The organism is Bradyrhizobium sp. KZN70725, assembly GCF_055264925.1.
Genome location: NZ_JBUYWT010000005.1, coordinates 1 through 57,671 on the forward strand (window position 1 = coordinate 1; position 57,671 = coordinate 57,671).

The window sequence follows — 57,671 nt, forward strand, 5'->3', positions numbered from 1 at the left end:
TCGAAACTACTTCCAATCGGGAGACCTTCGAAATAGGCGTATGGTCAGTCATACGCCTATGTCTTCATCCTCCGTCCTCAGCGCGCAAGGCGGCCCTCGCCGGAGCGATACTCTGCTTTAGCCCCTATCGTGCTCGCAACCAGGTCGAGCGGTTCTTCAACAAGATCAAACAATGCCGTCGGGCGGCGACGCGCTACGAGAGGCTCGCCGCGAACTACCTCGCATTTGTTCGCGTCAATCAGGCTATGGCTGCGCCTTAATAAGTCCGCGTCCTAGTCTTGCCGTTGGCGAGATCGACGATGCAGCCATTGGCTAGACGCACGCCGATAATTACGTCGTCCAATCGGTAGTTATTGTTGTTGCCTCTAAGGCGATAGCCTATGTCCTCTACGACACCTACATCGAACCATTGATTGGGTGCAGTCTGGCCCCAGTATTTGCTGCGTCGCTTGATGCGCGCAACGGAGTTGCTGGTCCATCATGTCAGTCTCCGTTTGGGTGAGAACCGGACAGGCATGTCGGACGCCACGCCGCGGGATCGGCGATCCATCGGTTGATATCGGATTCCCGCCAGCCTGCGCCGTTGACGCTGATCCTGAGTTGGGCCGGGAATGTGCCTTCGCCGATCTTGCGGTAGATGGTGGATCGGGACAGGCCGGTACGGGCAAGGACGGTTTTCAGGCGGACGATCCGGTCTGGTTCGCGCATGGCTGCGCTGCCTCCTGCTGACTGCTCCTGATCTACACAGAGCAAGCAGTTGCGCGCGCAAGAGCGTTTTTCACGGCGTCGTACTGTGGCGTAGAAACGGCGGAAAATAGGATGGATCAGATTCCGATGCCGCGGCCTCTACCGAGGTCGATGCAGTGGGAGAAGGCGAGTTCGAGGCCGAGCCGGCGGCCTGACTCGAACGCGATGCCGAGCTCCCGCTTGCGATTGTCGAGGAGCGATTCCAGTTGCGGATCGCGTTCGAGGCTTCTTGCCATGTCGCCCATCGCCGAGCGCGTGGCCCTGTAGCCGGAGAAATCGCCCGCCTGATACTGGCGCAGGCTGGCTTGGTCGAGCCTCTGCCAGTCCTCCACGAAGCGGTCGGCGCGGCGGCTAGGGGCGATGCGCAGTTCGGTCTCGAGCTGGAGCGCGCGGATGGCGCGGTTGACCCGGCCGCCAGCCGCCTCGCGGGCAAGTTCCGGGTTCTTCTTGTAGGCGGCTTCGGCATCGCGCGAGCCGTGAGGCCGCACCTCCTCGAAGACCCGGCGGGCCTTTTGTAGTTCTTTCACCTGCTCGGGACTGGCCTTGCCGCCCATCTCCTGCGCCTCGAAGATCGCATCCACGGCGCCGGCATGACGCACGAGCGCGCGGGTACGCAACCGGCGCATTTCCCTATCCGGGTCTTCCGCCATCTTCCTTTCCGGCGCTTCGGTTTCACGCCGCGCGGCTGCCGTACCGCTCCGTTCCCTTTCCGGCGTTTCCCGCTCCGGCCTCCGTCCACCATCCGGGTCGGGCATATCTGAAGGAGAGCGAAGGCCGTCGAACATGTTGCGTACCTTCTCGGGCACGACATTGCGCACGATCTCGGCCACGCGCTCGCGGAAGGTGATCCCGCGCCGCTCGGCATAGCTCTTTACCGGATCGGCACGGTCGTAGTCCGAGGCCATGTCCTTGGACCGGTCGCGCGACAGCGTGCGGACAAGCCGGTCCCGACCCGCAAAGTCATCGCGGCCATAATGCAGGTCCACGCCGTCGCGGTGCCGTGACAAGGCGACATAGCTGCCATGGGCGTCCATGCCGGGCGTCGCCAGCACGTGGGCGCGGTCCACCGTCATGCCCTGCGCCTTGTGGATGGTCGCGGCATAGCCGTGGTCGATCTTGTTGTAGTCTTTCAGGTCGAACTTCACGGATCGGCCATCGTCTGTCTGCACGGATATCGATTGCCTGCCGACCTGCTCGATAGATCCGAGCGTGCCGTTCTTCACGCCAAGGCCGCGCTCGTTCTGCAGGAACATGACGCGATCCCCGCTGGCGAAATTTCTCGCGCCGCGTTCGACGGTCAGGCGGACGTCATCCCCCAGATCGCCGGCGGCCCGCATCCGCTCGCGCGCCGCCTCATTCAGTGCGCGGACTTCGTCGTTGGTGTGGGTAAGGATGATCCGGCTCTTGTCGGGCGACGCCTGCCGGTCGTGGTCCCAGCGGTCGATCAAATCGTCCCGCGCCTGCTCGCGGGTCTGGGCCTCATGCACCATGCCCCTGGAGCGATAGGCCTCAAGCGCATGACCGGTTTTGCCACTGGCGAGATCGCGCGTGGCGCCCCGCTGCCAGTCCTCTCGCTGGCGGTGCACTTCGCCGATTTCCGCGCCGCCGTGACGTTCGTGAATCGAGCGGAAGGCCGCGCCCGCCTCGATAGCTTGCAGTTGTTGCGGATCGCCGACCAGCACGACCTTGGCGCCAGCCTCGGCAGCATGGGATAGCACGCGCTCCAGCTGGCGCGTCCCGACCATACCCGCCTCGTCGATCACCAGCACATCGCGCGACGTGAGCAGGTCGCGGCCCTGTCCCCAGCCATGCTCCATGCTGGCGATGGTGCGTGACACAATGCCCGACCCGCTTTCGAGATTTTCCGCCGCAATGCCGGACAGCGCCACGCCCCGGACCTCATAGCCCACCGCTTCCCAGGCCTCCCGCGCCACGCCCAGCATCGCGCTCTTGCCGGTGCCGGCATGGCCGACGACAACGCCGAGATCGCGCCCATCGGTGATATGCGCCAGCGCCTCGGCTTGTTCGCCGGAAAGGACAAGACCGCGCGCTTCCGCGCGTGCCAAAGCGGCCTCGCGGTCCGCGTCCCGCGTCCCATGGCATTCCCGTTCCGCCATGAGTTCGGCCGCGCGGTGCAGGCGCTGTTCGGCCTCAATCATCTCGCGGGTGGTGAAGCGATCCTCGCCGCGACCGTCGTTGCCGAGTTCGACCAGACCAGTTGCGCTACGCATCGCACTCATGACCTCGTTGAACTGGTCGATCCCGTCGCTGTGCCGGTGCGCGAATTTCGCAATGTCGCGGCGTGTGAAGGTCGATTGTTGCCGGGTGATAGCGTCTAACCCAATGGAGGGATCGGCGATGATCTGCGCGCCATTGCTGCGCGCGATCTCGCGGTGCATCTCGGCGCGATCGGCCTCGCTGCCTTCGCCCTCGATGCCGCGGTCCTCAATGCGTTTAGCGGGTGCGCCGATCTGGCTTTGCGGCTCTAGTGCGATACCCTGCGCTTCCAGACTGCGATGGTCGATCCGCGCGTCGATGTCGAGTTCGGCGAGACGCTCATTGGCGATCTCCGCCCAGCGTTCGCGCCAGCGCTCGACCATCTCCGTGCGGTTCCAATCCCGCACCTTTTGGCCAAAGCCGTTCTCGTCCACCGCGCGCATGGTGAGCATGACATGGGCGTGCGGTTTGGGCATGCCGTCCTCGGTCACGTCCCAATGCACGTTGAGATCGGCGATCATGCCCCGCTCGACGAATTCGGCCCGAGCGAAGTCGCGGGCAAGCTCGATCCCCTGAGCCTGTGTCATCTCGCGCGGGATGGCGAACTCCACCTCGCGGGCAAGCTGAGCGTCCTTGCGGATTTCGAAGGCCTCGACATCGTTCCAGAGCCGTTCGCGGTCGCTCCATGCCTCTGGCGCGTTCTCCGGCAGCATCACCTCGGAATGGACGACGCCGCGCTTGCCAGAAAAGTCATGGCTGCGGTCCAAGCGCTCGTCGCGCAGCCGCGAGCCCGAACGGTAGGCGGCTGACGCCACCGCGCTTGAGCCGGATTTGCGGCCAATGACCTTGACGTGAAGATGATAGATCGCCATCGCGACCAGATCATCTACACAGCGAAGCGTACGTCGGCACGACGTATAAGCGCGCCCTCCCTCGAAAAAATCTCGGAAGGGACCAGCCCGTCCCGGCCAGTCCCGGTGATCCTACAGCATTACGCGGGATGTTGAACTATCATTTCTTCATCAACGCTCCGGGAGATGATGATGCGCAAGCCACGGGACTTCGATGCCGAACTAAAGGCGCTTGGGGACAAGGCGCGCGACCTCAAGAGCCGCAAGGTGCAGCAGCTTGGCGAACTGGTAATCGCCACCGGCGCCGATGCGTTAAGCGTCGCGGAGCTGGCGGGCGCACTGATCGTGCTGGCCGAGACAAAAGAAACCGGAAAGAGGGAGGCATGGGCCAAACGCGGGGCCGCTTTCTTTCAAGGAAGGTCGCGTCGACCTACTCCGGCACCTGACCGTGACGCTAGCGGCGCTCCGGCGCAACCGGGCGGCCCACGACCGTCATCAGGCGGCAAGGGCGCGGGATGATATGCGCGCGTGGCAAGCCGAGCGTCGCAAGCGTACGCGGCACCTCATCGAACTGGGCGGCCTGGTCGTCAAGGCCGGTATCGTGGACCTGACTGGCGACGACCGGGCTACCTTTTTCGGCGCACTACTGTGGATGGCCGACAGGCTCAAAAGCGATCAGGGCGAACATGCGCGAGCGCTGTGGGCCGCAAAAGGGAAGCAGGCATTCGAGGCGGACACCGCAACACACGAGATAAGATCGTTAACGCACGACAATGGCGCGTAACCGCGCGCTTACCGCTTGATGTCTCGCCATCGGGCCTGATAGTCGCAAGCGAAACGCCATTTCTCGCTGTAGCTCAAATGGTGGGTTCGGGCCGTGCTCGTGCGGCGCCCTCCGCGACAAGAGCGCGCCCAGTTCCGCAAGCCCCGTCAACACGAAGTGGCAGTTCAACTTCTACGTCTTCTTCCGGAAGCTGGATGGAGTGCTGCATAAGATCGGCTTCACGTCCGGTAAGATGGAAGTACGCATCCAAAATGCGAAGGATGACCCGACATTTCTGATGGCCCCAGTCCATCCGGTCACCACCTATACGCTCTACAACGTCGACCGCGTCCGGCTTGAGCATCTGCTGCACGATTTTTTCGCTCCGGCACGGCTGGATATCGAGATTACCGACCGCTTTGGAAAGAAGGTGCGCCCGCGCGAATGGTTTTTGCTGCCGCCTTCCGCCATCGGAGAGGCGGTCGACCGCCTGAAGGATGGGTCTATCGTCGACTACCGTTATGACCGCGATGCCGCCACCCTAGTGCCAATTAACCGCTGAACTCGTCCCGCGGACGGGCTCGAAGCCAACCGCCAAAGTGATGATAGGCCCCCTCTGGAAATCGGCGGGTCGTTCCGTTAACGTCCCCACAACCGGTGATTGCCAAACCGGACCGATAAGGGGGCACGCGTGCCAACACTGCAAGAAATTATTGCGACGAAATACTTTGCTAAACTACGTGAGACGACCGAGATTGATGAGGCCAAGATTGCAGAGCTTGAAGCGCTTTTCGCCACTGGCAAGAAGATCAAGCCCGATGACCTTGTGAAAGTCCTTTCCTCGCCCGCCGGGAGCGACATCAAGTGATCAAGCTTGAAAGCGCTCACATCGAGGAAATGCGTGGCATCCGCAAGCTTGACATCGACTTCGCTCACAAGTCGTTTGCCATTTCCGGGCCGAACGGATCCGGCAAAAGCGGTGTCATCGACGCCATTGAATTCGGCTTAACGGGCCGCATCAGCCGCTTGTCCGGCACCGGCACCAAAACCCTATCGATCGCCGAACACGGTCCCCATGTCGATCAGGCCCGGTTCCCGGACGCGGCGCTCGTCAAACTCAAAGTCTATTTCCCCGCGCTCAAGAAGTCCGCCACGATCACGCGCACAATTTCCGCGCCCAGGAAGCCGAAAATCGTCCCGGCCGATGCAGAGATCAAAGCGGCTTTCGAGCAAATCGCCGATCATCCCGAAATTGCTCTCTCGCGGCGCGACATATTGCGCTTCATCCTGGTCGAGCCGACACGCCGCGCCGAGGAAGTTCAGGCGATCCTAAAGCTTGAGGAACTCGGAGAGACCAGGGCAGCGCTGAACTCCGCGCAAAATCGCGTCAACGCTACAAAGCGCACGACGGACGGGCATGTCCAATCAAGCAGAAACAGCTTGCTCACACATGCCCAGCTTCCCGCCCTAAAGGCCGATGAATTGATCGCCGCGGTCAATACACGACGTAAGCTCCTTGGCCTTCCTCCGCTCAGTCAGCTCGGGCCGGACACCAAACTTGATGCCGGCGTCACCTCCGGTGCACCAGCACCGCAATTCAACAAACAATCGGCATTGCGCGACCTTGTCGCACTGGACGACCAGCTTAAGCAGCTGCCCAATGCCGGCCAGCAAGAGACAAGCGAACTGCTCAAAGGGCTCGACGCGCTTTCTGCCGATCCCGCGCTCCTCGCCTCACTACATCGCCGCACACTTGTTCAGAAGGGTATCGAGTTGATCGATGGCACTCAATGTCCATTGTGCGATTCCCCCTGGGAGAGCGAACGCCATCTGCGAGATCACCTTGCAACCAAACTGCAAAAATCAGACGAGGCGCAACGGGTCCAGAACGGTCTGCTTGCCAGCGCCAATGCACTTGAAGGCGTCATTTCAAACTGGGCCGCGACGCTCGGAAACGCGCGCAAGCTGGCGGCTTCACAAGGGGATACCACATTAGGGCCGCTACTGGATCGCTGGTCCGGCGAGCTTTCGCAGCTCCTGCCCAAGCTACGTTCGCTCGATGGTCTCTATGCCGTTAACAGTGTCCTAAGAGCGGGATGGCATACAGCGCCGAAGGGACTCGACAAGGCAATCGACGGCTTCACGAAGTCTATTAACGACTTGCCGGATCAATCCGCAACGATTGACGCCCAGACGTTCCTCACAACGGCACAAATTCGGCTGAGCGATTATCGCGAGGCGATGCGCGCCGACAAGGCGGCGGACATCGCCGTCGCCGCTGCAACCTGTGCTTACGCCACATATTGCGACGTAATGGACGCCGAGCTGGAAGCTCTCTATGACGACGTCCAAGGAGACTTCAGCACCTACTATCGCCTGATCAACGAGGATGATGAGGGGAAATTCACAGCCAAGCTTTCACCGAGCGCCGGGAAGCTCGATTTTGAGGTAAATTTCTATGAACGCGGCCTGTTTCCGCCTGGCGCGTTTCACAGCGAAGGCCATCAAGACAGCATGGGGGTGTGCCTCTATCTCGCTCTCATGAAACGGCTGTTCGGTGACCAGTTTACCTTTGCGCTGCTCGACGACGTGGTCATGTCAGTCGATTCTGGCCATCGGTATCAATTCTGCAAGCTGCTCAAAACACATTTCAAGGACACGCAATTCGTAATCACGACCCACGACCGGACGTGGGCCGAACAAATGAAATCAGCCGGACTCGTGACAGGAAAAACGTCCCTCGCCCTACACAGCTGGAGCATCGAGACCGGACCGCTCGTCGAGTCGAATGTCGAGGTATGGGACGAAATTGCCGCTTCTCTGGCCAAGAACAAGGTCAGTGTCGCAGCTGCCACCTTGCGGCGCCATCTGGAATACGTCTCCCGGAATCTAGCCGACCAGCTCGGCGCCCCCGTCATTTTCCGGGCCGACGGCGGCTACGAACTCAACGACCTTCTTCCGCCCGTGCTTGCGCGCTTCAAGGCCATCTGCGGGAAAGCCGCCGATGCGGCGCAGTCGTGGAACAATGACAAGGGCAAGGCGGACGCGGCATCCCTCAAGGCAAAGCTATCAGCCTCGAACGCGGCTTCCTCGGTTGAGCAATGGGCAATCAACAAGGCTGTTCACTACAACGAGTGGGAGAACTTCGGGAAGCGCGATTTCGAGCCTGTCGCGGCAGCATTCCGCGAGTTGCTCGATTGCTTCCAGTGCAAGGATTGCGATGCGTGGCTATACGTCACGCCTCGTCAAAAGCCGACATCGCTGCGCTGCGCCTGCAATAGCGTCAATCTCAACCTCGAAGCGAAACCCAAATCGTAGCATGGGTCTCCGCATCACATCAGGTCAGACAGCCCAATGAGAAAGCGTGTTAGAAACGCGAAGCAGGCGCGCGCAGGCGTGATCGCGGTTGAAGACGCCTGCAACAGGCTCGACCTGATTTGGAGAAGTTTGCTCGAAGAAGACGTCGGAATCGACGGAACGATTGAGATCGCTTTGGGCGAATTCCCGACCGGCAAGATCGTCGGTGCTCAAGTTAAATCTGGCGCAAGCTACATCCGGTCCGAGACAAACGATTCCTTCAAATTCTATCCGGACAAAGATGACCTCGCTTATTGGCGAGGCCTATCGATCCCGATGTTCCTGTTCGTGCATCATCCAGTGGATGCAGCCGTGTATTGGGTCGACGTGACGCAGTACGTCGAATCGCGCGGCGACGATCCCCTCGGGGAGGCATACATCACGTTTCTCAAAGCAAACAAAATCGATCAGGCATTTGAAACTTACCTGCAAGGCCGCTTCGACCTTACGGTTTACACAGACGAGCAGTATGCCAATGTTCGCCGTGAACTTGAGTCCGTTGTTCACGAGGACGGCAGCGACACAGGCGCCATTCGACTTACAGCCCTGGATCTTTTCGTTGAAGGATTATGGGGGCTTTGCAGTAAACTTCAATTTCACCTAAGCCTAATCGCAGACCGTATCCGCAAAATTGTGCGCGAACGCGAGGGCGCAATACCAATAACCTACACTTTCGATCGCAGCAGGATGTACCCGTTTCTAACGCGGTATTTTGCGCTACTGAGCAAACACCATCTTGCCGAAATGGACGCCGAAAATATCAACGAGTCTCTCTATGCGAAACTCGAATGTCCAACGTTCATCGCACCACTCACAACCAACGGCCGATTGTTCGTCAAATATCTGCGCCGTACTGAAGTACCAAACGTGCACGACAATCAATTCATGAGCTTGTCCGTTCGGCCGCACGTCCAAATCGAAGTCTATTCCACCTTTACGAAGATCGACGAGCGCAATGGACAATTCGGACCCTTCACCGACGTGTTGGCGATCGGGTTCAGTGCCTACCTGGACTACTATGAGCTCTCTCACTGGCGGCGCGACGCGCCAGACCAACCAACGACCGAAATAGCGTCGCAAAGCATTCACTATTTTGCATTGCGCGATTACATCGAGAGTCGCTTTGACGGCATTCCGAAAGACAACATTCTTTTCCGTTATCTCGATCTGCCGTTGAGCCCGCTGATTTGTTGGCTCGAGCATTGGAATGAAAATCCCATGCCCATGCCCACCGTGCAGTTTGACGGAAAATCTGCGGCGGAGCTGGCCGGTTTTGCTGATGAACTCCAATCGATCATGGCTTCTGCCGTTGCGACATTCACAGAGCCGCCCGATCGCCCGTTTCCGATCACGCGACTAGCTAATGGCGAAACACTGATGCCGAGCAAGAAGCCGTAGCTCCGGCATCGATCTAGAAAGCCGGCTCTAGCCTGGCAACGGCACCAGTTTTGAGGGAGCGATGCGGCTTATCCTGAACGGAATCAACGGCAAGTATCTGCGAGAAATTCCGGACAATTGTGCGCGGGACACCGAATTAGTGGAAGCCGCCGTTGCCTATGCGACTGACGCTGCACCAGTCCTCGAATGGTGCTGGAAACACAGCATACCGCTCCGGTTTTGGGGACGCTTCGACGACGCTGTTCCAGTTCGTGTCGATATCCTGCGTTCCTTCCTTGATCGACGGTCACCGAATTTCGTCTGCAAGCTTGTTACCCATTTCCACGCAAAGGTCATCTGGTGGCACGGCGTGGGTGCTTACGTTGGCTCGGCAAATTTGACCGACGCCGCGTGGAACAAAAACATCGAAGCTGGATGTTATTTCGACGAGTCCGAAATGATCGCCTCCGCGATGGATGTGCAATTGAGCGACTTTTTCCGGCGGGTCGACGAGCACGCCTCTCCCCTCACCAATGAACTGTTCAAGGCCATAGAAGAACGCGCCAGAGAACTCTTGCGCTTGGATGAGCAAGATCGGCATAATCGGAAGCGGTTTCTAGGATCAGCTGGCGTTAGACAATGGCCCGGGCTGGTCACCGTCGCTCCGAAAGCAGCCAAGGACGCTCAGAAGACGGCTTTTCTCGACGAATGGTTTGCGACGCTCCAGATCTTACGCGACATCGGGGCAAACGTTTCGAAAGATGAAAATAGGCCAGCCTGGTTGCCTGCCGGGGTCTCGCAAGGCGCGCAGGCTGACCAGTTTCTTCATGCCTACTATTACAACAACGTGATCGGCGAGGATCGCCGAAGCCATTTTGCCGAAAGGCATGAGGAGAACCGGGATAACCCAGCGCGGGCCGTCCGTAATGCTATGGCTTGGTGGCGTGACCTGCCCGCCCCTCCGTCGAAGGAAGATCGGATGCTCTTTGACTGGGCGCCGTTCCTTCGAGACGCTCTCTCGCAAGATCGCCTGCTCGGCTTATCCGCGGAGGACTTTGAAGCGGTCTGCGACAGAGTTTGGTCTATCCAGGATCATGCCCGACGCGTTTCTAACGCGACGCTTCATCTGCTGGGAGGCACGCGGTATGACATGGCGACAAAGACAAGGGAACTTGCGAGGTTTCTTTTCAGCCGTCGCTCTCAAAATGGCTCATCTGTTCTCGAGGTCATAAGTCACGTTCTCTATGAGGGCACGGATGAAACCGTACCCTCCCGTTTGTGGGAGGCTACCTCAGACGAGACCTGGAAAATCGAGCATCTGGGCCTGAGTGCGCTTGGCGAGCTCGTCGGATGGGCATTACCCGATAAATTTCCGCCGCGGAACAACCGCACAAGCAAGGCCCTCTACTCGCTCGGCTTTCCGGTCGCATTTCACGGGGATTAACTTGCCAGTTTTGCGGCAGGAGCTACGGCACTCGACCTACTTGCTAGCCAGTGTTGACTGATCCGGCGAACGCTACATCGGAGAACGGCCAACATCCGAAAAATGAGGCCGGCTATTGGTGCCTATCGCCGAGGTGCAGAGCGCCTGGGACGGACTAAACTTGATCGCGTGTCCGGATATCGTCTTCTTGATGAACAAGATCGTCGATGTGCGCCTCACCAATAACCTAAGGTTGCCTAGGGCTTAGCTTGAGTATGCCAACAGCGGCTTCGTGTGCTTCTTTCAGTTTCACTTCGCCGGGATGACTTGCGCCGCTCCGCCATCAAGGAATGCGGGTGTGCCGGATACTCGTCGTGACCGGGAGGTCCGGATTTTCACCGCATTTGCCGACCGCGAGATGAAAAATAGAGGCGCTGAGTGCCCTACGCCGCCTAGATGCTCTAGCTTATTGATAATACTTGTCTTTTGCAGCGAGGAGCGTTCGCCCCTTGAAAGAGCAGTAAAGCGGCGATTGGTGAGCCGCGCCTATCCCGGCCAGCTCCGACGAGACGAGCGCTACCAGCAAAGCCCGCCGCGCAAAGGGGTCAAAATTGGACGCCGATGAGGGGTCAAATTTGAACGCCGATTGACAGTGAAGCAGCAGGAAACATCGGAGCCAAGGGTTACTGCAGAGTATCGATCGACAACGGTCTGTACCTCGTGCACCGCATCGTGTGGGCCTTAGCTCACCGACGTTGGCCCTTAGGACGCTTGGACCATATCAATCGGGACCGGTTGGACAACAGGCTGGAGAACCTGCGGGAGTGCTCTGTCTCCGAGAACAGGATGAACAGCATTGTGCGGTCTGATTGCGTGAGTGGACTCAAGGGCGCTTCGTATAATCGCGGAACCGGCCGCTACCGTGCCGACATACGACTTAGAGGGGGACGGAGAAAGAACCTCGGAACCTTCAAGACAGCCGAGGCGGCGCACCGGGCGTGGTGCCAAGCGGCGCTGGAAAGAGACCCGAAGTTCTTCTGCAACGGCAGGCGCCCAGACGATCAACTCACCTGAGCTTCACATGGGCACCGGCAATCAATGGGCGCCCTTACCTCCACCCCAGCTCTTTTCGATCGACACTCCCGCCAGCGACATCAGAAAAGTCAACGCGAAGAAAGCTCCAAAGAGCAAGCCCGCAAGCAAAATAACGTCCGCAAGCTCGCCCGTTCCACGCTGAACGTAGATGACATAGGCAATGATGCAAGTGACCGTCACGGCGGCGCTAACAATGATCAACATAGCGCGGGCCCATCCGGGGAGGCCCCTCGCCTGGCTTCCAAGAGCGTAGCCAGAAATAGATGCCGCGATACCAACGAGGGTGAGCGGTTTAAGATCGGACGGGACAAAAAGCCCATAACTCAACATGCCCGAAACGAACCCGAACAGTGCGGTAATGGTGAGACCCATTCGCTACCTCGTGTTATCCGGCGCGAGCAGTCTCAGCGTAGTTGCAAAGAACGGACGTCGTTCGCGATCAAACAGAACGAGGTCGGTGGAAATAGGCCGCAATGCCGCCGCGGGTATGACCACCTTTGCATTCGCAGCTCCGTCGCCAAACACAACGAAGTAGACTTGATTGGCGTGGGCCGGGAGTTCAGCTTCCGAAAATAGACCAGCAAACGCTTCTTTCTCGTCACGGCCAGTCATCTTTTGCAGGTCAATCCCGTCGACCTGCACCGATTGCCCTCTGAATTGATCGAACAGCGACCTGAATTGTTGGTCATTGAGGAACTTCAGGACACCCGATATACCGACGATCACATTCGGCGTCCGTTGTATTTGAAGCCTCCAACGATAATCCGGACTATCCCCTTCGCTGGTCGAAATCGCGACACGTACGTTCTCGGTGCTGCCCGATCGTGTGGCGTAAGAGGTTTCGATGACAGAACCCGTTTCACCCTGAGTTGGTCCTGCCGTGTTGGTTTGCGTGCTCTGTCCACTCGCCGATGTAGCTGTCTCCGAGTACACCGCGGCCCGTTGCTCGGCTTCGCTCGTTCCGTAGGTAATTGGCGCGTTATCGTCGGTACCAAATTTTGAACTGACGAAGTACTGGTTGCAGTCGACCTTACCCGGCTGCAAGGGACTGCCCAAAGCACGGCGAAGGTTGGCCTTGGGCCATCTATAGCCAAGACCCCGATTGGCATCGAGGTTCTTAAAGTAGTGCCAAATCCAACTGCGACCGTCGACTGTATCTACGTCGGTAGCCCATTCAAAATGGGCCGTGCCATTGTCCAGCCCTGATCTGATTGCTCGCGGGGCAGTTCGATCGTACGTCGAGAGATCACACTCTCCGAATGCCACCGACGGTAAGAAGTTCGCGGAGACCAGCAGGACCAAGCAAACGCAATGGCGTTTCATCCGAGGGGCCTTATGAAAATCATCAAGAGAACAATTCAGATCATCTACCACAGATAATCAGCGAATTGAAGCTCCCGCCTTGGTAGCTCTGCAAAATAAGCTCGCCCTCCCCCTTCTGGCCCCTTGCTGTCCAGTTTCATGGGCGAATTGCTGATACGCCGCGCGCCTGTGCTTGCCGTCGCGCAAAGATAAACGCCCAAACCGCGTCAACCTTCTCGTTCCAGACGGGCTCCGGATAGGGCTCCTCCGGCAGGTCGTTTAGAGTAAAGCGGATGGTCGTCTGCACAGCAGCCCTCGTCTGCTGCTTCGCACGCCATTCGGCCACCGCGAGTTGCTCCTGCAGCTTCTCCAGCAGGTCACGCGCGACCTTCTTCACCTCTACCTCTTGCGCCTTGGTAAGCTTTGGTTCGGGCTTGGTTAGAAGATCGAAGATGGCAAGCTCATCATCGCTGAGGCCTTCGCGGGCGGCGCGGCGCTCTTCGTCGCTCATCTCGGCTGTGAGCGCCTTCAGCGCCTCGAAGAACGCCTCAACGTCGATAGTGCCAAGGTTATAGGTCTCGACCAGCTTCTCGAGCTTCTCGACGAGGTGAACTCGCGTGGGGTTTCGGGCTGCCATATCTTGAACCTTCGCCTCCACCTCAGTGCGCAATTTCTCGGTGGCCGTGCGAGGCCGGGAGGCAAACAGTTTGGCGAGCTTGTCGAAGTCGATAGCGGACAGATCAACGCGGCCGCCAGCCTCGTCCCCTTCAATGATCGGCGCCGTGATAGCAACACCCTCGATCTTCTCGTCCAGCAGCACTTCGATCTTGGCCGCCACGGCGGAGATGTCCACGGGACCGAGCTTGCCACGAATGGCCTCGGCGACAACGTGCAGGGTGGCTACCGGCTTGAGATACGGAGCCGCGCGTTCGTCGGGCAGCAGCGCTTTATAGGCTCGCACGGTCGTGCTCACGACTCGAAAGAAGCCACGCCGGCGCTCATCGGGAGCTATAAGCGCTTCAACCGCCTGCGCGATGAGCTTGGTCCGCTCCAGCCCTTTCACCGCGAAGATAGCATCCACATCCACATTGAAGGCGCTGCAGAAGTCTCGGGCGTCAGTGAGTGCCTTCTCCAGTTCTGCGACCAGTTCGTCCTTGTCTCGGATTGGCGTACCGTCACTGCCCCTCGCGGCATAGATGGCCAGTGCCTTCTGAAGGTTTTGGAATACACCGACATAGTCAACGATGACGCCTGCGCTCTTCCCCGGCGCCCGGCGGTTCGCCCGCGCAATGGTCTGCATGAGCGTATGGTTCTTCATCGGCTTATCGAGATAGACCGTGCTACAGGTGGGCACGTCGAAGCCGGTAATCCACATCGCGCAAACGAACACCAACCGCAGCGGGTCGTTCGAGTCCTTGAACTTGGCCTCAAGGTCTTCCTTCTGCATCCGCTCGCGATGAGGCAGGATGTCTAGCCCCTTTTGCTTCAGGTCATCGATTTCGTTCTGTGACTGGCTGACAACAACAGCCATGTCTACGGAGCGCATCCAATCGAGCCGCTCGGCCAAGCCTGGCCGCGCCGCCTCGGAGGCCTTGGCGAATTGCGTCTCCCGGGCTGCCAGCTCCTTGGTCCATGCTGCGCGTACCTTGTCATACATGCGGACGGCGGTTGCCTTGTCGATCGCGACAAACATTGCCTTGCCCAGATACCCGCGAGCCGAAAAGTGGCGCACGAGGTCCGTCGCGATCTCGTCCAGCCGGTCATTGCGCGTGATGAGGTGATACTGCTTGCCAAACGTCTGCTGGAGCTTCTTCTCCTGCTCTCCGTCCAGCGCGGCCTCGTCGAGCAGCGCGTCCAGCTCGTCCTTCAATTCATCGGCAGCCAACTGCAATTCTGGCTTTCGGGCCTCGTAGTAGAGCGGCACCGTCGCACCGTCTGCGATGGACTGGGCAAAGTTGTAGACTGAGACGTAATCGCCAAACACCTCTCGGGTTCGCTGTTCCTGTCCAGCAATGAGTGGCGTCCCGGTGAACCCAATAAAGGCGGCATTCGGCAACGCTCGGCGCATGTTGGCAGCAAGCTGGTCGTATTGGCTGCGGTGGGCCTCGTCGGTGATGACGATGATATCGGCGCGCTCCGAGAGCACTGGCATCGGCTCACGGTCGGCCGTTGAGAATTTATGGATCAAAGTGAAGACGTACCGCTCCTGACCCGCCAACAAGCCCCGAAGGTGGGCGCGGCTTTGGGCCTGACAGTCCTCGACCGGCTTGGTCAATGCCCCCACCGACGCGAATGTCCCAGCGATCTGGTCATCCAGCTCCTGCCGGTCAGTGATGATAACGAAGGTCCAGTTGCCGCCGAGCCACCGCAGCACCTTTTCGGCAAACATTGCCATCGACAGGCTCTTGCCGCTGCCCTGGGTGTGCCAGAAGACGCCGAGGCGGCCCCGGTTCTCCCCGATCTGCTCCACTGCCGCTATGGCCTTGTTGACACCAAGAACCTGATGATACTTGGCGACCACCTTGCGCAGGCCTCCGCGCGCATCCTCGAATAGCAGAAAGTTCTCGACCAGATCGAGAAAGTGAGCCGGTTCGCACGTAGCCCGTAATAGGGTCTCCAGCGCAACGCTCTCCGGTCCGTCTTCTTCCAACCGCTTCCAAGACGCGAAGGCATCAAACGGTGCATGGCTCGCGCCCATCAAGGCCTCAAGTCCATTAGAGAGAACGACAAAGCCGTTGAAATCGAACAACCGCGGGATGGTGTCGCGATAGTCACGCAGGTTGGCCTCGTAGGCTTCCTGAACCGGCTGCGTCAGGTCCTTCCATTCGATTAGTAGCAGCGGGATGCCATTGACGAAGCCTATCGCGTCCGGTCGACGGCTGTAGAGGATGCTCTCGATCCACACCTGCGAGCCGAGGAAAAAGTGGTTGGCCGTTGGGTTGGTCCAGTCGATGACTGCGACGCGCTCATTCTTGAACGAACTGTCGGGCGCGCGCACTTGCACGACGACGCCATCGCGCAGCAAGCGATAAAATTCGCGATTAGCGGCGACCGGCAGCATCGCGGAGCGATCGGTAGTGAGGATCAACTCGGCCTGCTGCAAGGCCTCATCTGGCAATGATGGATTTAACTTGTGAAGCGCAGAGCGGAGGTGCGTAGACAGGACAACTTCACGAAACGATTGCCTGCCGGTTGAGTTCGAAGGCCCCAACTCCTCATTGAACAAATCAGCGTGGGTCCAGCCGAGTTCCACCAGCAGATCGATGCCCGGCGTTTCCACCAGCCCGTCCTCGCTGGTGATGGCGCCTGAGAGCGACTTCTGGGGAGGGACCATCAGGCGACGGCCTCCAGTTTTCGTTCAGCAGCCGCGATTGAGAGTTCACCAGAGACCAAGCGCGGAAGGAGAAGGTCTCGCGCCTGCGCAAGCCGAAGGTTGATCATAGACAGACTACGGATGAAATCGTGCATAGGACCCGCCAACGCATCAAACGACTGCCGAAGTGACCGAGGAGGTACGAGAATTGGAAGTTTCTTGAAATCGCGGAGAACGATACGCGGGATTGCTGCACCTGATTTCATTTGTTTGATCGCCTCGCTCGTTCCCTCGGATTTGAGCAGAGCGACCAAATATTCTCGTTCGAAATCCTTGTGCGGCCGCAAGATAGCAATCGATGATAAAAGAACGAGAGGCAGCTTCTTCCGGATCAAAAACGTGTGCTTGTTGAGGTTCGCACCATCCTTCGCGACAAGGATATCGCCTACCGATGGTTGACAGCCATTTCTTACAAGCTCCTCGTAGGCCCCTGCAGAAATCTTGCGGCACTCAGAGAGATCAAAATCCCAGTCACGCATGTCCTTCACGGATGCCATCATGTATCCGTCTTCAACCGATGGTGGACTGTGGTGCGAACCGTCAGTTATTTCGTCGCAGACGTCTCCCAGGGGAACGAAAGTCCACCCGTCAGGCAAAGGTACATCCGGAGTATAGGTCATGTGGGTATCGCGCGCCGGAAAGCGGAAGCGAACGAACCACTCCTCAAACAGCCGACGCGCCATCTCTTCCAGCAGATTGATCCGGCGCCGGTTCACCTCAATGAGGTCATCATAACCTTCAAGGATAGATGCAATTCGTCTTTGGATCGAAAGAGATGGAAGTGAAGGCACCGGAAGATTCCGGATGTCCTTCATGTTCAAATGCGGCACGGTCGCCCCAATAGCCGCCGCTTGAAATCTGGATTGCGCGTAGTCTCCCAGCAAATAGTAGCAGAGATAGCCCGGATCGACCTTCGTTGCGTCTGGTCGAACCAAGACTGTCCTTTGTCCAAGACAGACCCGCTCACCCGGCTGAATGATAGCTACGTTTCCAACAGGAGCCTCACGAGCAATGATGAGATCGCTCGCTTGCGGAACTGCTCGTCTAGTCCACCTCTCATAGGTCGCCTCATCCACCCGGTTCACGCCATCAAGCTTGAGCCGGCCACGTCCAACGTTCGGCGTTCGGATTGAGGCGTAGCCCTCGGCCGACAACGGTGCCGTCTTGTGCTCGCAATCCACGATAAGCGAACAGAGCTCCGATAACATACGTGTCGATTTCATGCGCCAAGCAACCCCGCTACGTTCTGCGCAATGCTTTCTTGCAACTGCGCCGCCTCTGCATTGAGCCCTTCGAGCTCTTCCTGCAGCGCCTCCAGCTTCTCCTTGAACTCTTCGTCATCATGCCTTTGCCCCGGGGCGACACCGACATAACGCCCAGGGTTAAGACTCCAATCCTGTCCGACAATCTCATCGCGAGATGCAATCCTGCATAGGCCAGGCACGTCTCTATACAACCCGTTAGGAAATGCCTCGGCCATGCGCGCCCCGCTTCCGGCTGCGGTTTCGATTTTCTCGCGACGCCATAGCCTAACGATATTGCCAAGGAACTCGACATGGTCCGGGTCGAACGTACGGTGCGCCCGCGTTACTTGCCGGTACAGGTGTCGCGCATCGATAAACAACACCTTGTCGCCGCGTGGCTTCTTGGCCTTCTCCTTATCGAGGAACCACAAGGTGACTGGAAGTGTCACGGTGAAGAACATATTCGGGCCAACGGCGACGATGGCGTCCACTGCGCCTGTCTCGATCAGCTTCTTGCGCAGCTCACGTTCACTTCCGCCCGCATCAGACGCGCTATTGGCCATGACGAAGCCAGCGCGGCCTTTCGAGTTAAGGGCAGCATAGAAAAGATTAATCCATAAGTAGTTCGCGTTGTTGACGGTAGGTATCCCGAGCGGGAAGCGAGCATCGACCTTACCTGCATCGTTAACCAGTTTCGTCCGGTCCACTTCCGATTGATTGAAGGGCGGATTGGCCATGACGAAGTCAAAGCGCCCGATCAGTTTGTGCGGATCATCGTAATAACTGTTGGCCTCGCGCACGTCGCCCGACAGCCCATGCACGGCAAGGTTCATCCGGCAGAGCCGCAGAGTGTCCGACATCTTTTCGATGCCGTAGAGGCTAATCTCATTCGAGGGAGACTTGCGGTGCCGGCGAACGAAGTCCGCCGAGTGCACGAACATGCCCCCTGACCCACAAGCCGGGTCGAAAATCGCGCCGTGATAGGGCTCGATGATCTCGACTATCAACTTCACGATGGAGGCCGGCGTGAAGTACTCACCACCCTTCTGCATAAAGGAAGACGCGAACTGACCCATGAAGTATTCGAAGATCAATCCGTAAGCATCGCCTTCGATTTTCAGGGGAGCAAGGAGGCGCAGGAGTTCCTGCAATACGCCATTGGGCAAACCTGCGTAACCTTGTGGCAGCACACCGGCCAGATCGGGATTAGCATCAGCGATGGACTTCATCGCATTGTTCAACTCGGTGCCGAGTTTCGCCGTACCTGGCAGCGCGAGAAGACGTGAGAAACGCGCATTCTCGGGAAGGAAGATGGCTCCTTTGGCTTGGTAGTCCGCTGGGTTGGGCTTCAGTCGGCCCTTGTATTTTGGCGCCAGTTCCGCGTGGACGGCCTCAAACTTGGCCTCCATTTGGCGCAACGCTATCAGCGCCAGCACCGGCTGCGCATACTGGTCTGGCCGAAGGGCACTGTTGGTCCATAGCTGGTCCGCCGCGGCGAACAACGTTCGCGAAAATTCCTGTAGGTCTGTAGCCACGCTGCCCCTCGAATGCTCTACATTTACTTCATATACACTGGAGTGCCGACCTTACGGATTTTTGTAAGCCGCACCCAATTCTTTCGCCCGCGCTCAACTTGCCAAAACCACCATCCGTTTGTCGGGCGCTTGATAGCCGCATAGGCCGCGAGCGACAGCGAGCGATAAGTAGCTCCTCGGAAGCGCACGGTTCCGTTAGGTCGAACTGTGGCGCGGAAAACCGACTTCTTCAACGTTCCCCGGATGCGCGCACCTTGTGGCAAGAGCCGCACTAGATCGCTTTCAACGCCTGAGGTCTTCTGCGCAATCTTGTTCGCGCGCGCTCTGGCGCCAAAGAGCGAAGTCACTTCGCTCTTCTGCTTGCGCCGAATGGCTTGGGCAATTCGGTTGCGCATATTGTTGGATTGAGCAAGCTTGCCGCGCTGTCTCGCACCCGGCGGATTTGCAATGCGTAATAGGAGAGCTTCAATCTCGCGGAGGTGCTGGTCCTTGATCGTAAGGTAGATAGAGAAGCTGTCCCACGAGTTTCCGTGCCGATTCTTGACGTGTGCCTTGAGGCGACCACGCAACGCCGTAGCCAAGCCGACGTAGTACAATTTTCCTTTTCGGTAGAGCGCGTAGATGCCTGCGTTGCGTCCGATGAACTCGCGGACCAACTCGGGGTGGCGCTCCAACAAATCCCGCGAGACGTTCTCCAGATGCTGATGAACCAAGGCCTCGCGCTTGCGCCGCCGTGGTCGCGCAGCCTTCGGCTTCAGTGACACTTCGATTTGCCCCCAACTCGCATGAAGTCTTCTTTGAGTCGCAACAAGTGTGACACGGCGCCTGCTCAACCGCCATAATACTGTCGCCGAACACTGGGTACGCGCTTGGGTACGCACGCTGCGGTGCTAACCGCAAGCTATTGATATATTTGATATTTATCATGCGCCAGAATGCCGGCTGGGGAATCTGGATTCTGACCCTGAATCCTCAAAATTCGCAGCGCCGGAAACGTTGGGCATTCTTGTTGGTAGAGAGGTAAGAGCGCCCTAGCAAGATTAAGTCTAGGGCGCGGACATATCGCTCTCCTGACATTTCAGCGACAAGCCGAGACGCCATCAGCGAGGCTTTACGTTCAAAAAAATCCCCAGACTAAAACCCGGACTAAACGGAAACTTTAGTCTGGGTCATTTTTGGCTGCTCTCGAAATCGATTGTCCTTGAGGGGGTTAGGTGGCGCGCCCGAAACGATTCGAACGTCCGCCCCTCAGATTCGTAGTAAAGGCAAGGTTCTGTCCAGAGGACGTCTATATCCTTCACTCTCGATGAACCCCAACGATAGTGCTGCGCGCAGCCGAACCTAGGCCGTCGCGACCCCTGATTCCCGGAATCCGCCCCGGCGGTTAGACCGGGACGGTGAGTGAGTTATGACAGAAGTGGTTGCGGGGACCTGCAACTATCTCAAATTGTTATTTAAGTCAGTCGCTTAGCGCTGCCCTCCGAAGGCAAAGGTCACACGTTCGAATCGTGTCGGGTGCGCCACTTTTCCTTTATCTTACAGAGCGGTACGCGCGTCTGAACCGAAATTCCGCTTCGGTCTCATTTGAACGAGTAAGCAAAAAAGTCGTTGTCGACTGCAGATGCACTGCGTTCAGAATGAAGGAGCTTGACACTCAACGTGGCGCCTAACGCCGCTCTCGGTGATCCGGCTCGCACGTGAGCATCCGGGTGCGACATCAAATCATGCCTCCTAGATGACACCTAAAATGAACGACCGACCCACATGAAGCCACGACCGACTCGTTCCTATCTGATGTGCCTGGCGCTCCAGTCGGCGGCTGCTTTCGCCATCCTCGCTGAAATTGGCCGGGCCTTTCGGACAGTGATTGACAATTTAGGCGTGTTGCACCGGATTTCCTTGATGGAGCTGGGTCTGCTCGCTGTCGCGCTTTGCGCGTTCCAAGTCGTCTACTGGTATCGCATGGGGAACATTGAGATCCCGGAGTGGCGCAGTATCGCGCTTGGCCATCTTCTCGGATTTGCCAGCCGCCTCAGTTTCATTTTTGGCGGGGCGCTCTTCAGCGTATTCTTCCTTCGACACGCGCCCAAATTAAGTTCAAGCGAAGGCGCGATCATTCTGCTTCCACGGGTCGCGCTGCTTCTGGCATCGCTATTTTGTCTGTACTGCTACACCCTGGAGCTCGAGCGTCTTGCCAATGCGCTGCAATCAACTGTTGGCCTGCCCCCGCGACGAAGGCATTGACGAGAACGGCGACCGACGAGAGCACGGCGGCTGCCGTTCACATCCCTCATGGAAACGAGCCGTGCGGCACATTCCCATGAGGCTCTCGGTTACGATGTCGTGGCTCAGACCTTCTCAACCGCCTGAGGCCCGGTCTTTGCAAGATATGCCAAAGCGCGAGCGCACTGCATTTGGCGGCAAGCTCTTACGGAAAAATCTGGCTCCTTGGTGTCCTCGAATGATGCCGGCTCGACCAATGGCTGATCGGACGTTTGCGCAAACCAATGGTGAACGACCGTCGAGGGTATTGCCCGCCGCGGTGTGCAGGGATTGATAGTGCCCGCGGTCACGATGTATCCTTTCAAACTTCTGGCGAGCAAATTTCCGAGCATCGCACTCGGTCGGGAAGCTCTCACTCAGTCTCTAACGTCGCTGCGCAGATGCTCTGCGCACCTTTTTGGCAGCTCGAAGACACATACCAGGTCTTTGGGAGGTCAGTTGACACCGGCGTCTTCCCGATTCTCAGCGGGCTGCTATGCGTTTCCGGGATCACGAGCGGCGTCCAAGCCATCAGCAACCGGTCGAGGCCCGAAAGCAAACTCACGTCGTCTTCAACGACCCCTCGCGAAATTCTTCCGTGCTTTCGGCTGCGATATCGCGAGCACCTGCACCGAAATCTAATTTCAAACGGCGATCCGACGGCGGCGATTCAATAGATCGGACGCAGTCGGAGCCCGGAAAGGCCGATGGTCACATTGATAGCTACTGAGCCCTCTACCGAAGCTGCCTGCAACGCAAATGACCGTCCCGAGCCACCGGCAAGGACGTTGACGCCGACGCCCTAGCCGAGGGAGACGTCACCTGACGCCCCAATATATTCGCCGGCGAGAGCTCCGACCGGAGGGCCTGCCGTCGGGGCAAACACCGCCCAGCAGTTCGCCATCGCGGCTTACTTCGGCGGATGGTCGATTTGGATCGGCGGCACTTCGTGGCCCCCTTGACCTGCATCGATCAGACGTATTCCCTGCCGCGTGGATTTTTTGATAAAAGCAAAGTTGTTCAGGCATTGAGGCAGTCTTTATGATTTCGATCAGAATGCCTTTCTGGCTCCGCCTTATCTCGCTGCTTGGCGTGATCCTGCTCTGCACCGCCGCGGTGCTGTACGGATATCGTTGGTACAATCGTCCGGTAACGCTGACGCTGGCGGTCGGCTCGATCGACGGAGAAGCGGCCAGCGCGATGTCGACGATCGCCAATCAGCTTGCCTCCGACGGAGCCTCGGTCCGGCTAAAGGTCGTCGACACCGGGACCGCCATTGAAGCAGGCAAACAATTCGCTGCCGGAAATGTCGATCTCGCTGCTGTCCGCGGCGATGTCGGCGACTTGTCTCAGGCCCAGGCCATCGTCGTGCTTTCGCATGTGACGGTACTTCTCATCGCTCCCCCGGGTTCATCGATCGATGGAATCGACAAGCTCAAGGGCCGGACCGTTGGTGTGCTGGGAGGCGAGGTAAACGCCAAAGTCGTCGATGCGTTGAATAACGCCTACGATCTTGCCCGCAACAAGGCGGTCTTCAAGAACCTCAGCCTGCAGGACGCTCGGCAAGCCGTTCAATCAAAACAGATCAGCGCCCTGCTTGTGGTGATCCCTCTGACGGAGAAGTATCTGACGCTGGTGAAGGGCTTTTTCCCGCAAGGCACAAAGGCGACTCCGGTCCTGATCCCGATCGACTCAGCCGCCGCAATCGCAGAGGCCAATCGCGCCTATGAAAGCTTCGACGTGCCAAAGGGTACCTTGCGCGGATCACCTCCGGTCCCCGATGACGACCAGACAACCTTGAGGACTTCGCTCTATCTCGTCGCACGAAAGGGCCTCAGCGCCGACGCTGCAACAAGTCTTACTCAGAGCATCTTGAAAGTACGCAGGGAGCTACTGCGGGAGAATCCCCTGTTCGCCCAAATCACAGCTCCCAGCACTGACGCGGACGCCTACCTTCCCGTCCATCCTGGAGCTTTGGCTGTCTACAACGCCACAACACAGAGCTTCATGGATGAATACGGCAACTACATTTACCTAGGCCCGATGATCCTTGGAGGAATTGCTTCGGTCCTCGCCGCCGCCTGGAAGTTTTTGGGGATTGGGCAGCCCGAATTCCGGGAGGGGCCCCTCGACACCCTTTATGGCCTCGCGCGCCGGATTCGTACGGTCAACTCCGACAGCGAACTTTTAGGCATCGAGGAAGAGATAGACAATATTTTGAAGGCCGAACGCCTCAAGGCCGAGGCGGGCGATGAAAAAGCCGTCGACGCCGCGACACTGAACGTCGTAGCTCACCGCTTAGAAAACCTGATTCATGACCGCAGAGCAATGCTTTTGGCAAAACCCCCGATCGCTTCGGTAGCATAGAGAATAGAACAGGCGATTGGACAATGCGGACAGAGCCAACAACCCCATCGAGTTCGCCGGAATCAAGCAGCTGGGCTTAATTGTCCACAGGTGACGCGAAAAAGCTCATCGTCGTAAATCCGGGGATTTCCTTTGGTTCGGGCGGGCTTGGGGCAGAGTTCTCCACGTGCGAACCCGCTGGACCCTTACAACTATCGAAGCTCTCATTTTCTTCAGATCGGTGCTTTTTTGGCCGGCCCCCGAAAACTGGGCAAGTGCGATAGGGTATTCGCGCGGAACGCGCAGACTCTCTTAGGTTGAGCCACTGGATGGCTGGGGCGGGAGGGATCGAACCTCCGAATGGCGGAATCAAAATCAGTTTGATTATTCAACGATTTCAAGACCTTCAAAATACCCTCCAGTGGTTTCAATAGCTTGGCGGTGGTTTCGTAAGGAATTGCGGCTGGCTAGAATCCTATCCACAACGAGCGCTCGGTTCGTTGCCGGCTTTTCGAAGATCTGATGCCGTGCACGGGGACAATCAGCGGCTTCTTGCCGGCGCCCTCACGGAGCGCCGGCAAGGCGTCGTCAATTTGCCAGCTCAAAATCACCGGGCTTCCAGGACTTGTTGAACCATGGTTCGAGCGGTCCGTAGAGCCGCAGGAGCGAATTCCATCCCTTGCCAGGTACGGTTTCGACCCAGTTGCCTTCATGGCCAGCCGGCGCCTTCGGGCCGAACCAGATCGTGACCGAGCCGTCGGCATTCTTATTGATGTTTGGCTGGTTGCTGTCGATACCGGCGAGCTTCTGGTTGGTTTCCAGCATCGAGCGGGTCTGATTGTCGTAAACGGTGAAAGACCAGAACTGATTGACCGGGACTGGCGCCGGCAAGGTGATCTTGTAGGTCTTGCCGCCTTCGAGATAGCTGCCCTGGGAATCGCGGGCGGAATACGCGTAGGCGGAGCCGCTTCCGGGTCTTGCTGCCGCCATCGCCGGCGTAATCCCGGTCGCGTAATAATGAAACAATGACCGTGCATCCAGGTTGTAGGCGCCGTTGTCCATGAACTGATAGCTGCCGCCCGGAAAGGCCGTTCCCCATTCGCGGTCGGGATAAATCTTCACGCGCGGATCCCGCGGCGCAAATACGGTGGCGCGCGCTGCGGCATTGGCGACGGCAACGGCGTCCGTGAGAATCGCCTTCATGCGGGCACCCGGAGCGAATGGCTCGCCCTTCTTGATCCCGATCGCGGCAAAGAGACCCATCGTTTCCGGTCCGGCAAATCCTACCGGCTCATTCTGGACCACGGCATTGAGTTCTTCATAAAAATGGAAGGTGTTGGCATGAACCGTGTTGAACTTCATGCCGGATGCGTTGACGAATTTCTGCGCCGGTGGCTTGGCCGTAGCCGACAGCGGGTAAACACGCGCATTTTCCTTGACGCTCTTTACCGCGCCGGCAATGTCGCCCTTTTCGACAAAGGCGCGATAGAAGATGACAACACCGTTGGTCTTCGGCCGCGCAACGAAGTAGCCGCTATCCGGCACAGCTCCCTTGTAGCCGGGCGGAACGAACAGATACTTGCCGCCCTTGCCCTTGTCGGGCCCGGTGAGGCCGACGTCGATGATCCAGTGGAAGTAGGCGTCATCCGCCGGTCCAAGCACTTTGGGCGGAACCTGCACGACCATCGGACCTTTGTTCAGGTCGAGACATTGAAACACATAGACGGTCGTCGAATTCGGCGTGAGGAATATGGAGCGCGCGTCCATCAAATCTTCGGTAATCCCGATGGCGCCATTGCGCTCGACTCCGACGCTGCTCAAGCCCTCGCATAGCGCGTAAACGGATGCCGCCGGCATGCCCGACATGAAAGCCTCAACCCCCCGGCCAAAATCAAGCTGGTCGTAAACCTTCTCGACCGTCTCCTTGTCCGGCAAGCCGTCGAAGAACTTCAGCGTCCCGATGCGGGTCTGAACCGTGTCGGGGGTGAGAATGTATGAAGGCACGTTCGCAGAATATTTCTGTTTCGGCAGCTCTTGAGCGAAGGCCGAGACGACGGTCGATGCCAAAATGGAAACGAGCGCCACGTAAGATAACTTCATTCGAATTCCCCTGTATTCACGTCACTAACGATTTCGCAGTTACACCGGCGATAGGTCCATGCGTCAGCATGTCATGTTGGTAAAGCATGCTACTTGCGCCTTTTCGAAGTCGACACAGAGCGCGATAGCCGAGCATCGCGCTCCAGATCGCGTCGAATGGGCGCGATCGAGGTGTTGAACGGCGATGATAACGATGTAGCGGGTCACGAATTTGGGGCTCGGGCTGCCGCAAGGGGCCCGCGGCCCGCAAAACAAGCCTTTACCGCCGCACCCCGACGCGATTGACGCCGCCATTTAGATTGGTCGGGCTAGCCGTCCCAGCGCGGACCGTAGCACGTGCCACGGGCCGAGGCCTGAGGACGACGCCAGCCCTTGCTACGCAACTGGGCGGATAACCAATGTACTGGCAATACACCACTGCCTTAGCCGGTGCTGAACTGAGAGTGGCACCTGCGAACCCTAACAGGACGCTGGCCGTGAGCCCTGTGACGGTCAGAGACTTGATCGAAAGACGCTTTCTCGGATGCATGATCCTCACGGCTGCCGATATCGTTCCCTTCAAATACTTCTTCATGACGCTTCCTTTTCAGTTTTGGGCTCGAGCCATGATGGCCCGGGCAGCAATGGCAAGCCAGCAAGCTATAATTCTGGTGTCCCTTTGAACCCGAAGTTCGCAAAAGTGGTCCGCTGGGCAATGATTGCGAACTTCGGGGTCGGGACCTAGGTATATTTCACCTTCACCTCGTTGATCGTTCCATTGAATGCGAAAGGTGCCTTGTCGTAGTAGTCGAGCGACACCGGGGAGCCGAGGTCGGTGCCGATATCGAGGCAGTCGTTGGCGGTGAAGAGAAGCGGAGCCGAGATCGGCACCTGGCCCTTGGCTACGACCGCGCCGTTGACTTTCAGCGCCACACTTAACGGACCACCGGGCTTTGGCACCACGTAACTGGTTTCGACCTCAATTCTCACCTTGCCGGTAGGGAGTTTCTGTTTTGAAGCAATCCGCGTCCGCTGGATCTCGAACAGATTGTACTCGTAGCAAAGCATTCCATCCTTGATATAGGTCGTAAGGCCTGCGGAGAACGCACCGAGCGCGTAAAGCACGCCGTTGGCGTCGGCCGGAATGTCCGCGTCGATCGTGACTAGGTTGTTCTTGTTGCCGAGAGCGGGCGCGCAGAACTCGGGCATCCGCTTCATCGTGCCGGCGAACGTCCATTCCTTGTAGGGCGTGGAAATGCGAAGCTCCGGATGCAAGGCAGGAATCCAGAGACCGCCGCCAATTGGAAGGACATTGTTCCTGGTCGCCTCAACGAGGAACATCTGCTTCAGGTCGTCGAGCTTTGCCGGCATCTTGTCGGCAAGATCGGTCGCCTGCGACCAGTCCTCCTCGAGGTTGTAGAGTTCCCACTTGTCCTTGTCGGGCGTCCACTCCTGGATGCCGGGCGGCGTGCCCGGCACCCACGGCGCGCGCGGGCCGAATGCAGATGCCATCCAGCCGTCGTGATAGATGGCGCGGCTGCCCATGATCTCGAAGTACTGCGTCTGCTTCCGCCCCTTTGCGTTGGCATCCTCAAACGCATAAGCAAGGCTGATGCCGTCGAACGGGTCCTGCTGGATTCCGTTCACGACGGTCGGCGGCGTGATCTTGAGTATATCATAGATGGTCGGGACGATGTCGTTGACGTGGTGGAATTGCGCACGCGGCTTTGCATCCGGCTTGATCTTCGCCGGCCAGCGCACCGCCATGGGGTTGCGCGTGCCGCCGAAATGCGAGGCGATAAGCTTGGTTGCCTTGTAGGGTGAACTACCCGCCCAGGCCCAACCGGCGTGATACATATTATCCGCCTTTGGCGAACCGAGCACGTCAAGCCCGCCAAGTGCGTTCATCGTATCGATGTGCTGTTGAACGGTGCTCGGGATGCCGTTCTGCGCGAGCAATTCGCTGATGGTACCGTTCTGGCCTTCAGCCGACGAGCCATTGTCGCCCCAGACGTAAAAGATCAGCGTGTTGTCGCCATAGCCGAGGCGCTCGACCTCATCGACAAGCCGGCCGACCTGCACGTCCACATGTTCGGCGAAGCCGGCGGCGACCTCCATCAGCCGGCGCTGGAACGGCTTCTCGCTCTCGGGGATGCTATCCCAGGCTGCCAGTGATTCCGGCCGCGGCGTGAGCTGCGCATTCTGCGGAATCCAGCCCATCTCCTTTGCGCGTTTGAAGGCGCGTTCGCGATATTTGTCCCAGCCGTCGTCGAACTTGCCTTTGTACTTGTCCGCCCACTCTTTCATGATGTGGTGAGGGCCATGGATGGCGCCGCTTGCCCAATACATGAAGAATGGTTTGTCGGGCTGAAACGCCTTGTGATTCTGCATCCAGTGGATGGCGTCGTCCGCGAGGTCTTCGCTGAGGTGATATTGCTTTCCCGGCGCCGGCGGGTTCGGATGGACGATCGTGGTGTTGCGTACGAGATTCGGTTCGTATTGCGAGGCTTCGCCGGCCAGGAAGCCGTAGAAATACTCGAAGCCGTAGCCGGTCGGCCAATAATCGAACGGACCGGCGGCAGTGGTCTGCTCGGCCGGGGTGTTGTGCCACTTGCCGAAGGCGGACGTGGCATAGCCATAATTCTTGAGGACCTCGGCCACGGTCGCGCTCGACTTCGGCATGATACCGGAATAGCCGTCCCAGTCGTTCGCAAGCTCCGCGATCTGTCCATTGCCGACGCGGTGATGGTTTCGGCCCGTCAGCAATGCGGCGCGTGTGGGCGAGCACATCGCGGTGGTGTGAAACCGGTTAAAGGAAACCCCGCCTTTATGAATGCGGTCCAGCGTAGGCGTGTTGATCTCGCCGCCAAAGGTCGTGGGCAGCGCTGGTCCGGCGTCGTCGATCAGAACGATAAGAATGTTGGGGGCATCGGCAGGCAGGTGGCGCTCCGCCGGCCGCGGGCTGTAGACCGACTCTTGCATCGTCCGGTTGGCGGTGCTGCCGGACGGTTTGGGCGGAAACGGCAGAACCTCTTGGGCTTGCGCGGAGGCCGGAGGCAGAATTCCGGCCGCGGCGCCGGCTGCCACCAGTGACGTGCCGCCGAGCAGGAAATTGCGGCGCTTGATTCCCTCGCGATGTTGTTGCGTCTTATCGTGCGATTTCTTGTCTGATTGATCGCCGCTCATGATGGTTTCCTTTCGCGTAGGACGCATCGAAATCCGAGATGGCTCGTTGAGGTATCAATCGCCTCGGCGTGGCGCGCGGCCGGGCGATAGCGGCGGCAATAATTCGGCGCGCACAGATGCGAGCCGCCCTTGATCACCTTGCGGGGAATTTTGATATCGGGTTGGCACGGGTCATAGCTCGACTCCTCCCGGCCACCACGTGGATTTTCTGGAATGCAGCACGCTTTTGCCGAGGCGGCTTCGTGTTTGGGTGCGTACCAATCGCCGGTCCACTCCCAGACATTGCCGATCATATCGTACAAGCCGTAGCCATTCGAGGGGAACGCTTCCACCGGCGAAGTGCGCTCGTAGCCGTCGGCTTTCAGGTTTTGGTGCGGGAAATTGCCCTGCCATGTATTCGCCATCTGCCGGCCGCCTGGCGTCAGTTCGTTGCCCCAGGCGAATTCGGCGCCATCGAGCCCTCCACGCGCCGCAAATTCCCACTCTGCTTCCGTAGGCAGATCCTTCCCCGCCCAGTTGGCGTAGGCGAGCGCATCCGCAAATGTCACATGCACGACCGGATGGTGATCGAGTCCGTTGAGATTGCTCCCGCGGCCATACGGATGACGCCAATCAGCCCCCTTCAGGAAGGTCCACCACTGACTCCAGTCGTTCAGATCGGGCATCCGCGCTGGTGGCTGGAAGACAAGCGAACCCGCATAGAGCATGTGTGGCAGCGCGCCCGGATAGTTTTTGGGATCGGGTGGAAACTCGGCGAATGTGACGTATTTGGTCGCCCGCACGAACTCCTTGAACTGCCGGTTCGTCACCGGCGTCCGATCGATCCAGAACCCGTCCACGGCGACGGGGTGCGCCGGCGCTTCCTCCGGATAGTGCCGGTCCGAGCCCATGCGGAAGGTCCCGCCCGCAATCCAGACCATGACGCCGGCTGTGGTCATAGGCCTGCCCCTACCGGCCACGCCTACGGCTTCATCTTGATTCCGAGCTTCGCGCGCATGTCCTTGAACACGACGGCAATCGCTTCGATGATCTTCTGGTTCGGATTGGCCTTGCAGTAGACGATGACCTCGTGCTCGGCCTCTTTAGCTCGCTTGATATTCATCTTGCTCTTGCGAGCGAGACCGTTGTACCAGCCGCTGTACCAGGTGGCGAGCAGGTCTGCATCTTGCTGCCAGGTGCCGGCAAGCTGACCACACGTCAATTTCTGAACGTCCAGATATCCGTCGGAATCGGCATGCGCGCTCAGGTCCGTCTGCGCGCTTGCCGGTGACAGCACTGAGCAGCAGAACACGGCTGCGACGATCACGGATCTATACATGGGAATTCTCTCCGAGTTTTCGGGCGTGAGTCTTGTTGCGATCATGGGCATCGTGTGTAGACGCGTCCGTACGCGTCGACGGCCTGAACGCATGTAGGAGCCACAACGACCGGAGCGACTACCGCCGCGCCCGCTGCCACCGCGCCCGCGGTCACGGCGCGGCGGGTCGTCCGGCGGGCGACCCCAGCGTAGCTCAGGGGCGTCGCGGGCCGGCCGATGATCGCGTACGCGCTGCTCACGAGCGACGCCGAATTCTTTGCAGGAACCCCGTCCCGCAGGAGCAGGCCAGCCGCAAAGACGACAACAACAGCGCAGAATTGCAGGACTCGATATGCCGCGTGGTTCATTTTTTCACTCCGGGAATGGTGCCGTTTGGAATCTCGTCGATCTCGGACAAGGCATTGATCAAAACTTTCTTGGCCGAGGCGGGCGCCTTGAATGCGAACGCATCAGCAGCCTGCGGCGCGTCGGTGCGGAACTCCTTGATGCGCAGAGTGTATTGTGGTGCCGCCGCGACGGCCTTGCTGGTGATGACATACTTCCGCGGAATCGGCCTGGCGCCGACTTCCACCCAGAGCTGCCAGTCCGCATCCTCGTTGCGGAAAGCAAGATGCTCGCATTCCACGCCGTCGACCACGCCGCGCCCGATGTATTTTGCATCGAGTACGCCCATCATCAGCTCATCGTAAGAACGCGACAGCAGGAGGTCAGCGCCGGGAAGGGAAACCGAGAATTCGTCGCGCAATCGTTGGACGAGTTGATCAATCGATCCCGATGCCTCCACCTGTGCGAAGGCATTGATGTTCTTGCCCAACACAGTCAGCGCTTTGCCGTCGAACACGAGTTCAACATCGGCGTAGCCACCGACGCGAGTGGCGCGTAGTTTGTCGGGTCGGCTGAGCGTGACCTGGCCGGAACTCGTGAACTGCAGTTTCTGGACGTCAGGCGTAATGACCTCGATGTCGGTGTCGTACGTCAGCGCGATCGTCTTTGCGCTGCCGAGATAGTCCGACATTGCTTTGACGATCCTCTCGGCATCCTGCGCCCAGGATTGAGAGGCCGGGAGTGCTACGGCGAGGACGCCGGCTAACCATACGCAGGAAAATCGTCGCTTCATCGGTTCTGCTCCGCACTCGTTGATTCGCTCTGGCGTAAAGCTTGCAATCGGCCCACGAGGACGCCGTTTTCGAGATATTGCTGCCCCGTCGTCGGCGACCACGAACGTGGCTTTCACCTAGCTATCGCGCCAACTCGCGTCCGGCCATTTCGCGCCAATCGCATCGTCGATGCCGGTGCAGCCTCTGCTATGGCCAATATGCAATGGGCTGAATTTTCATTGTGCGCATGAGGGTACGGCTGCGGCTCCGGCGGTAGCGGCAGCTAAGCCGTGAACGCAATTCCGAAATACGCTTGTCGGACTCCACGAGCTGGTGGCCGCGCTGTCCATCCTGGCGACGGCCTTGGCCAGAATTGAGAAATCGTTTGTCGCCATGGCCGGTTGAATGAGTCACCGGATCGGCGGCGCATACTGAATCCCGCCGTCCGTCCACAAGGCGTTGAGTCCGCGCGGAATGCCGAGCTTGGATTGCCCGCCAACGTTACGTTCGTAGATCTCGCCGTAGTTGCCGACCTGCTTGATCGCGCGCGCCGCCCAATCCTTGGTGAGCCCGAGTTGCTCGCCGAAGGCGCCCTCGGTGCCGACCAGCCTGCGAATATCGGGCTTGGACGACTTTCCTGCGTCGTCGACGTTCTGCGCCTTGATGCCCAACTCCTCGGCGTTGATCAGCGCAAAAAGCACCCACTTGACCGTGTTGAACCACTGGTCGTCACCCTGGCGAACGGCGGGTCCAAGCGGATCCTTGGAGATCACTTCGGGAAGGATGACGTGATTGTCCGGATCGGACAGCTGCAGCCGTGACGCATAGAGTTGCGACACGTCGCTGGTCAGCACGTCGCATTTCTTTTCGTTATAGGCCTTCAGCGATTCCTCGGCGGTGGCGAAGCCCATCAGCGTATAGGCCATGCCGTTGACGTGGAAATAGTCGGCCAGGTTCAACTCGGTCGTCGTGCCCGTCTGGGTGCAGACCGACTTACCTCCCAGCTCGAGCGCGGTGTCGATCTTGGCATCGCGGCGGATCAGAAAGCCCTGACCGTCATAATAATTGACGCCGGCGAACAGCAGCGACGTTTCGCGGGCCATTGTCCAGGTCGAGTTGCGCGAGAGCACGTCGATCGCGCCCGATTGCAGCGCCTGAAAGCGGCTCGACGTGTCGAGTGGGGTGTAGCTGACCTTCGAAGGATCGTTGAAGATGGCCGCTGCCAGCGCGCGGCAGAAATCGACGTCGACGCCCGACCACTTTCCGGCCGCGTCCTGTTGCGAGAAGCCCCGCAGACCCTGGCTGACGCCGCAAGCGAGGGTGCCGCGATCCTGTATTTTCTTCAGCGTTTGCGCCGATGCGGCACCGGTAAGAACGATCGTCGCCGCCGCGCAGCAGGTGAGAAGTTTCGCAATCTTTGTCATGGTCGCCCCTTATTTCCCAACTAGCTCACTTCCGGCGTCTGGCGCACAATCACCTTGGTCCCGACCGGGACGCGCTCATAAAGATCCATGATCTCTTTATTTGTCAGCCGAAAACAACCCGATGACACGGCGGAGCCGATGGTCTGAGGCTGATTGGTGCCGTGAATTCGATAGACGGTGCCGCCAATATAAAGTGCGCGGGCGCCCATCGGATTTCCGGGGCCGCCGGCCATGAAGCGCGGCAGATAGGGCTGGCGCGCGATCATCTCGTCGGGCGGCGTCCAGTCCGGCCACTCGGCCTTGCGGACGATCCGCTTCAGCCCCGACCACTGAAAGCCTTCGCGGCCGACGCCGATGCCGTAGCGCAGCGCGCGATTATTGCCCTGGACAATATAGAGGAAGCGCTCGGAAGTGTGGACAATGATGGTGCCCGGCGTCTCGTTCGAGCGAAAAAACACCATCTGGTGCTGGTACATCGCCGGCAACTGCTCTTCGTCGTCCGTCGGGACGGAGCCGGGCTGTTCGAGGACGTCTTCCTGGCTGGCGGGCCGCATTTGCGCGAAGGCGGGAACGGTGAACAGCGATACAGCAAGCGACAGGCTTAGCAAGAGGTAAGATCTTAGAGCCGGACTTAGTCGAGACATGTTTATATCCTGTGAGCCTTGATGCGATTCCTTACATGGCGGGATCGCGCGAGAAAAATTGCCATTTCGCGCGGCGGGCTTCATCGGCGCCTCGCAAAGGGCGGAACAATTTGAAGCCTCGTTAAGGCGCGCTATCTTGCAGCCGTCTGGCCATAAGCCGCCAAAATCAGAAAATTGGGATACCTGCACCGGGTCCGCAAATGGGCGCGCTCGAAGACGCCAATCTGCAAATGTTGCTGGAGCGCCAAGACGATCACGTCAGGGATTTTCAGCAAGCTCGCCGGCACGACCACAAGATCAACGGCCCGATCGGTGTCTTGGCTATCGCGCGCGTGCTACAACCTTCCGCGGCCAGCAATCAGAACGATGCCAACGACCACCATAAGGACATCTGTTTGCCCGGGCGCCGTGATGAAAGTAGGCAGATCGTGTGGCGCAGCCGGATTAAGCTGAGCAGTCATGGCGCCCTCCCCTCGAAAACGAGTCGCGCTCACTCCAGCCTGAGCGTTACACCACCGACCGCCGCTGAGAGTTCGACGCCAAGCTTGCCGCCGGCGAGCTGCAGGATCACGCCCTTTTCGTTTTGCAGTTGCACGCCGCCAGCTCCGGCCGCCAACGCACCGCTGGCGCCGATCGCGGAGTAGCTGCCCTGGATATCGCCCGGGCTGCGCACGTTCAGTGCGTGACCGACGAGTTGGGCCGTAGAGGCGCCGATCGTGAAGCCGACGCTCATCCCCGACACCGCGAAGCGGTAGTGCTTGCCGTGGCAGGTCAATACGCCATGCCCCCCGCCAACGCCCACAATGAAACCACCCTTGGTGAAGACGACGCGGACGCTGCAGGTATCGGCGCGCGAGGGCGAAACAAGGCCGAAAGTGAACAATGTAAGCAAGGCGGCGGCGAGGAACAGCATGCGATGCTGTTTCATGTGATCGTGCTTCATGTCTGCTTGCTCCAGTGCCGTAAGTCGAGGGTTGAACGGGATTGATCCAACGTGATTGCACCCATTGGTAGTGGGGTCCAAGGATGACGAGAAAGAATGGAGGCCGACCATATCGGCCGACCTCCTATCTCTATTAGCAACCACCGAACTTGTAATTGACGCGAACCGCGAGCTGATTCACATCAGTCTTGAGACCGAATGTGATCATCGACGCAACTCCGCTCAGAACCGATAGTTGACGCCGCCACGCACGATATTGAGATCATCCGTACTGACTCCAGTGCCCACGACCTTCGTGTAGAGATACTCGGCCTTCACGGACCAGTTCGGCGTGAAGCCATATTCCACGCCGAGACCCGCGGCGATGCCCGGACGCCAGGACGAGCCCGCGCAATCGGGCAGGACGCCAGCCGTGCCGCAGGGTACGCCGGCGACGGTCGATGCGCTGGCGGTCGACTTGACGAAGGCTGCGCCGCCGGTGGCGTAGAGCAGCACGTTGTCCACCGCGATACCGAGCCGCGCCCTCACCGTTCCCAGCGCGGTGATGCTCGACGACGTGTTCAGCGTGGCGCCCAGCCCGGCGCCGAGAATGCTGGGTGTTACGACGGACGAGCCCTTGATGTTGGCCCAGTCCAGATCACCTTCCAGGCCGAGCACGACATATCCCTGCTGAATCTGCCCGCCAAACGTGCCGCCGATCATGCCGCCACTGATGTCGAATCCAGCGCGGTCGAACCTGTTGGAGAACAGCACCAACGGGTCCTGGTTGCCCCAGCCATATCCGGCGTTGCCGCCAACATAGAATCCCGTCCAATTGTAGACGGCAGTAACCGGAGCCGGCGCCTTATAGGCGGGCGCCGCCGACAAATCCGCCGCAGCCGCGTAGCCGCCCACCATCAGCGAAGCCGCGATCGCAGCTGCAGACATTCCAATCTTGTTCATTGCGCACCTGATTGATTCAAGAAAACTCGGAAGCGCAGCAAGAAGCGTCATCATTGGCCTTCCTTCCTCCGGGAGAGGTACGCTCTAGTTGCTATTTCGTGCCAATCAGGGGACGAGTCCGGCCATTTCGCGCCAATCGCGATTTTGGCGAAGCTAAGATCGCCGCTAGCTCCGCACGTTGGGAGGGTAAATGGATGGGCTTCATCGGCGCCTCGGAAAGGGTGGAAGTCTTTGCAGCGTCGTTAAGTCGCGCTATCCTTGCAACCGTCTGGCCATAACCCGCCAAAATCAGATAATGAGGGATACCTACGCGGCGCGCCGTTCGGTTGCCGTGCAGCACACAAAGGCAATGACGTAACCCGACTGGAGCTTGCTAGCTATGCAGTGGTTGGGCGCCGACACTGCGTTGACCCGGGGTCGGAAGGCATGAGTGGAATTCCTTTAGCGCGTTGCCAATTCCTCATCCCTTTTGCCGATATTCACAATGAGATTGGAGCCCCAACGGCGACACTTCTGAGCAGATTCCGACTTCCTGCATTCCTGGAAGAAAAAGCCGATCACTACGTTCCGCTATTGCCGGTGCTACAGTTTGTGCAGGCGGCCCAGAGATCGCAAGGCCTCACGGATTTCGGATTTCTCGCCTCCCAGCGGCTGCAATTTTGTCACCTGAGCGGAAAGCTGCGCGCGTCAATTGGTCATTCACCAACCCTGTTCACTGCTTTGCAGCAATTATGCAAATGGGCGCCACTTGAAGACACCAAGCTGCAAATGTGGCTGGCGCGCCACGACGATCACATCAGGATTTGCAGCAGGCTGGGCGGCACCGAGGGGCTGCGGCATCTTGAACACTCACATTGGCTGCAGAACGTCCTTTCTATACACATCGTTCGGCAGTTCGTCGGACCGAACTGGATGCCCGCGACGATCGCCTTCGAGGCCCGCTATAGGCCCAGTCGCGAAACGAAGGCGTTCTGGCCACATACGCGATTTCTGTCGGATCAGGATGCATCGTGGATCGACGTGCCCGTTTCGCTCCTCAGTCTGCCCAAGCTCGCAAATGAACACTTGCCGAGTCCACCCGAAGACGAGTCCGGGCCCTCGGGCAACGACATGATCAATTCGCTCAGATTAATGTTGCCATCCTACCTGGACGAAGGCGCTCCGACGGTCGCGGAAATGGCGGACATGGCCGGCATCAGTCTCAGAAGTTTTCAACGCAAACTGTCAGGCGCCGGCCTGACATACTCAGACCTGCTCGATCGGGCCCGATTTGAGCACGCGGCCAAACTACTGCGCAGTACGGAAGCCAAGATCATCGATATTGCGCTTTCGTCCGGCTACGCCGACCCTTCGCACTTCGCGCGCGCTTTCCGCCGCATTTCCGGCGTCACGCCTCGGGAATTCCGCGAGACCTGGAGTCCGCGTTAGACGCTACCTTCGCGCAGTTCTAAACCCGGTGGCGATCAATCGCGTTGATTGGCGCGGGCGGCCATAAGGTCGATGTCAGCCGCGTCGCGCGGATTGGCCGCGTCCCCGGAATGGCTCGCGGCCGTCCGACGAGCGCTGCTGTTTTCGGGCCTATTCTCCAATGTCCGAGAGGGGTCCCTGGCTGGGTCGGTGCGAGACGAGCCGACGGACGAGAAGCGTTGCCCGCGGGCACTACCATCAATCCATAAAAATCGCGGAAGATCGCTGTTAGCGTAGAAAATCGAGGATCGTGGTAGCGGGGGAGCGTGTTGGTTAGAAAAGCCGACAGAATTCCCTGGGAATTATTGGTCTAGGTGCATTTCGCTGAGGCGGTCCGAACTGCCGGTTATCTATGCCACCGGCTTCTCGCCGGTTACACCACGTCCCGTTCCCGGTAGCTTCACCCTAAGGAAGCCCTATCATCCCGACGAGATCGTCCGAATGGTAGGTGTTCGGCAACGAAAAGCGAGCACCGCCGAGTTAGGCTCGCCCGATCCACCGGCAAGGACCCCATAGGCCGGAGGATCCACCGGTTCGAGCGCACCACTTCCGTTTGCCGCGCAACTACCCTTTCGGCAGGCGCAATTCTTCGAGAACCCGAACGCAGATCTCAGCGGGGTCCTTCAGGCCAGTCTGAGCGACCTCGATCATCTTCTTGGCGATCAGTTCGGTGAGAGGGTCGCTACGATCCTGCACGCCGACCATGCGCAGGGCCCGTTCGTAAGCTGCGGAAAGCCGCGTGATCTCTTCGGGCGCGAGAGCTGAGTTTTGGAGTATTCGATAGATCGCCAACTGTTGAGACCCCCTGGACACAGGGTAGCACCAGTCCGCTGATGGAACATTGCCAATTTTGAGCTAATTTTAGGCTTCGCAACGGAACGGCTTCGAGAGCTTAGGGCGCAGAGGTCCGGTCGCAAATCCCACAGACTGACGCGACCAATCACGGCGCGAAGCTGCGAATCGTATGTGGCCCAGAGATCCTACAGCGGCACCGACTCGTAGAATCGCGTCAGGCTAAAGGGGATATCTCATCCAAATCGCCGCGGCGTTAAGCGTCTTACTTCGAGAGTTTTGAGGAATTGACCACGTATCACCAAGAACAGCTACCGCTCCAACCGACACAAGATTCTCGCTCTCGGTGTCCAACCCGCACGGTCCTCCCCCGCCTGATGGCGCCCATCTTGGAGCCGAGAACTGGGAAGACCACTCGTCTATATCGCTGCGACAACTGCGGCGAACGCGTCTGGGATGATTAGGCCGCGGGCCTGGAGCGCACTCAGAGTAGCGCGATTGAGGGGCGCTCGCAGCTCGTCGGACCCTCACACGAAATCGTGTCGTGATCGGCACGACCTAGCCTAGGCTGCCAAGCGGTGCTCATCTTCGATCGGCTCTTGATCATCGCTCGAAGCGCTCTTCAGGAATCGCGCCAGGGCGGCCTTCCGTGAATCGCGGTCCAACGCGTAGGCTGTCTGCTTAAATTCTATGCCGTCAAGAAGCCCTTGAATGTAGCCTGCGATTGTGTCCGCAGCCATGATCAGCGCTGTGTCGAGTGTATGGATGTACTTGCTTGTCACCGAACCCTTTGCGTGGCCCACCAGCGCGGCGATGGTCACCTCGGTAAAGCCGAGATCGTTGGCGATGCTCGCGAAGCTGTGGCGCAGGACGTGGGGAGTAATGTCGGACAGAGGTGAGTCCTCGACGAGATGCTTCCACTGGTTTGGAAAACTGCCGAACGCGTTGTCTTCGCCCTGCCCGGGAAACACGTATGTGCCAACATCGTCCGTGCGACGTCGCTCGAGATATTCGACGACAGGTAGGCCAATAGGACGGATCGATTCTCCCTCCTTACTGTCGTCCAATCGCAAGCAACTCGACTCGGTGTCCGCCTCCGTCCATTTCAAGCCAATCATCTCGCTGCGGCGGCAGCCGGTCAGCGCAAGCTGGCGAACGATGTCCACAATCGTGGCGAACTTCTCCTGCTTGGCAGCGTCGCGTAGCATCCGACCAAGTATTCGGTACTCAGCCTCCGATAGCCGACGCTTTCGCGCCTTGTCTTTTGGTTTGCGGACGCCATGGGCCGGGTTGCTTTCGATAATGCCAGCTTCGACCGCATAGGTGAGGATCCCGCCGAGAAGGCCAACGGTGCGGGTAGCCGTGCCAGCACCGCCCCGAACGATGGCCTTGCCGCGCAGCTTCTTGGTCTTGACCGAAACCCGCGTCTTTCCGGCCATGATGTCCTTCAGGACTTTGTTGATGTCGCTTTTGGTGAGATCTTTGACGCGCCGGATTCCTATGAGGGGTACGATGTGACGCTCAATTCGACCAGTATCGGTGACGATCGTTGAGGCCTTCTTCGGTCGCCCGCCCTTTCCCAGGATGAGACCGGCCTGAAGATCAGCGAAATAGCGGGCACACAGCTCCTTCACGGTGATCGCCTTGTGATTGAGCTGGCGATCCTCGACGGGGTCGTCACCGCCGGCGACGCGCCCCAATTGCACCTTCGCCTCTCGGCGTGCAGTCTCCGGCGCCCAGGCTCCGTGAAGTCCGATCGTGTAGCGACGTGAGCGACCACCTATTCGATACTGGATAACGTAGCTGCGCTTGCCGGAACTAAAGACCCGGAGACCGAAGCCTGGCAGTTCGTCGTCCCAGATCAAGTAGTCCTTGTCCTGGGCTTCCGCAGCCTCGACAACCCTCTTCGTTATCTTGACCATGACATTCCTTCGTTTCCGGGCACGGTCTCTCGCGTAAGCAGTGCGTAAGCATGCGGGAGAAAATCCGTGCGCGTTTTCGGATAGGAACGTCGCTGCTGTTCTTGGAAATATCCAGCCGCTTCAGCCGGATAGCGTAGAACAGCGTGCCCTATCGCATTTTTCGGATGGGCACGTTATCTTGCTCCGAAGGCAAAGGTCACACGTTCGAATCGTGTCGGGTGCGCCAGTTTTTTCTTATTTTACAGCGCGATATGCCTGCCGAGGCTGAAACTCCAGATTTGCTTCGTTAGAGTGAGTAAGCAAAAAATCCGGAGGAAAAAGATAGCTTGGCCACTGCCGGTCAGTCAGAGCACGACGATCGCCTCCGTCGAATTGGCGCTTCCAGCGCCGCCGCTCACTAAATTCGTGCGCAAGGAGCTTTCATTCCAGCAGGCCGTGCGAGATGAACACACTTCGGTTTCGGCTCCCTGTTGCTGCCGACGTCACAAACCGTTAGCGGAATAAGCGCAGGAGCGGCTCATAACGGCTCGGCCAACGGCGCTCCGAAGATCGCTTTCTGGTACTCGGCAAGCAACGCCGGTTCCTCGATTGATCCGTGGTGATGGAGTTGGCGCCAGATACCGCCTCGCCGCGTGAACCATCGCGTCGTGCGGAATCGAAGATCCATCTTCACGTCAGGCGTTATGCACGTGCCCTTTTCGCGACCCACGAACAGATGCCAATTCTCCCCGCCCTGGCTGGTAAAATCATGGAAGGCTACCTGGACCGTTGCCGACCCTCCGAACAACTTCAGATAGCCTTCACTAATGGACCGCCAACCACGTCGGATACCACCTATCGGATTGTCCATACTGGGCGCGTCTCCCTCCTCCCAGTTGACCGCAAGTCCATCGAGATCACGCGCATTGAACGCTCTGTAAAAATCGATCAGTGCGTCGATCGCGCATCCATCGCCGCTCCGCGCCTCGCCTCCGGTAATCTCTGTCAGTTTTGCGATCATGATATTTCTCCCGATTGCTAATCTCGATGCGTCTCGGTGCGGCGGTGATCGAGTTCAAATTTTCGGTATGCTCGCGCCTTCGAGACTACCGGCAGCGCAAGCTATTCCCCTTCACCGAGAGTTTGCGTGAAGCGTTTGCCGTAAGGATAGAAAATGTCCTTACGGCCTTGCTGCCACGCAGCCTTCAGCTCCGGCGTGGTGATATCCCAATCGGGCCGGCATTTCCTGGTGACGGCACGCAGGTCCTGACGGAGTTCTTCCATCGTCGGCCGACCGAAGAACCAGTAGCCGTTGTAGATCTTGTGGATGACGAGATCAGGCTCGAGCACGACCACATGAGGAATCATGGGATTGTGCACGGGATCGGTGTACTCAGCGATGTCGAGGTCCTTCTGGACGACGCGCCGCGGATCGGAGAGGAACGGCCAATGCGCGCCGATGCCACTGCGATTTTCGCTGGTCTCTGTGATGTTGTCGGTGCTGATCGTCACCAGCCGGCAATAACCGACTTCCATTTCGCGATGGAGCTGGACAAGCCCCTCCGACTGCCGGCGGTCCTTTGGACAAAAGCCGCCGCGGCTGAGGACGAGGATCATCGGATCCCCGCCCTGCAGCTCCGACAGCTTTCGACGTTTTGCGGTGTGGTCGGCGAGCTCATAGTCGGGGAAGACTGTGCCTGGAACCATATCGGGCCGCATTGTGAAGTCCTCCGACGTTGCGAGCCTATGCCTTCAGCAAGCTGGCATCGGCCGGCATCTTGCGCAGGCGCTTGCCCGTTGCCGCAAAGATCGCATTGGCAATGGCGGGAACAATCGCCGATGTCCCGTTCTCGCCCAAGCCGCCCGGCGGCTCGGTACTCTTGACGACGTGGACCTCGATTGCCGGTGCCTCATTGATGCGGATCATCTGATAGGTGTCGAAGTTCGTCTGTTCGACACGGCCGTTCTTGAGCGTGATCTCGCCATAGAGGGCGGCCGTCGCGCCGAAGATGACACCGCTCTGGATTTGCGCCTGCACCGTATCCGGATTGACGACCGTGCCGCAATCGATCGCGCAAACAACGCGACGAACGCGGACCGTGCCGTCCTTTGCAACGTCCACCTCGGCAACCTGGGCCATGTAGCTGCCGAACACGTTTTGCAGCGAGACACCGCGCCCGACGCGCTCCGGCAACTTCTGTCCCCAGCCGGCTTTTTCCGCAGCGAGATCGAGAACGGCCTTTGCACGTGGCGATTTGTCGAGCAGCGCGCGGCGATAGGCCACCGGATCCTGCTTTGTCGCCAACGCGAGCTCGTCGATAAAGCTTTCGGCGACGAAGACGTTGTGCGACGGCCCGACGCTGCGCCAGAACGCCGTCGGAATACCAGGGGGTTCCACGCGCACAAACTCCACATGGAAGTTCGGCAGGTCGTAGACCAGGTCGATCGCGCCTTCGGTCGAGTCGGGATCGAGACCCTTGTTGAAGGCGGGAGGCAGCCACCGCGCGATCACCGACGAGCCGGCGAAGCGGTTCTTCCATGCCACCGGCCTGCCCCGCGCGTCCAACCCGGCCGAAATGCGGTCGAACCAGTAGGGACGGTACATGTCGTGCTGGATATCTTCCTCGCGCGTCCACACCACCTTCACGGGACCATCGACTTGCTTGGCGATCTCGACCGCGCGGATCGCGCCATCAGCCTCGAGCCGCCGGCCGAAGCCGCCGCCGATCAGGTGATTATGGACAATGACCTTCTCCTGCGGCAGACCCGCGGCCTTCGCGGCCAGCGCCTGGACCCGCGCCATCGCCTGGCTGCCGATCCAGATTTCGCACTCATCTTTGCGAAAGTGCACCGTGCAGTTCATTGGCTCCATGGTCGCATGGGCCAGGAACGGCACCTGATAGCTTGCCTCGACCTTGGTCGCGGCACCTGCCATCGCCTTGTCTGCATCGCCGACGTTCTGCGCCACCGCGCCCGAACCGAGCGTCGCCTGATCGAGCTCACGCGCGATGGTTTGGGTGTCGAGCCCGGCATGGGTGCCCTCGTCCCACTCGATCTTGAGCGCGGCGAGACCCTTCTTCGCCGCACCCATATGATCGGCCACCACCGCGACCGCGTCGTCCAGCCGCACGATCTGGCGCACACCCTTGACCGCCTTCGCGGCCGTATCGTCCACACTCTTGACGCGGCCGCCGAACACCGGCGATTGCGTCAGCGTCGCGATCTTCACGCCCGCCGGCCGAGCGTCGATGCCATAGGTCGCAGTGCCGTTGACCTTACCGGGTGCGTCGAGCCGCTTTGCGCGCGTCCCGATGAGCTTGAAATCGGCCGGCGATTTCAGCGTGACGTTCGACGGTACCGGCAGCGCGGCCGCCTCCGCGGCCAGTTCACCGTAGGTGAGGCGGCGTCCGGTGGTTGCATGAACCACCGCACCGTCCTGCGCCTGGCAGGACTTCTCATCGACACCCCAACGCTTGGCCGCAGCTTCGACCAGCATGGTCCTGGCGGCCGCGCCCGCTTGACGCATCGGCTTCCAGGCCCCGCGCATCGCGTTCGAATTGCCCGTCGCCTGCACCCCGAGCAGTGGGTTGGCATAGAGCTTTTCGTTGGGCGGCGCGTGTTCGAGGCGCACCTGCTTCAGGCTGACTTCGAGTTCTTCAGCAATCAGCATCGGGATCGAGGTGTAGGTGCCCTGCCCCATCTCGACATAGGGCATGGTCAGCACGACCTGGCCATCATTACCGATGCGGATGAAGGCGTTGGGCGCAAGACCGTCAGCCGTGGCGGCGTCGCTTCGGCCGAACGGCAGGCTCAGGCTCAACACCAAGCCGCCGCCAAGGGCGGCGCCGGACGCGAGGAAGCTGCGGCGGGACAGGCTGGTGTCGTCATTGCGTGACGCGATACGATCGAAGATCATGGCCGGTCTCCTTACTTGTTCGCCTGCGCGGCGAGCTTGATGGCCTCGCGGATCCGCACGTAGGTGCCGCAGCGGCAGATGTTGCCGCTCATGGCATCGTCGATGTCGGCATCGGTCGGCTGCGGCTTGCTGGCGAGCAGCGCGGACGCCGACATGATCTGTCCGGATTGGCAGTAGCCGCACTGGACCACCTCGTGGTCGAGCCACGCTTTCTGGATCTGTGCGCCTGCCGGCGTCGCGCCGACCGCCTCGATGGTGGTCACCTTTGCCGTTTCGATGCTGTCGACGGTGGTGATGCACGACCGCGTGGCCACGCCGTCGATATGCACGGTGCAGGCGCCGCACAGCGCCATGCCGCAGCCGAACTTGGTTCCAGTCATGCCGAGCACGTCGCGCAGCACCCACAGCAGCGGCGTGTCGCCGTCGACATCGACTTGGTGGGCTTGTCCATTAACATTGATGGTGAAGGCCATATGTCCTCTCCTTGGTGTCACGGCCCATGCGCCTCGCGGGTGCGCGGGCCCTCGTTCAAACCTGCTTTCAATTGCCCAATTGGCCGATGTGATAGCCAAGCCGGTTCTCGACATCGCCAGGATGGTGGAAGCCGCGCTCCAGCAACGCCTTGATCCGCGCCTGGCTGGCGGGACGCTGAACAGATTCCAGGAAGGCGTCCCATTCGGGCGCGATGTCTGCATCGGACGGCAGGCTGGCGGCATTGACCAGGCGTTTGGTGTCGACGATCGCCTGCTTGTCGAATGAGGCGATCCGCCTTGCCAGCGCATCGACGAAGCCGTCGAGTTCGACGTCCGGCAGCGATCGATTGACATAGCCGTAGCGCTCCGCGAGGTCGCCGCCGATGTCATCGGCGCCAAGCAGCACTTCCAGCGCACGGCCACGGCCGATCAGGCGCGGCAGCCGTGCCATTGGTCCGCCACCCGGCACCAGGCCGGCGCCGACCTCCCATTGCGAGAGTATCCCCTTTTCGCGGCTCGCGAAACGCATGTCGCTCGCCAGCGCCAGCTCGTTTCCCACGCCGGTGGCGCGCCCGCGGATCGAGGCGATGGAGGCGACGGGAGCCCGGCTGAGACGGGCCAGTATGTCGGGGAGCGCCTGAAGGCCCGTCGACCCCGGAGGCAGGCTCGTTGATGCCGCGAGGGGCGCGAAGAAGTCGTAGTGCGTCAGGAAGAAGTCCTCGACCGCACTGTCAAACACAACAACCTTCACATCCCGATCCATCTCGAGCGACGTGACGATCTCGTCGAGTTGCGGGATCGTCTCGGGGCCGAAGATGTTGAGCGGCGGATGATCGAAAGTCACCCGCCAGTACGACGGCAGGCGACGTTCGAGCTGGATCCGGCGTGTTGCTGGTGCCCGTTCGGGACTATTCATGGCGTGCTCCCCTGGCCTAATGGGACGCGCACCGTTTCGGTGCGCGTCATGTCCGCTTCAAATCAGTTGGCGCAGTGGCTTGAACGCCGCGCGCAGCTCCGCGCTGAACACAGCGGGCTGCTCCCAGGCCGCGAAGTGCCCACCCTTGTCGAGCTTGTTGTAGTGGATGAGCTTGGGATACGCCCGCTCCGCCCAGCTCCGCGGGGCCGCATAAAGCTCGTCCGGAAAGACGCTCACGGCCACCGGAATCGAGACGTGCTTCGGCTCGAAGAAGGCCAGCTTGTTCTCCCAATAGAGACGCGCCGAAGAGATCGCCGTGTTCGTCAGCCAGTACAGCGTGATGTTGTCGAGAATGTCGTCCCGCGTCAGGCCTTCGGCACGTCCGTCGAAGGCGCGCGCCATGAGCTCCTGGCTGCGCGCGTCATGGTCGAGGATCCAGCTCGCCAGGCCCGAAGGGGAATCCACGATCCCCTGCAGCGTCTGCGGCCGGTTCGCCATCTCGATGGCGTAGCCGAGGCCGTGCTTGTAGAAAGAGTCGAGCTGGTCGTAGGCGTGGAGTTCCTCGGCGGAGAGGCCGGATGGCGGCGAGCCGCCGGGCTGCAGTGCCTTTGCAATGTCGGCCGGCACGGTCGCAGGCATATTGGTGTGAATGCCAAGTAGTTCCGGAGGTGTCTGTAGCGCCATCTGTTCGGTGACGGCATTGCCCCAATCGCCGCCTTGCGCCACATAACGCGCGTACCCGAGACGCTTCATCAGCACAATCCACGCTCGTGCGACGCGGACGGGGTCCCACCCAAGCGTGGCCGGCTTGCCGGAAAACCCGTAGCCCGGGATCGACGGGATCACCACGTGGAAGGCATCCGATGCACTGCCGCCATGCGCCGTGGGATCGGTCAAGGGATCGATGATCTTCAGTTGCTCGATGATCGAGCCGGGCCAGCCATGCGTGACGATGATCGGCAGCGCATTCTCATGCTTCGACCGAACGTGGATGAAATGAATGTCGACCCCGTCGATCTCGGTGACGAACTGCGGCAAGGCGTTGAGCCGCGCCTCCACCTTCCGCCAATCGTAGTCGGACTGCCAATACTTCGCGAGCTGCTGGATGGTCGTCAACGTCACGCCCTGGGACTGGTCAGTGACGATCTCCTTGTCCGGCCAGCGCGTGGCGGCGAGGCGCCGGCGCAGGTCAACGAGCGCCTCTTCGGGGACGTTGACACGGAACGGGCGGATCGCGTCGCTCAATCCGGCCCGCGCCACACCGAACGGAAGCAGACTTGCGGCGCCTGCGACAACCAGTCCCATCGCGGCCGTGCCCAGGAGCTGACGTCGGTCATGGTTGACGACTTCCGAACGTTGTAGCGAGCGCATCGTGAATCTCCCTGGCTTCGGTGACCTGTGTTGACCGAGTTGCCCCTCAACTGCCGGACGACCTTCGCCCCGAAGCCGAAAAATAGCTCGTTATGTGTTGTTAGAGGTCGTTAGCCGTTGCGAGGTGCGGGCCCCGCCCGACGATGGAATGGCGATGAGTGCCGGTCAGCCTGCATCGTGCCGGTCACCCAAACTGCTGACCCGAAGCCGCTCAAGCAGATCGGGCTCGTTCATGCCAGCGTGCGCGTCGGCGGCGGGAGGAATGCTGCGGCGATCCCTCCCGTCAGGCAAGACTCACGGCGCACTCTTCTCCATGGTTTGGACAGAGGAGAGCGATTCCACGATTTGATTTGCCGTCAAGACGGCGCTGGCGTAGTTCGGGATATTCACGTCGAGAGCGGCGTGCATCTCCTTATCCGAGTAACTCGCCGTCGCGTCTTTCACCATTGTGACGTCGTAGCCGAGCTCTGCGGCAAAGCGAACGGTGGCCTCGACGCAGGTATGTGCGATGAGGCCGATGACGATGATCTGCTGGATGCCGTGTCTCTTGAGTTGCAGATCCAGATCGGTGTTGGCAAAGCCGCTGGAACACCAATGCTCCTGGGCTACGATATCGCCAGGTTGCGGCTCAAATTCGCTCCTGAACTCGCCGCCCCACGTGCCGTACTCGAAGGTCTTTCGGGACCAGGCCGCCCTCTGAATGGGCGCAACGTACTTCCAGGTCTCATAATCGCCCGGACGGTATCGATGGTGCGGCGCGTAAAAGATGCGAAGCCCCGCCGTTCGCGCGGCATTCAGGACCTGCAGCATGTGAGGAATGCAGTCGTTCGCTTCCGCAACAGCCTTCAGGCGATCCCAGACTTTGCCTCCCTCGGAAATGAAATCGTTGAACGGATCGATCACCAGAAGTGCGGTATGCTGCCTGCTGTATGTTACTTTCATCGCGGCTCTCCCAGTATCCTACGCAAGGTGGTGTCATATGGCTCTCGACATTGAGATCTGTAACGTCACTCCTTGAGCGCGGCCCGCTCGATGCTGGCTGCGAACAGCGGCGTTTCACTTTGATTGTGGGCGATCGAAGCGGGTTGGCGCTGCGCGCGAAATTGATCGAACGGGATGCCCTGCCGCGCGAGGAACGTCCTGAACTCGTCCGTTGCGTATGACCTGACCCGGTTGGTAAATTCAGACTTCCCCGGGCCGATCTGCTTGACGCTCAACTCCCACGTCACGTGAATGGCTGTTCGTCCATTCGGCGTGAAGACGTCGGAGACGGAATCGAGTATCAAGTGGTCTTTGCGGCCGAGGGTCTCGACGTAGTGCTGCACCATCAGGCTGCCGCCAATGATTTCGACGTTGATGGACATTCGCTTGCCGTCTGGCGCCGTCGTGAATCCCGCGGCGATGTGCGCGGGGGAACAGCCCTGATACTCCTGCTCCGACAGACCGAAGCACCAAGCCGGAATGTCGATCTTGTCGATCGGGGCGTTGATAACCGCCTTGAAGCTCGAATCAACGATTTGATCGTCAGTCATGTCGTAGTCTGCTTGCGTATCCATTGTGGGTCTCCCTATCTTCATTTGCATTGCGTGGACCGAGCGGTGGCTCGGCTGGTCCGGTTGGCAGGGCATGATATTCGCGCAGAAAAGGGGAAATCGCCCGTTATGGGTTGTTAGGGATCGTTAGTGGTTGCGAGCCGCGGCCGTTCCACGCCCTATTCCACGAGTGCACACCACGTCCCGTGAATCTTCACGACCATTCCGGCAGTCTCTTCGCGCCACCGTGCGATGGATGGTCCATTCCGATGCACCTCGAATGCGGCGTCGTCCCGATAGACTTCATAGATCAGCACTCGTGTATCGTCCTCGCGAGGTGCCAAGACTTCGAATTGCAGGGTTCCAGGTTCATCCTTCAAGGAACGGGCGCGGTGCGCCATGAGCAAGGGCAGGAGGCGATCCCTCCGCCCCGGCGTGACTTCAATTGTCCCGATGATCGCAAGTTTGGACATACCCGCTCCCTCCTCTACCGTGTAGTCTTGGTGCAAACCCGGCGGCTTCTCCTCGACTCGATGCTCCGGCGCGCCCTCGAGAACAAAGGATCTCTTCACTCGGATGCCTGTGCTTGCCGAAGGGCGCACTCGCGTCAAAGGCCGGCGCGCACCTAAACAGCCTCGCGCGCGGGGACGCCGAGATCGCGACGATGCTGGTCGGCTCGTTCGATTCCCGCCTGCTGGGTGCGCGCCACGTGCTGCACAAAAATGCTTCCTACGATCGGCGCCGCCGTTGTTATGGCTCGCATCACCTTCGCCAACGTCCTGCTTATGGAGCTCGTGTAGAGACTTCCGCCGCGGCTTATGACGGCAGCGCCTTGCCGGCCCGCTCGCGGACGATGTACTCGGCGTACCAGTCGGGCCAGTTCACATCGTGCTGGCCGCCGGTTTGCTTCTCGTGCTCGCCATGCGCAGCCGCCGCGCGCCGGAGCGCTGCGGCGAGGTCGGTCGACGAGGTGAAGGTGGTGTCGTCGACGTCCACGCGTCCTGGCAATCGCGCGGTGATCTCCTGGAACAACCAACCATTTCCATCCGGATCGCTGAACGAAGCGTATGAACGATAGCTCCCGCGCTCGGGATCCGGGCCGAGAACCCGGAGCCGCCCCGACAAATAGGGCTCGTCCGTTCCAGCGTGCACGTCGGCAGCGGGGTGAAACGCCGCGCTGACCTCGACGCCCGTTGGAGCAGGTCCTTGCGGGCGGCCTCGATGTCGGACACGATCAGGTACAATCCACGGGCGGAGCCTGGCGCCGCCGCCGTGACATTCCTGCCAAAGATGACCGAGGATGGCGACCCAGGCGGCGTGAACTGGATCACGCGCCAGTCGTCACCGGATGCGAAGTCGGCGTCCAATCTCCATCCAAGGCTGGCGTAAAACGCCTTTGCGCGGTCGACATCCGAAACAGGGATGACGATGACCTCGAGCTTCATGTCGACGGTCCGTTCGCTCTTCGTCTCGATTGCGGTTGTCCTGGTTGTTTCCTTGACGTCGGTCATCGGTTCCCTCCTCTAGGTATGGGCGGAGCGGCGCGCGCAGCATGCGCGCCAGGTGGCTCTCAAATTGTGTTGCGCAGCGGCCGGAAAGCGTCGCGAACCTCTCTGCTGAAGATGTCGGGCCGCTCCCATGCCGCGAAGTGTCCGCCGGCTTCGGCCTTATGGAAATAGATCAGCTTGTGATAGGCCTTCTCAGCCCAGCTCTTCGGCGCCACAAAACTCTCGCCGGGAAAGGCAGTCACCGCGGCCGGGATCGTGACGCCCGCTGGCAGATAGAGGTTGGTCTTGTTTTCCCAATAGAGCCGCGCCGAGGAGATCGCGGTGTTGGTCAGCCAGTACAGCGTGATGTTGTCGAGCACGTCTTCACGCGTCAACGCGCCCGCGGGATGTCCGTTCACCGCGCGCCCGAGCACCGCCGATTGCATCGCCGACGCCGGCTGTGCATAGCCGTCGCCATGATCGAGCAGCCAGGCCGCAAGTCCGGCCGGCGAATCCGTGAGCCCCGCCAGCGTCTGCGGGCGCGTCCCCATGATCTGCGCATAAGCGCGGCGCTTGCCGAATTGGATCTTGAGTTGGTCGAAGGCGTGCTTCTCGTCCTCCGACAGATTTGCCGGAGCGGGATCGCCGGACGCCACTGCTTTGAAGATCTCGGGCGGAACGACGGCGGGCAAATTGACGTGAATGCCGAGCAATTCCGGCGCGCCGAGCTTGGCCATTTCATTTGTGATTGGCGAACCCCAGTCGCCGCCTTGCGCGACGAATTTCCTGTAACCGAGCTGCTTCATCAGCACGACCCAGGCGCGCGCGATGCGAACCGGGTTCCAGCCGGTGGTCGTCGGTTTGCCGGAGAAACCATAGCCCGGTATCGACGGGATCACGAGGTGGAAGGCGTCGTCGGCGCTGCCGCCGTTTGCGGTCGGATTGGTCAGGGGATCGATGATCTTCATCTGCTCGATCACGGAGCCGGGCCAGCCATGGGTGACGATCATCGGCAGCGCGTTGTCGTGCTTCGAGCGCACGTGAATGAAATGGATCTCGAGCCCGTCGATTTCGGTGATGAACTGCGGCAGCGCGTTGAGCCGCGCTTCGACCTTGCGCCAGTCGTAGTCCGTCCGCCAGTAGCTGACGAGATCCTGGAGCATCGCCAGTGGTACACCCTGAGAGTCATCGGTTACGGGCTCCTTCTCCGGCCATCGGGTCGCCGCCAGGCGTCGCCGAAGGTCGATGAGGTCCTCTTCTGCAATGTTGATTCGGAACGGGCGGAACACATCGCCCGGCGCGACCGCGACCGCGGATGAGGGAAACACGCTGATAGCGGCAGCGGCGGCGAGTCCGATTGAGGCGGTGCTCAAAAGCTGGCGTCGGCCCTGATCGATGACTTCGGAACCTGATTGCATGCGCATGGTAATTCTCCTGGCTCGCTGTATTGAGTGGCAGCTTCGGCGCCACGACGTTGCGCATAGGCTGAAGAAATTCCCCATATCGGCGGTTGGAGGCCGTTTGATCGCGTTGCACGGTACTCGGCGCGCGCGTTTGCGCGCGCCGCGCCGTCATGTCGCCTTGCGCAAGGACCGGAAGCCCGCGCGGACCTCTTGCGCAAAGAGTTGCGGTTGCTCCCAGGCGGCAAAGTGCCCGCCTTTCTCGACCTTGTTGTAATAGATGAGCTTGGGATAGGCCTGTTCGGTCCAGCTCCGTGGCGCCTGATATTGCTCGCCGGGAAAAACGCTCACGGCCACCGGGATTGCGACGCCCTTCGCATTGAAGAATCCGCCCTTGTATTCCCAATAGAGACGGGACGCAGAGACCCCCGTCTTCGTCAGCCAGTAAAGCGTGATGTTATCGAGGATCTCGTCACGCGTCAGTTCGCCTGTAGCGCTCGTGGTCCGGTTTAGGGCCGAAGCAACCGCCACGGCCGGCTGGCCGCCGGCATCATTATGATCGAGCAGCCAGGCCGCGAGGCCAACGGGTGAATCCGCGATGCCGTAGAGGGTCTGCGGACGTGAGGCCATCAGCCTCGCGTAGTCGACTTGCTTGAAAGTCCTGACCAGCTGCTCGTAGGCGCGTCGTTCCTCGGCCGAGAGATCGGCCGGCGGTGGGCTGCCGGCCCCGAGAGCCTTGTCGACGTCAACAGGGACCGTGGCCGGCATATTGGTGTGGATGGCGAGCAGCCCCGCGGGGGCCTGCAAGCCCATCTGGTCAACGACAAACGCTCCCCAATCGCCGCCCTGGGCGACGTAGCTGGTGTAGCCGAGGCGCTTCATCAGTTCTGTCCAGGCGCGGGCCATCCGCTCGGGACCCCAACCAGTACCCGTCGGCTTGCCTGAAAAGCCGTAGCCCGGCATTGACGGAATGACCAAATGGAAGGCGTCCGACGCACTCGCGCCGTATGCTGTGGGGTTGGTCAAAGGATCGATGATCTTCAACTGCTCGATAATCGAACCCGGCCATCCGTGCGTGACGATGAGCGGCAAAGCACCTTCATGCTTCGAACGAACGTGGATGAAATAAATGTCCAGCCCGTCGATCTCGGTGATGAACTGCGGCAAGGCATTGAGCCGCGCCTCTATCTTGCGCCAGTCGTAATCCGTCGCCCAATAGTGCGCCAGTTCCCGCATCGTCGCGAGCTGCACGCCTTGCGACTGGTCCGGAACGGTCTCCCGCTCAGGCCAGTTTGTCGCATTGATGCGCCGGCGCAGATCGACCAGCGCCTCTTCCGGAAAGCTGACACGGAAGGGGCGGATTGCGTCACTCGTTCCAGCGAGCGCCGGATACGAAGGAAAAAGGCTGGCAGCGCCCGCAGCTGCGATTCCCATCGCGGCGGTGCTCAAGAGCTGGCGCCGATCGTGATCGATGACTTCGGAACCCGGTCGCGTGCGCATGGTGAAATCTCCCTGGCTTGGTTGCATCGCGCGGACCGAGCCAAGGCTGGCTGGTCCGCTTCCTGCGCCATGACATTGGTGCTGGAGGCGGGAAATTGCTCGTTATGCGTTGTTAGCGGCCGTTAGCTGTTGCGAGTGGCGATACACTTCACGCTTTGCAATTTGCGCCGACGAGGGCGGTGCACCAACGAAAGTATTTGCTATGGCGCGGACCCCGCCCCTAAACTAAAAATGCAAGCGGGAACAGTGAGCTACGAGGCAACTACGCCAAATGACGCCGGTCGTGCAAAGCCAAGAAATCATATCGTTCGGCCCTTTCAGCCTGCTGACCGGCGAGAGGCGGCTGACAAGGGACGGCGCTCCCGTAGAGCTGAGCTCAAGGGCCTTCGACATATTGGTTATCCTGTTGTCACGCCCCAACGAGCTGATCAGCAAAAATGATTTGCTGGCGAAGGCTTGGCCCGATGTCATCGTAGAGGAAGGCAGTCTCCGGTTTCACATCGCGAACCTGCGCAAGGCGCTGGGCGACGGAAAGGACGGCGCTCGATATATCACGACGGAATCGGGAAGAGGCTACCGCTTTGTGGCGCCGGATTCGAGGTCGGACGAAGGGAGCCAACCCCCAAAGCCTCCGCAAGCAGCTTTTCGGCATGCGAACCTGCCTGGTCGCCTCACCGAAATGATCGACCGCGAGGATGACGTTCGAAGGCTCCCGGCGCGGCTATACGCGACACGCTTTGTGACGATCGTCGGCTCCGGAGGTGTCGGCAAGACAACGCTTGCAATCGCGATCGGGCATCAAATGATGGATTCTTTTGCGGGCGCCGTGCTCTTTGTCGATCTCAGCATGACGAGCGATCCCGCTCTGGTGGGGACCATCATCGCCTCGCTGCTAGGATTGTCCGTGCAATCCAGCGATGCAGCGCCGAGCCTGATAGCCTATCTACGGGACAAGCGAATTCTGCTAATCCTCGACACCTGCGAGCATCTGGTCGAGGCAGTGGCCGTCCTCGCCTCGACCATCTTTGCATCTGCACCGAACGTTCATATCCTGGCGACGAGCCGCGAGGCCCTTCAGGTCGAAGGCGAGCATGTCCACCGGCTGGACCCGTTGGCGTGTCCGCCCGACGACGCGGCGCCTACCTCGACAGTTGCCCGGACATTTCCGGCGATCCAGCTGTTCGTCGAGCGCGCCCTGGCGAGCGGCGCCCGGTTGGACTTCAGCGACGCGGAGACGGCCGTCGTCGTGCGCATGTGCCGAAAGCTTGACGGTGTGGCACTCGCGATCGAGCTCGCGGCGCGACGGGTCGAAGCCTACGGCGTGCATCAGACTGCGGCGCTGCTGGACCAGCGGCTGACCCTCCTGTGGGTTGGACCGCGGACTGCGCCACCGCGGCAAAAGACGCTGCAGGCTACGCTCGATTGGAGTTACGGGCTACTTTCCGAAACGGAGCGCACCGTACTCCGCCGGCTTGCCGTGTTCGTGGGCAATTTTACGCTCGATGCGGCGCTGGCAGTCGTGACCGGCACGGACCTCGATCAGCCCGCCATTTTGAGTGCCATCGATAGCCTTGTCGCAAAGTCGATGATTGCGGCGCGCCACTTGGGAGCCACGTTGCGCTACCGGCTTCTGGACACGACGCGCGCCTACGCTCTCGGCATCCACATTAGCGACGCCGATGTTACCGACTTGGCTGTGCGGCATGCGACATATTGCAGAGAGTGGCTCGAACAGCAGGGAAGCGAATGGTCGACTTTGTCGAGTGGAATCGAACGGGCATCCCATTTCGCCGGCATGAACAATGTCCGCGCTGCGCTTGAATGGTGCTTCGGTCCAACCGGAAATGCAGTAGTCGGTGTTAGATTGGCAGCTGCCGCGGTACAGGTTTTCCTGGCGATGTCGCTGTTACCGGAATGTCACCGCTGGTCGCAACGCGCCATTCAAGTCCTCGACGAAGCTGCGCTTGGAGGCATTGAGGAGATGCACCTCCAGGCGGGCCTCGGACTTTCGTCAATGCAGATGTATGGAGACACCGACTCAGCGAACGAAGCCCTGAACAGAAGCTTGGCGATTGCCGAAGAACACGGTGACGTCGTCAATCAAGCCGGGTTGCTCGGCATGGAGCACATGTTCCACTCCCGCAGAGGCAATTTCGGGACTGCGCTTCAATACGCGAAGCGCTGCCGAACCATTGCTGATGCTTCCGGAGATCCAGCGATCATGGCGCTGGCCCACTCCATTCTAGGCAGATCGCTGCAGGCGACCGGCGACCTTGGTGGCTCACGTGTAGAGCTCGATTGTTTAATGCAGGTGCTGTCGCAATCCCAACGCAGTTCGATCTATCTTGGCTACGATCGCCACTATCGGGCGGGCATTGCACTGGGGCGAACACTATGGCTGCAAGGTTACCCGACTCAGGCGCTGGAGCACGCGCGCGAGGCGGTCAAGGCCTCAGAGGCCAGGGGGCATCCGGCAGCGCTGGCGCTCGTCTTGATTGGCGCGGCGGCGATTTTTCGTTGGGCCGGTGATCTCGACAGCGCCCAATACCACGTCGACCTGTCATTCTCCCATGCCGAAGCCAATGCCATGGAACCGCTTATGGCAGTGGGACGGTGCCGCAAGGCGGAGCTCGCGATCCACCGCGGCGATACAAAGGAAGGGGTCAGGAACTTAAAGGCAGCTCTGGAGACAATCCACGCAACGCGTCACGAACTGCTGCTGACAGAGTTCAATTTGTCGCTTGCGCAAGGGCTTGCGACGGCTGCTCAGGCAACGGAAGCTATGGTCCTTATCGACGAGACCATTCGACGTGTAGACTCCAATGGCGAGATGTACCACATGCCGGAATTGCTGCGCGTCAAAGGCGGCCTATTCTTGTCGATGCCGCAGCCAAGCAGCGAAGATGCAGAACGCTGCTATATGCAGGCGCTCGAATTGAGTCACCGCCAGGGCGCGCGCGCATGGGAATTGCGCGCCGCGACGGACTTGGCAAAGCTGTTGGCCGACCGGGGAAAGGCCCAATCCGGACGGGCGCTGCTGCAACGGGTATACGCAGAATTCACCGAGGGCTTTGATACAGCCGATCTCAAAGCCGCGGACCGTTTGTTGGCAAGCTTGGCTTAAACCGCTTGAGATCAGATTTAGTCGTCATCGTTGCCGACAGCTGAGGTCCGTCGGCGAGGGCTCTTGCAGGAGATGCCGGGCGGCGCGAAGATCTGCCGTGTCAAACCCTTCCACGAAACAAGCGTAAGTATGCTTCAGGTCCGAGACGGCCAGAGCCCTAGGCTTGGGTTGCGCTGCGAGACGCACCCGACTGATGGCGGCTCGCAGCTTCCATGAGAGGGCCGATTGCCGTTCCGCCAGATCCGTGGCGGCGAGCAAATCCCGATCTGCTTCCAAGACGTCACCACTCCTCGACCGCAGCTCTCCGCGAACGCGCAGAAGCTCGGGCATCTCCCAACTGTCGCCCTGTGCGGCGACGGCGTCGATTCGCGCCCGTATCGAGGCAAGCGCATCCGCCAGCCGTCCCTGGGCCGCTAGCCCCTCGACGAGGGCGATGGCCGCGGCGCCGCTGTAAAGTTCCAGGCGCTCGGCCAGCATGCGCGGCAACGACGGCCGCAGCAGTTCGACGCCTTGGTCCACGGCGCCGCTCGCGACGTACAGTTCGCCTTTGAGTGCGACGGAGGCAGTGTAGAACGGTCCGAATCCATGCTTGCGCGAATGGTTCGCCAACCGGTCAGCCGCCTCCTCCAACGCGTTCAAATCTCCAACCCAGCGGTAGACCCGCGCGGCGAAACAAAGCCCGGCGCAATACATCGCCAGGTCGGGATTTGAGCTGACGTCCATGAGGCCGTTGGCGACAGCGACCGCCCGATCCGGGAAGCCCAGCAGCCAGAGATTGGTGCACGACATGATGTGCGTGCCGCGAGGAAACGCGAAGTGATCGACCGGGAGCACGGGGATCGCGGCATCACCGGCCTCGCCTGCCTGCAGCCGCTCGCGGGCGACGCGCTGATCGCCGGTCAGGTGGTAAGCGACGCCCAGATAGGTGTGCGCGCGGGCGCGCGCGGCCGGATCGCCGATTTCGATCGCGAGAGCATCGGCGCGCAGCGAGACTTCAAGCAGTCGCCTTCGCTCTCCCGTGCGGCGGTATAAGGCGTGCAACCGACTGAGGAGCCGAAACTGGTTCTGCAAATCGTCAACTTCTTGCGCCAGTTCGAGACCGCTCCTGAGCGCGGATTCGCATTCATGACTGTTCCGCTCCGTGAACATCGCCGCGTGTCCGAACGCCCAAAGCAGCTCCACCTTCGCAGCACGATCCTTGAGAGCGTCGTCCGGCGCGCCAAGCGCGCGACCCGCCCAAAGGCGACATTCATCAAGCAGATTCAGCTCCACGAACAGCCGGGCGCAGACGGCCGCCAGGGGAATCCGCAAATCCGGCTCCCCTGTATCGGAAAAAGCCCAGGCCAGCGCAGCCCGGGCGTCGGCCAACAGCTCGGCGCGACGGGCCCACCCGCCAGGTCGCTCCCCTCCCAACTCGTAGCTCCGGGGCCTTAGCGCCTGAAGCACGTAGCGACCATGCCTCAGCGCCGCCGTGTGTGCCGCGCCTGACGTAGCGAGCTTTTCCAGCGCGTAGGCCCGGGTCGTCTCCAGCAACCGAAATCGCGCCTGGCCAGCCCGGGGGCGGCTGGTCACCAGGGACTTGGCGATCAGCCGCTCCAGGTTATCCAGAACGGTATCGGGTCCGCCGCGATCGCCGGCTAGGACAGCAGCCCCCTCGAGCGTGAACGGGCCGGGAAAGACGCTGAGATTTTCCAGGAGCTTTCGCTCGGCCGGCGAGATGAATTCATAGCTCCAGTCCAATGCGGCACTTAACGACTGGTGCCGGACTGGCGCGGTGCGGCGTCCGCGCCACGCAAGGCGAAGTCGTCCCTCGATGAGTTTGTCGATCTCGCTCAGGCCATGTGCAGAAAGCCGGCTCGCGACCAGCTCGATCGCGAGCGGCACGCCATCAAGCTTGCGACAGATACGGGCGATGATCTCGGCATCGGCGTCAGTGAGGGGCGCCCGATAGCCTGCCGCCACAGCGCATTCCGTGAAAAGCCGGGTGGACGAAAACCTCGCGAGTTCGACTTCGCCGACGTGGCTTTCGGGCGGAATCTCGAGCGGCGCGACTACGAATACGAACTCACCTGCCACCTCCAGGGACTCGCGACTTGTCGCCAGCAGCGAGACGCCTGGCGCAAATTGATAGATTTGCTCGGCGAGGCGCGCGACCGCTTCCACCATGTGTTCGCAGCCGTCGAGCACCAACAGAAGCTCGCGGTCGCGAAGCGATTCAATCAGCCGAAGCGTAGGATCTCCAACCGGAACGAGAAGGCCGAACGCCG

At 60.0% G+C, this 57,671-nt stretch carries 46 protein-coding genes, 1 tRNA gene and 2 pseudogenes (1 of these 49 running past the window's edge); 15 read left to right on the forward strand and 34 right to left on the reverse strand.

The window, feature by feature from the left end; all coding sequences use genetic code 11:
• The coding region (locus ACZBJS_RS06235) for a transposase (protein ID WP_463438551.1) at positions 1-260 on the forward strand (260 nt) is incomplete at its 5' end.
• Positions 261-483: 223 nt separating this feature from the next.
• Here ACZBJS_RS06235 and ACZBJS_RS06240 read toward each other — a convergent pair.
• Positions 484-708 carry a helix-turn-helix transcriptional regulator gene (locus ACZBJS_RS06240; protein ID WP_310883506.1) on the reverse strand — a complete coding sequence of 75 codons (225 nt, stop codon included), beginning with the start codon at positions 706-708 and terminating at the stop codon, positions 484-486.
• Between the two features lie 116 nt (positions 709-824).
• Entirely contained in the window at positions 825-3,836 is a 3,012-nt protein-coding gene (traA, locus tag ACZBJS_RS06245; RefSeq protein WP_463438552.1) for a Ti-type conjugative transfer relaxase TraA, read from the reverse strand.
• 171 nt (positions 3,837-4,007) lie between these two features.
• Here traA and ACZBJS_RS06250 point away from each other — a divergent pair, with 171 nt between their 5' ends.
• The 8 genes from ACZBJS_RS06250 to ACZBJS_RS06285 all read left to right on the forward strand — a co-directional run bounded on the left by ACZBJS_RS06250 (position 4,008) and on the right by ACZBJS_RS06285 (position 11,809).
• The gene (locus ACZBJS_RS06250; RefSeq protein WP_310883509.1) at positions 4,008-4,334 is read left to right on the forward strand and encodes a conjugal transfer protein TraD; all 327 of its coding nucleotides are present in this window, start codon (positions 4,008-4,010) and stop codon (positions 4,332-4,334) included.
• A 1-nt stretch (position 4,335) separates the two neighbouring features.
• Positions 4,336-4,599: a conjugal transfer protein TraD gene (locus ACZBJS_RS06255; RefSeq protein ID WP_310883510.1), complete on the forward strand. Its 264-nt coding sequence runs from the start codon at positions 4,336-4,338 to the stop codon at positions 4,597-4,599.
• A gap of 58 nt (positions 4,600-4,657) precedes the next feature.
• Complete coding sequence (locus ACZBJS_RS06260; RefSeq protein WP_463438619.1) at positions 4,658-5,140, forward strand: GIY-YIG nuclease family protein; 483 nt, start codon at positions 4,658-4,660, stop codon at positions 5,138-5,140.
• Positions 5,141-5,269: 129 nt separating this feature from the next.
• Entirely contained in the window at positions 5,270-5,446 is a 177-nt protein-coding gene (locus ACZBJS_RS06265) for a hypothetical protein (protein ID WP_463438553.1), read from the forward strand.
• A complete protein-coding gene (locus tag ACZBJS_RS06270; RefSeq protein ID WP_463438554.1) occupies positions 5,443-7,896 on the forward strand; it encodes an AAA family ATPase in 2,454 nt (817 codons plus the stop codon). Before ACZBJS_RS06265 ends, ACZBJS_RS06270 begins: the two co-directional genes overlap by 4 nt.
• A gap of 36 nt (positions 7,897-7,932) precedes the next feature.
• Positions 7,933-9,333, forward strand: coding sequence for a DUF4365 domain-containing protein (locus ACZBJS_RS06275; RefSeq protein WP_463438555.1), 1,401 nt, complete (start codon positions 7,933-7,935; stop codon positions 9,331-9,333).
• 61 nt (positions 9,334-9,394) lie between these two features.
• A complete protein-coding gene (locus ACZBJS_RS06280; protein WP_463438556.1) occupies positions 9,395-10,756 on the forward strand; it encodes a phospholipase D family protein in 1,362 nt (453 codons plus the stop codon).
• A gap of 699 nt (positions 10,757-11,455) precedes the next feature.
• The gene (locus ACZBJS_RS06285; protein ID WP_463438557.1) at positions 11,456-11,809 is read left to right on the forward strand and encodes an HNH endonuclease; all 354 of its coding nucleotides are present in this window, start codon (positions 11,456-11,458) and stop codon (positions 11,807-11,809) included.
• A 21-nt stretch (positions 11,810-11,830) separates the two neighbouring features.
• Here the strand turns inward: ACZBJS_RS06285 and ACZBJS_RS06290 are convergent, their stop codons facing one another.
• The 6 genes from ACZBJS_RS06290 to ACZBJS_RS06315 form a co-directional block, all read right to left on the reverse strand.
• Entirely contained in the window at positions 11,831-12,202 is a 372-nt protein-coding gene (locus tag ACZBJS_RS06290) for a hypothetical protein (protein WP_463438558.1), read from the reverse strand.
• Between the two features lie 3 nt (positions 12,203-12,205).
• Positions 12,206-12,874: a hypothetical protein gene (locus ACZBJS_RS06295; protein WP_463438559.1), complete on the reverse strand. Its 669-nt coding sequence runs from the start codon at positions 12,872-12,874 to the stop codon at positions 12,206-12,208.
• 415 nt (positions 12,875-13,289) lie between these two features.
• Entirely contained in the window at positions 13,290-16,466 is a 3,177-nt protein-coding gene (locus ACZBJS_RS06300; protein WP_463438560.1) for a type I restriction endonuclease subunit R, read from the reverse strand.
• Complete coding sequence (locus ACZBJS_RS06305; RefSeq protein ID WP_463438561.1) at positions 16,466-17,728, reverse strand: restriction endonuclease subunit S; 1,263 nt, start codon at positions 17,726-17,728, stop codon at positions 16,466-16,468. The genes ACZBJS_RS06300 and ACZBJS_RS06305 overlap by 1 nt, the downstream gene beginning before the upstream one ends.
• Positions 17,725-19,284: a type I restriction-modification system subunit M gene (locus tag ACZBJS_RS06310; protein ID WP_463438562.1), complete on the reverse strand. Its 1,560-nt coding sequence runs from the start codon at positions 19,282-19,284 to the stop codon at positions 17,725-17,727. Before ACZBJS_RS06310 ends, ACZBJS_RS06305 begins: the two co-directional genes overlap by 4 nt.
• A gap of 23 nt (positions 19,285-19,307) precedes the next feature.
• Entirely contained in the window at positions 19,308-20,048 is a 741-nt protein-coding gene (locus ACZBJS_RS06315; protein ID WP_463438563.1) for a hypothetical protein, read from the reverse strand.
• A 663-nt stretch (positions 20,049-20,711) separates the two neighbouring features.
• Here ACZBJS_RS06315 and ACZBJS_RS06320 point away from each other — a divergent pair.
• A tRNA-Arg gene (locus tag ACZBJS_RS06320) sits at positions 20,712-20,807 on the forward strand.
• Between the two features lie 241 nt (positions 20,808-21,048).
• Positions 21,049-21,528: a hypothetical protein gene (locus ACZBJS_RS06325; RefSeq protein ID WP_463438564.1), complete on the forward strand. Its 480-nt coding sequence runs from the start codon at positions 21,049-21,051 to the stop codon at positions 21,526-21,528.
• A 688-nt stretch (positions 21,529-22,216) separates the two neighbouring features.
• Here ACZBJS_RS06325 and ACZBJS_RS06330 read toward each other — a convergent pair.
• Positions 22,217-22,450: pseudogene (locus tag ACZBJS_RS06330) on the reverse strand (DUF992 domain-containing protein).
• Positions 22,451-22,587: 137 nt separating this feature from the next.
• On the opposite strand from ACZBJS_RS06330, the gene ACZBJS_RS06335 reads away from it, so the two are divergent.
• Positions 22,588-23,913, forward strand: coding sequence for a TAXI family TRAP transporter solute-binding subunit (locus tag ACZBJS_RS06335; RefSeq protein ID WP_463438565.1), 1,326 nt, complete (start codon positions 22,588-22,590; stop codon positions 23,911-23,913).
• Between the two features lie 567 nt (positions 23,914-24,480).
• Here the strand turns inward: ACZBJS_RS06335 and ACZBJS_RS06340 are convergent.
• Both ACZBJS_RS06340 and ACZBJS_RS06345 read right to left on the reverse strand, forming a co-directional pair.
• Complete coding sequence (locus tag ACZBJS_RS06340; RefSeq protein WP_463438566.1) at positions 24,481-25,977, reverse strand: DUF1254 domain-containing protein; 1,497 nt, start codon at positions 25,975-25,977, stop codon at positions 24,481-24,483.
• 274 nt (positions 25,978-26,251) lie between these two features.
• A complete protein-coding gene (locus ACZBJS_RS06345) occupies positions 26,252-26,497 on the reverse strand; it encodes a hypothetical protein (RefSeq protein WP_463438620.1) in 246 nt (81 codons plus the stop codon).
• On the opposite strand from ACZBJS_RS06345, the gene ACZBJS_RS06350 reads away from it, so the two are divergent.
• Entirely contained in the window at positions 26,391-26,654 is a 264-nt protein-coding gene (locus ACZBJS_RS06350; RefSeq protein ID WP_463438624.1) for a hypothetical protein, read from the forward strand. The two genes, ACZBJS_RS06345 and ACZBJS_RS06350, sit on opposite strands and share 107 nt — an antisense overlap.
• A gap of 58 nt (positions 26,655-26,712) precedes the next feature.
• Here ACZBJS_RS06350 and ACZBJS_RS06355 read toward each other — a convergent pair whose 3' ends face one another.
• The 8 genes from ACZBJS_RS06355 to ACZBJS_RS06390 all read right to left on the reverse strand — a co-directional run bounded on the left by ACZBJS_RS06355 (position 26,713) and on the right by ACZBJS_RS06390 (position 35,510).
• A complete protein-coding gene (locus ACZBJS_RS06355) occupies positions 26,713-29,157 on the reverse strand; it encodes an arylsulfatase (RefSeq protein WP_463438567.1) in 2,445 nt (814 codons plus the stop codon).
• Positions 29,154-30,095 carry a formylglycine-generating enzyme family protein gene (locus tag ACZBJS_RS06360; RefSeq protein ID WP_463438568.1) on the reverse strand — a complete coding sequence of 314 codons (942 nt, stop codon included), beginning with the start codon at positions 30,093-30,095 and terminating at the stop codon, positions 29,154-29,156. Before ACZBJS_RS06360 ends, ACZBJS_RS06355 begins: the two co-directional genes overlap by 4 nt.
• A 23-nt stretch (positions 30,096-30,118) precedes the next feature.
• Positions 30,119-30,475 (reverse strand): HdeA/HdeB family chaperone, encoded by a 357-nt coding sequence (locus tag ACZBJS_RS06365; RefSeq protein ID WP_463438569.1) that lies wholly within the window; start codon positions 30,473-30,475, stop codon positions 30,119-30,121.
• 343 nt (positions 30,476-30,818) lie between these two features.
• Entirely contained in the window at positions 30,819-31,592 is a 774-nt protein-coding gene (locus tag ACZBJS_RS06370) for a DUF2092 domain-containing protein (protein ID WP_463438570.1), read from the reverse strand.
• Positions 31,593-31,982: 390 nt separating this feature from the next.
• Positions 31,983-32,996, reverse strand: coding sequence for an amino acid ABC transporter substrate-binding protein (locus tag ACZBJS_RS06375; RefSeq protein ID WP_463438571.1), 1,014 nt, complete (start codon positions 32,994-32,996; stop codon positions 31,983-31,985).
• A gap of 20 nt (positions 32,997-33,016) precedes the next feature.
• Complete coding sequence (locus tag ACZBJS_RS06380; protein WP_463438621.1) at positions 33,017-33,640, reverse strand: L,D-transpeptidase; 624 nt, start codon at positions 33,638-33,640, stop codon at positions 33,017-33,019.
• A 490-nt stretch (positions 33,641-34,130) separates the two neighbouring features.
• Complete coding sequence (locus ACZBJS_RS06385) at positions 34,131-34,553, reverse strand: hypothetical protein (protein ID WP_463438622.1); 423 nt, start codon at positions 34,551-34,553, stop codon at positions 34,131-34,133.
• A gap of 252 nt (positions 34,554-34,805) precedes the next feature.
• On the reverse strand, positions 34,806-35,510 hold the full coding sequence (locus ACZBJS_RS06390; RefSeq protein WP_463438572.1) for an outer membrane protein: 705 nt from the start codon (positions 35,508-35,510) through the stop codon (positions 34,806-34,808).
• Between the two features lie 441 nt (positions 35,511-35,951).
• Here ACZBJS_RS06390 and ACZBJS_RS06395 point away from each other — a divergent pair, with 441 nt between their 5' ends.
• Complete coding sequence (locus ACZBJS_RS06395; protein WP_463438573.1) at positions 35,952-36,953, forward strand: helix-turn-helix transcriptional regulator; 1,002 nt, start codon at positions 35,952-35,954, stop codon at positions 36,951-36,953.
• 603 nt (positions 36,954-37,556) lie between these two features.
• On the opposite strand, the gene ACZBJS_RS06400 is transcribed toward ACZBJS_RS06395, so the two are convergent.
• The 14 genes and pseudogenes from ACZBJS_RS06400 to ACZBJS_RS06465 form a co-directional block, all read right to left on the reverse strand.
• A complete protein-coding gene (locus ACZBJS_RS06400; RefSeq protein WP_463438574.1) occupies positions 37,557-37,784 on the reverse strand; it encodes a hypothetical protein in 228 nt (75 codons plus the stop codon).
• 563 nt (positions 37,785-38,347) lie between these two features.
• Positions 38,348-39,706: a tyrosine-type recombinase/integrase gene (locus ACZBJS_RS06405; RefSeq protein ID WP_282529070.1), complete on the reverse strand. Its 1,359-nt coding sequence runs from the start codon at positions 39,704-39,706 to the stop codon at positions 38,348-38,350.
• 517 nt (positions 39,707-40,223) lie between these two features.
• Positions 40,224-40,706, reverse strand: coding sequence for a YybH family protein (locus tag ACZBJS_RS06410; protein ID WP_463438575.1), 483 nt, complete (start codon positions 40,704-40,706; stop codon positions 40,224-40,226).
• A 101-nt stretch (positions 40,707-40,807) separates the two neighbouring features.
• Positions 40,808-41,404, reverse strand: a complete 597-nt coding sequence (locus ACZBJS_RS06415; RefSeq protein WP_463438576.1) for a redoxin domain-containing protein — start codon at positions 41,402-41,404, stop codon at positions 40,808-40,810.
• A gap of 25 nt (positions 41,405-41,429) precedes the next feature.
• A complete protein-coding gene (locus ACZBJS_RS06420; protein WP_463438577.1) occupies positions 41,430-43,601 on the reverse strand; it encodes a xanthine dehydrogenase family protein molybdopterin-binding subunit in 2,172 nt (723 codons plus the stop codon).
• A gap of 11 nt (positions 43,602-43,612) precedes the next feature.
• Positions 43,613-44,074 (reverse strand): (2Fe-2S)-binding protein, encoded by a 462-nt coding sequence (locus tag ACZBJS_RS06425; protein WP_463438578.1) that lies wholly within the window; start codon positions 44,072-44,074, stop codon positions 43,613-43,615.
• A 67-nt stretch (positions 44,075-44,141) separates the two neighbouring features.
• On the reverse strand, positions 44,142-44,990 hold the full coding sequence (locus ACZBJS_RS06430) for an enoyl-CoA hydratase/isomerase family protein (protein WP_463438579.1): 849 nt from the start codon (positions 44,988-44,990) through the stop codon (positions 44,142-44,144).
• Between the two features lie 57 nt (positions 44,991-45,047).
• Positions 45,048-46,361: an epoxide hydrolase family protein gene (locus ACZBJS_RS06435; protein ID WP_463438580.1), complete on the reverse strand. Its 1,314-nt coding sequence runs from the start codon at positions 46,359-46,361 to the stop codon at positions 45,048-45,050.
• A 294-nt stretch (positions 46,362-46,655) separates the two neighbouring features.
• Positions 46,656-47,303 (reverse strand): cysteine hydrolase family protein, encoded by a 648-nt coding sequence (locus ACZBJS_RS06440; protein ID WP_463438581.1) that lies wholly within the window; start codon positions 47,301-47,303, stop codon positions 46,656-46,658.
• A 65-nt stretch (positions 47,304-47,368) separates the two neighbouring features.
• Positions 47,369-47,893, reverse strand: a complete 525-nt coding sequence (locus ACZBJS_RS06445) for a hypothetical protein (RefSeq protein ID WP_463438623.1) — start codon at positions 47,891-47,893, stop codon at positions 47,369-47,371.
• A 179-nt stretch (positions 47,894-48,072) separates the two neighbouring features.
• The gene (locus tag ACZBJS_RS06450; RefSeq protein ID WP_463438582.1) at positions 48,073-48,366 is read right to left on the reverse strand and encodes a putative quinol monooxygenase; all 294 of its coding nucleotides are present in this window, start codon (positions 48,364-48,366) and stop codon (positions 48,073-48,075) included.
• Between the two features lie 343 nt (positions 48,367-48,709).
• Positions 48,710-49,404 (reverse strand): annotated as a pseudogene (locus tag ACZBJS_RS06455) (VOC family protein).
• A 59-nt stretch (positions 49,405-49,463) separates the two neighbouring features.
• Positions 49,464-50,804: an epoxide hydrolase family protein gene (locus ACZBJS_RS06460; RefSeq protein WP_463438583.1), complete on the reverse strand. Its 1,341-nt coding sequence runs from the start codon at positions 50,802-50,804 to the stop codon at positions 49,464-49,466.
• Positions 50,805-50,951: 147 nt separating this feature from the next.
• Positions 50,952-52,280 (reverse strand): epoxide hydrolase family protein, encoded by a 1,329-nt coding sequence (locus tag ACZBJS_RS06465; RefSeq protein ID WP_463438584.1) that lies wholly within the window; start codon positions 52,278-52,280, stop codon positions 50,952-50,954.
• Between the two features lie 271 nt (positions 52,281-52,551).
• Here ACZBJS_RS06465 and ACZBJS_RS06470 point away from each other — a divergent pair, with 271 nt between their 5' ends.
• Positions 52,552-55,404, forward strand: a complete 2,853-nt coding sequence (locus ACZBJS_RS06470) for an ATP-binding protein (protein WP_463438585.1) — start codon at positions 52,552-52,554, stop codon at positions 55,402-55,404.
• A gap of 24 nt (positions 55,405-55,428) precedes the next feature.
• Here ACZBJS_RS06470 and ACZBJS_RS06475 read toward each other — a convergent pair whose 3' ends face one another.
• On the reverse strand, positions 55,429-57,671 hold the 3' portion of the coding sequence (locus tag ACZBJS_RS06475) for an ATP-binding protein (protein ID WP_463438586.1). Its footprint extends 640 nt past the window's final position; the window shows 2,243 of its 2,883 coding nt (coding positions 641-2,883); the start codon falls outside the window, past its right edge; it ends in the stop codon at positions 55,429-55,431.

Coding starts and splice junctions, on each gene's coding strand:
- ACZBJS_RS06240 (WP_310883506.1), bottom strand. CDS start 708: ATGCGCGAACCAGACCGGATCGTCCGCCTGAAAACCGTCCTTGCCCGT.
- traA (WP_463438552.1), bottom strand. CDS start 3,836: ATGGCGATCTATCATCTTCACGTCAAGGTCATTGGCCGCAAATCCGGC.
- ACZBJS_RS06250 (WP_310883509.1), top strand. CDS start 4,008: ATGCGCAAGCCACGGGACTTCGATGCCGAACTAAAGGCGCTTGGGGAC.
- ACZBJS_RS06255 (WP_310883510.1), top strand. CDS start 4,336: ATGCGCGCGTGGCAAGCCGAGCGTCGCAAGCGTACGCGGCACCTCATC.
- ACZBJS_RS06275 (WP_463438555.1), top strand. CDS start 7,933: ATGAGAAAGCGTGTTAGAAACGCGAAGCAGGCGCGCGCAGGCGTGATC.
- ACZBJS_RS06280 (WP_463438556.1), top strand. CDS start 9,395: ATGCGGCTTATCCTGAACGGAATCAACGGCAAGTATCTGCGAGAAATT.
- ACZBJS_RS06290 (WP_463438558.1), bottom strand. CDS start 12,202: ATGGGTCTCACCATTACCGCACTGTTCGGGTTCGTTTCGGGCATGTTG.
- ACZBJS_RS06300 (WP_463438560.1), bottom strand. CDS start 16,466: ATGGTCCCTCCCCAGAAGTCGCTCTCAGGCGCCATCACCAGCGAGGAC.
- ACZBJS_RS06305 (WP_463438561.1), bottom strand. CDS start 17,728: ATGAAATCGACACGTATGTTATCGGAGCTCTGTTCGCTTATCGTGGAT.
- ACZBJS_RS06325 (WP_463438564.1), top strand. CDS start 21,049: ATGAAGCCACGACCGACTCGTTCCTATCTGATGTGCCTGGCGCTCCAG.
- ACZBJS_RS06335 (WP_463438565.1), top strand. CDS start 22,588: ATGATTTCGATCAGAATGCCTTTCTGGCTCCGCCTTATCTCGCTGCTT.
- ACZBJS_RS06350 (WP_463438624.1), top strand. CDS start 26,391: ATGTACTGGCAATACACCACTGCCTTAGCCGGTGCTGAACTGAGAGTG.
- ACZBJS_RS06355 (WP_463438567.1), bottom strand. CDS start 29,157: ATGAGCGGCGATCAATCAGACAAGAAATCGCACGATAAGACGCAACAA.
- ACZBJS_RS06360 (WP_463438568.1), bottom strand. CDS start 30,095: ATGACCACAGCCGGCGTCATGGTCTGGATTGCGGGCGGGACCTTCCGC.
- ACZBJS_RS06365 (WP_463438569.1), bottom strand. CDS start 30,475: ATGTATAGATCCGTGATCGTCGCAGCCGTGTTCTGCTGCTCAGTGCTG.
- ACZBJS_RS06370 (WP_463438570.1), bottom strand. CDS start 31,592: ATGAAGCGACGATTTTCCTGCGTATGGTTAGCCGGCGTCCTCGCCGTA.
- ACZBJS_RS06375 (WP_463438571.1), bottom strand. CDS start 32,996: ATGACAAAGATTGCGAAACTTCTCACCTGCTGCGCGGCGGCGACGATC.
- ACZBJS_RS06380 (WP_463438621.1), bottom strand. CDS start 33,640: ATGTCTCGACTAAGTCCGGCTCTAAGATCTTACCTCTTGCTAAGCCTG.
- ACZBJS_RS06385 (WP_463438622.1), bottom strand. CDS start 34,553: ATGCTGTTCCTCGCCGCCGCCTTGCTTACATTGTTCACTTTCGGCCTT.
- ACZBJS_RS06390 (WP_463438572.1), bottom strand. CDS start 35,510: ATGTCTGCAGCTGCGATCGCGGCTTCGCTGATGGTGGGCGGCTACGCG.
- ACZBJS_RS06395 (WP_463438573.1), top strand. CDS start 35,952: ATGAGTGGAATTCCTTTAGCGCGTTGCCAATTCCTCATCCCTTTTGCC.
- ACZBJS_RS06405 (WP_282529070.1), bottom strand. CDS start 39,706: ATGGTCAAGATAACGAAGAGGGTTGTCGAGGCTGCGGAAGCCCAGGAC.
- ACZBJS_RS06410 (WP_463438575.1), bottom strand. CDS start 40,706: ATGATCGCAAAACTGACAGAGATTACCGGAGGCGAGGCGCGGAGCGGC.
- ACZBJS_RS06415 (WP_463438576.1), bottom strand. CDS start 41,404: ATGCGGCCCGATATGGTTCCAGGCACAGTCTTCCCCGACTATGAGCTC.
- ACZBJS_RS06420 (WP_463438577.1), bottom strand. CDS start 43,601: ATGATCTTCGATCGTATCGCGTCACGCAATGACGACACCAGCCTGTCC.
- ACZBJS_RS06425 (WP_463438578.1), bottom strand. CDS start 44,074: ATGGCCTTCACCATCAATGTTAATGGACAAGCCCACCAAGTCGATGTC.
- ACZBJS_RS06430 (WP_463438579.1), bottom strand. CDS start 44,990: ATGAATAGTCCCGAACGGGCACCAGCAACACGCCGGATCCAGCTCGAA.
- ACZBJS_RS06435 (WP_463438580.1), bottom strand. CDS start 46,361: ATGCGCTCGCTACAACGTTCGGAAGTCGTCAACCATGACCGACGTCAG.
- ACZBJS_RS06440 (WP_463438581.1), bottom strand. CDS start 47,303: ATGAAAGTAACATACAGCAGGCAGCATACCGCACTTCTGGTGATCGAT.
- ACZBJS_RS06445 (WP_463438623.1), bottom strand. CDS start 47,893: ATGACTGACGATCAAATCGTTGATTCGAGCTTCAAGGCGGTTATCAAC.
- ACZBJS_RS06450 (WP_463438582.1), bottom strand. CDS start 48,366: ATGTCCAAACTTGCGATCATCGGGACAATTGAAGTCACGCCGGGGCGG.
- ACZBJS_RS06460 (WP_463438583.1), bottom strand. CDS start 50,804: ATGCGCATGCAATCAGGTTCCGAAGTCATCGATCAGGGCCGACGCCAG.
- ACZBJS_RS06465 (WP_463438584.1), bottom strand. CDS start 52,280: ATGCGCACGCGACCGGGTTCCGAAGTCATCGATCACGATCGGCGCCAG.
- ACZBJS_RS06470 (WP_463438585.1), top strand. CDS start 52,552: ATGACGCCGGTCGTGCAAAGCCAAGAAATCATATCGTTCGGCCCTTTC.